This is a genomic window from Nisaea denitrificans DSM 18348 (assembly GCF_000426505.1).
Taxonomy (GTDB): Bacteria; Pseudomonadota; Alphaproteobacteria; order Thalassobaculales; family Thalassobaculaceae; genus Nisaea; species Nisaea denitrificans.
Genome location: NZ_KE384532.1, coordinates 15,910 through 72,951, shown reverse-complemented (window position 1 = coordinate 72,951; position 57,042 = coordinate 15,910). Strand labels below are relative to the sequence as shown.

General features: G+C 61.8%; 56 protein-coding genes and 1 tRNA gene (1 of these 57 only partly in view). 19 read left to right on the top strand and 38 right to left on the bottom strand.

Going from position 1 to position 57,042, the window contains the following annotated elements; genetic code table 11:
- Positions 1-167: the 3' end of a sensor domain-containing diguanylate cyclase gene (locus K328_RS0120135; protein WP_156901520.1), read on the top strand. It extends 1,573 nt beyond the left edge of the window; only the last 167 of its 1,740 coding nucleotides appear in the window; its start codon lies beyond the left edge, outside the window; the stop codon is at positions 165-167.
- The gene (locus tag K328_RS0120130; RefSeq protein ID WP_051285264.1) at positions 157-1,449 is read left to right on the top strand and encodes a DUF2336 domain-containing protein; all 1,293 of its coding nucleotides are present in this window, start codon (positions 157-159) and stop codon (positions 1,447-1,449) included. The genes K328_RS0120135 and K328_RS0120130 overlap by 11 nt, the downstream gene beginning before the upstream one ends.
- Positions 1,450-1,459: 10 nt before the next feature.
- On the opposite strand, the gene K328_RS26120 is transcribed toward K328_RS0120130, so the two are convergent.
- The 7 genes from K328_RS26120 to rpmH all read right to left on the bottom strand — a co-directional run bounded on the left by K328_RS26120 (position 1,460) and on the right by rpmH (position 6,252).
- Positions 1,460-1,795, bottom strand: coding sequence for a hypothetical protein (locus tag K328_RS26120; protein ID WP_051285262.1), 336 nt, complete (start codon positions 1,793-1,795; stop codon positions 1,460-1,462).
- Positions 1,796-2,060: 265 nt separating this feature from the next.
- Positions 2,061-2,969: an acetylglutamate kinase gene (argB, locus tag K328_RS0120120; RefSeq protein ID WP_028467503.1), complete on the bottom strand. Its 909-nt coding sequence runs from the start codon at positions 2,967-2,969 to the stop codon at positions 2,061-2,063.
- A 38-nt stretch (positions 2,970-3,007) separates the two neighbouring features.
- Positions 3,008-3,643: a ribosome biogenesis GTP-binding protein YihA/YsxC gene (yihA, locus tag K328_RS0120115; protein WP_028467502.1), complete on the bottom strand. Its 636-nt coding sequence runs from the start codon at positions 3,641-3,643 to the stop codon at positions 3,008-3,010.
- 7 nt (positions 3,644-3,650) lie between these two features.
- Entirely contained in the window at positions 3,651-5,405 is a 1,755-nt protein-coding gene (gene yidC, locus K328_RS0120110; protein WP_028467501.1) for a membrane protein insertase YidC, read from the bottom strand.
- Positions 5,402-5,686: a membrane protein insertion efficiency factor YidD gene (yidD, locus tag K328_RS26500; protein WP_084608446.1), complete on the bottom strand. Its 285-nt coding sequence runs from the start codon at positions 5,684-5,686 to the stop codon at positions 5,402-5,404. The genes yidC and yidD overlap by 4 nt, the downstream gene beginning before the upstream one ends.
- Positions 5,683-6,060 carry a ribonuclease P protein component gene (rnpA, locus tag K328_RS0120105; protein WP_028467500.1) on the bottom strand — a complete coding sequence of 126 codons (378 nt, stop codon included), beginning with the start codon at positions 6,058-6,060 and terminating at the stop codon, positions 5,683-5,685. The genes yidD and rnpA overlap by 4 nt, the downstream gene beginning before the upstream one ends.
- A 57-nt stretch (positions 6,061-6,117) precedes the next feature.
- Entirely contained in the window at positions 6,118-6,252 is a 135-nt protein-coding gene (gene rpmH, locus K328_RS0120100; protein WP_028467499.1) for a 50S ribosomal protein L34, read from the bottom strand.
- 268 nt (positions 6,253-6,520) lie between these two features.
- Between rpmH and K328_RS0120095 the strand changes: the two genes are divergently transcribed.
- From K328_RS0120095 to K328_RS0120085, 3 genes are all read left to right on the top strand, one after another.
- Complete coding sequence (locus tag K328_RS0120095) at positions 6,521-7,978, top strand: dihydrolipoyl dehydrogenase family protein (protein ID WP_051285260.1); 1,458 nt, start codon at positions 6,521-6,523, stop codon at positions 7,976-7,978.
- 36 nt (positions 7,979-8,014) lie between these two features.
- Entirely contained in the window at positions 8,015-9,421 is a 1,407-nt protein-coding gene (locus tag K328_RS0120090) for a sensor histidine kinase (RefSeq protein ID WP_051285258.1), read from the top strand.
- Between the two features lie 110 nt (positions 9,422-9,531).
- Positions 9,532-10,260 carry a Crp/Fnr family transcriptional regulator gene (locus K328_RS0120085; RefSeq protein WP_084608445.1) on the top strand — a complete coding sequence of 243 codons (729 nt, stop codon included), beginning with the start codon at positions 9,532-9,534 and terminating at the stop codon, positions 10,258-10,260.
- A 27-nt stretch (positions 10,261-10,287) separates the two neighbouring features.
- Here the strand turns inward: K328_RS0120085 and gpt are convergent, their stop codons facing one another.
- Together gpt and K328_RS0120075 are read right to left on the bottom strand one after the other, a co-directional pair.
- Positions 10,288-10,794 (bottom strand): xanthine phosphoribosyltransferase, encoded by a 507-nt coding sequence (gene gpt / locus K328_RS0120080; protein WP_028467495.1) that lies wholly within the window; start codon positions 10,792-10,794, stop codon positions 10,288-10,290.
- 246 nt (positions 10,795-11,040) lie between these two features.
- Positions 11,041-12,018 (bottom strand): hypothetical protein, encoded by a 978-nt coding sequence (locus tag K328_RS0120075; protein ID WP_245577613.1) that lies wholly within the window; start codon positions 12,016-12,018, stop codon positions 11,041-11,043.
- Between the two features lie 575 nt (positions 12,019-12,593).
- Between K328_RS0120075 and K328_RS0120070 the strand changes: the two genes are divergently transcribed.
- Positions 12,594-12,670 (top strand) — tRNA-Arg (locus tag K328_RS0120070).
- A 152-nt stretch (positions 12,671-12,822) separates the two neighbouring features.
- Positions 12,823-13,332, top strand: a complete 510-nt coding sequence (locus K328_RS25130) for a response regulator (RefSeq protein WP_051285256.1) — start codon at positions 12,823-12,825, stop codon at positions 13,330-13,332.
- 33 nt (positions 13,333-13,365) lie between these two features.
- Here the strand turns inward: K328_RS25130 and K328_RS25125 are convergent, their stop codons facing one another.
- The 6 genes from K328_RS25125 to K328_RS0120035 all read right to left on the bottom strand — a co-directional run bounded on the left by K328_RS25125 (position 13,366) and on the right by K328_RS0120035 (position 21,108).
- Positions 13,366-15,171: an isocitrate dehydrogenase kinase/phosphatase AceK regulatory subunit gene (locus tag K328_RS25125; protein ID WP_051285254.1), complete on the bottom strand. Its 1,806-nt coding sequence runs from the start codon at positions 15,169-15,171 to the stop codon at positions 13,366-13,368.
- 150 nt (positions 15,172-15,321) lie between these two features.
- Positions 15,322-16,197: a 3-hydroxyacyl-CoA dehydrogenase family protein gene (locus K328_RS0120055; RefSeq protein WP_028467493.1), complete on the bottom strand. Its 876-nt coding sequence runs from the start codon at positions 16,195-16,197 to the stop codon at positions 15,322-15,324.
- Between the two features lie 84 nt (positions 16,198-16,281).
- The gene (locus K328_RS0120050) at positions 16,282-17,964 is read right to left on the bottom strand and encodes an acyl-CoA dehydrogenase family protein (RefSeq protein ID WP_425411531.1); all 1,683 of its coding nucleotides are present in this window, start codon (positions 17,962-17,964) and stop codon (positions 16,282-16,284) included.
- Positions 17,965-18,099: 135 nt separating this feature from the next.
- The gene (locus tag K328_RS0120045) at positions 18,100-18,870 is read right to left on the bottom strand and encodes an SDR family NAD(P)-dependent oxidoreductase (RefSeq protein ID WP_028467491.1); all 771 of its coding nucleotides are present in this window, start codon (positions 18,868-18,870) and stop codon (positions 18,100-18,102) included.
- 14 nt (positions 18,871-18,884) lie between these two features.
- Positions 18,885-20,075, bottom strand: coding sequence for a thiolase family protein (locus tag K328_RS0120040; protein WP_028467490.1), 1,191 nt, complete (start codon positions 20,073-20,075; stop codon positions 18,885-18,887).
- 103 nt (positions 20,076-20,178) lie between these two features.
- Complete coding sequence (locus tag K328_RS0120035; RefSeq protein WP_051285252.1) at positions 20,179-21,108, bottom strand: DMT family transporter; 930 nt, start codon at positions 21,106-21,108, stop codon at positions 20,179-20,181.
- Positions 21,109-21,290: 182 nt separating this feature from the next.
- Here K328_RS0120035 and K328_RS27110 point away from each other — a divergent pair, with 182 nt between their 5' ends.
- Positions 21,291-22,337 (top strand): methyl-accepting chemotaxis protein, encoded by a 1,047-nt coding sequence (locus K328_RS27110; RefSeq protein ID WP_028467488.1) that lies wholly within the window; start codon positions 21,291-21,293, stop codon positions 22,335-22,337.
- A 29-nt stretch (positions 22,338-22,366) separates the two neighbouring features.
- Here the strand turns inward: K328_RS27110 and arsJ are convergent, their stop codons facing one another.
- Entirely contained in the window at positions 22,367-23,647 is a 1,281-nt protein-coding gene (gene arsJ / locus K328_RS25120; protein WP_051285247.1) for an organoarsenical effux MFS transporter ArsJ, read from the bottom strand.
- On the bottom strand, positions 23,644-24,654 hold the full coding sequence (locus tag K328_RS0120020) for an ArsJ-associated glyceraldehyde-3-phosphate dehydrogenase (protein WP_028467487.1): 1,011 nt from the start codon (positions 24,652-24,654) through the stop codon (positions 23,644-23,646). Before K328_RS0120020 ends, arsJ begins: the two co-directional genes overlap by 4 nt.
- A 107-nt stretch (positions 24,655-24,761) precedes the next feature.
- Here K328_RS0120020 and K328_RS0120015 point away from each other — a divergent pair, with 107 nt between their 5' ends.
- From K328_RS0120015 to K328_RS27105, 5 genes are read left to right on the top strand one after another with little or no spacing between them, the layout of a single operon-like run.
- A complete protein-coding gene (locus K328_RS0120015; protein WP_028467486.1) occupies positions 24,762-25,115 on the top strand; it encodes an ArsR/SmtB family transcription factor in 354 nt (117 codons plus the stop codon).
- Complete coding sequence (locus K328_RS0120010; protein ID WP_028467485.1) at positions 25,112-25,630, top strand: arsenate reductase ArsC; 519 nt, start codon at positions 25,112-25,114, stop codon at positions 25,628-25,630. The genes K328_RS0120015 and K328_RS0120010 overlap by 4 nt, the downstream gene beginning before the upstream one ends.
- Before the next feature lie 26 nt (positions 25,631-25,656).
- Positions 25,657-26,727 (top strand): ACR3 family arsenite efflux transporter, encoded by a 1,071-nt coding sequence (gene arsB / locus K328_RS0120005; protein WP_028467484.1) that lies wholly within the window; start codon positions 25,657-25,659, stop codon positions 26,725-26,727.
- Positions 26,728-26,783: 56 nt separating this feature from the next.
- Entirely contained in the window at positions 26,784-27,023 is a 240-nt protein-coding gene (gene merF, locus K328_RS26495) for a mercury resistance system transport protein MerF (RefSeq protein ID WP_425411530.1), read from the top strand.
- Complete coding sequence (locus K328_RS27105) at positions 26,993-27,217, top strand: GDCCVxC domain-containing (seleno)protein (protein WP_084608443.1); 225 nt, start codon at positions 26,993-26,995, stop codon at positions 27,215-27,217. The genes merF and K328_RS27105 overlap by 31 nt, the downstream gene beginning before the upstream one ends.
- Before the next feature lie 79 nt (positions 27,218-27,296).
- Here the strand turns inward: K328_RS27105 and boxB are convergent, their stop codons facing one another.
- Both boxB and boxC read right to left on the bottom strand, forming a co-directional pair.
- A complete protein-coding gene (boxB, locus tag K328_RS0120000) occupies positions 27,297-28,745 on the bottom strand; it encodes a benzoyl-CoA 2,3-epoxidase subunit BoxB (protein ID WP_028467483.1) in 1,449 nt (482 codons plus the stop codon).
- Positions 28,746-28,800: 55 nt separating this feature from the next.
- Positions 28,801-30,453: a 2,3-epoxybenzoyl-CoA dihydrolase gene (gene boxC, locus K328_RS0119995; RefSeq protein WP_028467482.1), complete on the bottom strand. Its 1,653-nt coding sequence runs from the start codon at positions 30,451-30,453 to the stop codon at positions 28,801-28,803.
- A 213-nt stretch (positions 30,454-30,666) separates the two neighbouring features.
- On the opposite strand from boxC, the gene K328_RS0119990 reads away from it, so the two are divergent.
- Genes K328_RS0119990 through K328_RS0119980 form a run of 3 tightly spaced genes read left to right on the top strand, consistent with a single transcriptional unit; the run spans position 30,667 to position 33,028 of the window.
- The gene (locus K328_RS0119990) at positions 30,667-31,374 is read left to right on the top strand and encodes an ABC transporter permease (protein ID WP_028467481.1); all 708 of its coding nucleotides are present in this window, start codon (positions 30,667-30,669) and stop codon (positions 31,372-31,374) included.
- Complete coding sequence (locus K328_RS0119985; protein ID WP_028467480.1) at positions 31,367-32,143, top strand: ATP-binding cassette domain-containing protein; 777 nt, start codon at positions 31,367-31,369, stop codon at positions 32,141-32,143. The genes K328_RS0119990 and K328_RS0119985 overlap by 8 nt, the downstream gene beginning before the upstream one ends.
- 54 nt (positions 32,144-32,197) lie before the next feature.
- The gene (locus K328_RS0119980; RefSeq protein WP_036555253.1) at positions 32,198-33,028 is read left to right on the top strand and encodes an ABC transporter substrate-binding protein; all 831 of its coding nucleotides are present in this window, start codon (positions 32,198-32,200) and stop codon (positions 33,026-33,028) included.
- 18 nt (positions 33,029-33,046) lie between these two features.
- On the opposite strand, the gene K328_RS0119975 is transcribed toward K328_RS0119980, so the two are convergent.
- From K328_RS0119975 to K328_RS25110, 12 genes are all read right to left on the bottom strand, one after another.
- The gene (locus K328_RS0119975; RefSeq protein ID WP_028467478.1) at positions 33,047-33,973 is read right to left on the bottom strand and encodes a helix-turn-helix transcriptional regulator; all 927 of its coding nucleotides are present in this window, start codon (positions 33,971-33,973) and stop codon (positions 33,047-33,049) included.
- A gap of 77 nt (positions 33,974-34,050) precedes the next feature.
- On the bottom strand, positions 34,051-34,416 hold the full coding sequence (locus K328_RS0119970) for a c-type cytochrome (RefSeq protein WP_028467477.1): 366 nt from the start codon (positions 34,414-34,416) through the stop codon (positions 34,051-34,053).
- Positions 34,416-34,547 carry a hypothetical protein gene (locus tag K328_RS27100; protein ID WP_281169442.1) on the bottom strand — a complete coding sequence of 44 codons (132 nt, stop codon included), beginning with the start codon at positions 34,545-34,547 and terminating at the stop codon, positions 34,416-34,418. The genes K328_RS0119970 and K328_RS27100 overlap by 1 nt, the downstream gene beginning before the upstream one ends.
- Position 34,548: 1 nt before the next feature.
- Positions 34,549-35,880: a c-type cytochrome gene (locus K328_RS0119960; RefSeq protein ID WP_028467476.1), complete on the bottom strand. Its 1,332-nt coding sequence runs from the start codon at positions 35,878-35,880 to the stop codon at positions 34,549-34,551.
- A 78-nt stretch (positions 35,881-35,958) separates the two neighbouring features.
- Positions 35,959-37,041, bottom strand: coding sequence for a formate dehydrogenase subunit gamma (locus K328_RS0119955; protein WP_028467475.1), 1,083 nt, complete (start codon positions 37,039-37,041; stop codon positions 35,959-35,961).
- Between the two features lie 20 nt (positions 37,042-37,061).
- Complete coding sequence (locus tag K328_RS0119950; RefSeq protein WP_028467474.1) at positions 37,062-37,268, bottom strand: hypothetical protein; 207 nt, start codon at positions 37,266-37,268, stop codon at positions 37,062-37,064.
- A 178-nt stretch (positions 37,269-37,446) separates the two neighbouring features.
- On the bottom strand, positions 37,447-38,043 hold the full coding sequence (gene fdh3B, locus K328_RS0119945; RefSeq protein ID WP_028467473.1) for a formate dehydrogenase FDH3 subunit beta: 597 nt from the start codon (positions 38,041-38,043) through the stop codon (positions 37,447-37,449).
- 12 nt (positions 38,044-38,055) lie between these two features.
- The gene (locus K328_RS0119940) at positions 38,056-40,926 is read right to left on the bottom strand and encodes a formate dehydrogenase subunit alpha (RefSeq protein ID WP_028467472.1); all 2,871 of its coding nucleotides are present in this window, start codon (positions 40,924-40,926) and stop codon (positions 38,056-38,058) included.
- A gap of 111 nt (positions 40,927-41,037) precedes the next feature.
- Positions 41,038-41,232, bottom strand: coding sequence for a twin-arginine translocation signal domain-containing protein (locus K328_RS0119935; protein WP_028467471.1), 195 nt, complete (start codon positions 41,230-41,232; stop codon positions 41,038-41,040).
- An 87-nt stretch (positions 41,233-41,319) separates the two neighbouring features.
- The gene (locus K328_RS0119930; RefSeq protein ID WP_028467470.1) at positions 41,320-41,922 is read right to left on the bottom strand and encodes a TorD/DmsD family molecular chaperone; all 603 of its coding nucleotides are present in this window, start codon (positions 41,920-41,922) and stop codon (positions 41,320-41,322) included.
- A gap of 170 nt (positions 41,923-42,092) precedes the next feature.
- Positions 42,093-42,788, bottom strand: coding sequence for a DUF3306 domain-containing protein (locus K328_RS26115; protein ID WP_051285246.1), 696 nt, complete (start codon positions 42,786-42,788; stop codon positions 42,093-42,095).
- A complete protein-coding gene (locus K328_RS25110) occupies positions 42,781-43,326 on the bottom strand; it encodes a DUF3305 domain-containing protein (protein WP_036555251.1) in 546 nt (181 codons plus the stop codon). Before K328_RS25110 ends, K328_RS26115 begins: the two co-directional genes overlap by 8 nt.
- Positions 43,327-43,446: 120 nt before the next feature.
- Here K328_RS25110 and K328_RS25105 point away from each other — a divergent pair, with 120 nt between their 5' ends.
- Complete coding sequence (locus tag K328_RS25105; protein ID WP_036555249.1) at positions 43,447-45,477, top strand: 4Fe-4S binding protein; 2,031 nt, start codon at positions 43,447-43,449, stop codon at positions 45,475-45,477.
- A gap of 21 nt (positions 45,478-45,498) precedes the next feature.
- On the opposite strand, the gene K328_RS0119910 is transcribed toward K328_RS25105, so the two are convergent.
- From K328_RS0119910 to K328_RS25100, 4 genes are read right to left on the bottom strand one after another with little or no spacing between them, the layout of a single operon-like run.
- Positions 45,499-45,786: a hypothetical protein gene (locus tag K328_RS0119910; RefSeq protein WP_028467469.1), complete on the bottom strand. Its 288-nt coding sequence runs from the start codon at positions 45,784-45,786 to the stop codon at positions 45,499-45,501.
- 5 nt (positions 45,787-45,791) lie between these two features.
- Entirely contained in the window at positions 45,792-45,998 is a 207-nt protein-coding gene (locus K328_RS0119905) for a DUF6494 family protein (RefSeq protein WP_028467468.1), read from the bottom strand.
- A gap of 12 nt (positions 45,999-46,010) precedes the next feature.
- Positions 46,011-47,042: a DUF6352 family protein gene (locus K328_RS0119900; protein WP_028467467.1), complete on the bottom strand. Its 1,032-nt coding sequence runs from the start codon at positions 47,040-47,042 to the stop codon at positions 46,011-46,013.
- Positions 47,043-47,055: 13 nt separating this feature from the next.
- Positions 47,056-47,808, bottom strand: a complete 753-nt coding sequence (locus K328_RS25100; protein WP_051285244.1) for a biotin/lipoate--protein ligase family protein — start codon at positions 47,806-47,808, stop codon at positions 47,056-47,058.
- Between K328_RS25100 and K328_RS0119890 the strand changes: the two genes are divergently transcribed.
- Complete coding sequence (locus K328_RS0119890) at positions 47,767-50,130, top strand: tetratricopeptide repeat protein (RefSeq protein WP_084608441.1); 2,364 nt, start codon at positions 47,767-47,769, stop codon at positions 50,128-50,130. The two genes, K328_RS25100 and K328_RS0119890, sit on opposite strands and share 42 nt — an antisense overlap.
- Here K328_RS0119890 and K328_RS26110 read toward each other — a convergent pair.
- From K328_RS26110 to K328_RS0119875, 3 genes are all read right to left on the bottom strand, one after another.
- Positions 50,111-50,653, bottom strand: coding sequence for a cupin domain-containing protein (locus K328_RS26110; protein ID WP_051285242.1), 543 nt, complete (start codon positions 50,651-50,653; stop codon positions 50,111-50,113). The two genes, K328_RS0119890 and K328_RS26110, sit on opposite strands and share 20 nt — an antisense overlap.
- Before the next feature lie 133 nt (positions 50,654-50,786).
- The gene (rfaE1, locus tag K328_RS0119880) at positions 50,787-52,262 is read right to left on the bottom strand and encodes a D-glycero-beta-D-manno-heptose-7-phosphate kinase (RefSeq protein ID WP_028467465.1); all 1,476 of its coding nucleotides are present in this window, start codon (positions 52,260-52,262) and stop codon (positions 50,787-50,789) included.
- Entirely contained in the window at positions 52,263-52,847 is a 585-nt protein-coding gene (locus K328_RS0119875; protein ID WP_028467464.1) for a D-sedoheptulose 7-phosphate isomerase, read from the bottom strand. It lies immediately after the preceding gene.
- 383 nt (positions 52,848-53,230) lie between these two features.
- On the opposite strand from K328_RS0119875, the gene K328_RS26880 reads away from it, so the two are divergent.
- The coding region (locus K328_RS26880; protein WP_036555247.1) for a calcium-binding protein at positions 53,231-57,042 on the top strand (3,812 nt) is incomplete at its 3' end.

The following is a 57,042-nucleotide window of genomic DNA, read 5'->3' as shown; positions in this document are numbered from 1 at the left end:
TCGGTATAGCCTGCATCGGCGGGCAGCCCCATGCCCCGTCCGAGAATGCCGAGAGCCTGGTCGCCCGCGCCGACGAGGCAATGTACGAGATCAAGCATGGCGGCAAGAACGCCTATGCTTTTGCAAAAGACCCGGAAGAAAGCGGAGACCGCAGTGATGGCCACTGAACCGAAGCGGCGGATGAGCGACAGGGAAAAAGCCCTTTACGAGAAGGCAAAGAACGTCGCCGCGAGCACGAATCTGGCAGAGCGCCAGCGTCTTGCGGAAGACCACCTGACACCGCCTGAGATCCTGTTCTTCCTGGCCGAAGACGATAACAGCGAGATTCGCGAGGCAGTCGCCGCCAACACGGCGACACCGCGGCATGCCGACCAGTTTCTGGCGCAGGACGAGAGCGACGATGTTCGCTCCATCGTTGCCCGCAAGGTCGCGGCGATAGCCCCGAACCTGAGCTCGGAGCGGCGGGACAGTATCCGCAAGCTGACCGTCGAGGTTCTGGAGACGCTTGCGCAGGATCAGGTCGACCGTGTCCGGGCTGTCCTGGCGGACGCAATAAAGGATCTGCCCGACGCGCCGCCGGAACTGGTCAGCCGTGTCATTGCCGTGCTGGCCCGCGACACCGTTCTCTCGGTCTCCGGACCTATCCTGGAACATTCTCCGCTGCTTGCGGACGAACTGCTTGTCGAAATTATCCGGAACGAGCCTGTAGCTGGCGCGCTCTCCGCCATCTCACGCCGCCAGACGGTATCCGAGCGGGTGTCGGATGCGGTCATTTCCGCGAAAGACGACGCCGCCATCGCCGATCTTCTGGGCAACAGGTCCGCCCAGATTCGCGAGGAAACGCTGGATGAGCTGATCGAGGGCGCACCGGATCGGCCCGTGCTGCACCGACCCTTGGTAACGCGCCCGAAACTACTTGGCCGCCATGCCCTGAGCCTGGCCAAGTTTGTCGGATATGCGCTGGTTGCCGAGCTTAGTAAACGTGCTGATCTTGGTGCGGAAACCTCGGCTCACCTTGCCGCCGAAATTGAGAAGAGGCTGGCGGAGAACCCGGCACTGGCAGAGGGCGATGGTATCGTGACCGGGCGCGAGCGGGCCCGGCAGATGTATGACAACGGAACATTGACCGAAGAGGTCGTGCGCGATGCGGTCAGCGAAGGCAAACGCCCGTTTGTGCTTGCCTCGTTCGAGTTGATCACTGGCCTGTCGGAAGATGCGGTGCACAGCCTTGCCTCATCGATCAATCCGAAGGCGGTGATCGCGCTGGTGTGGAAAGCCGGCTACAGCATGGAATTCGCGGTACAGCTTCAGATTCGTCTCGCCAACATCCCGCCGGAGAAAGCGCTCAAACCGACCGAGGATGGCGGCTTCCCGCTCAGCGATGACCAGCTTTCCTGGCAGATCGAACTGGTGAGCGAGGAAGCCGAAGAGACTGAGGAAGACACCTAGAAGGCGCCGGTCAGGACGCGACTTCGGGTTTCGGAGGTTCGCTTTCTTCTTTCTGCCAGTCATTACCGGCGGAAATCACACAGGTCTGTCCGCCCGGTGTTGAAACAGCGATTGTCCAGCTCCCCGTCTTGGAGCTGAAGACCTGCACGAAGTTACCCGCTCCGTCGAAACCGGAGGCGGATACCGCCTCTCCGTATTTCTTTCCGAGCTGGTTGACCAGATCCCCGTGCTGGGTGCAAAGCCGTGGATCCAGCGCACTGGCCGGAGCCACAAAGGAAACGATCCCGGCAACAAGTGCGGCGGCGCCGATGCAACCCTTCGCCTGACTTTTCAAGCTTCCACTCACGGCATTCTCCTTTCCGAGAAATGCGCCGATCCCAGTGCGTGGTCCGACATATCGTCTCGCCGCAGCACTTTTTAGAGAAGCTCCAAAGGCTTCCCAATTCCTATGATTGTACGAAAGGATCGTTGACAAATCGCAAACGGGAATCCGCGCGATTTACACCGCTTGTTAAGAATAATAACGGCGAAAACGCCTTTATTTCAGTTCGTTGGGGTATTTCGCGCCTTGCGGCAAAAGTCATGAATCCACGACTTTTACGTCAACCGGATCAGCCGCGGATAATAGTTCCGACGCCATGTGGCGTGAACAGCTCGACCAGGCAGGCATGAGGCACACGTCCGTCGAAAATGACAGCCGCGCGGGCGCCATTCTCGACCGCGTCGATGCAGGTTTCGATCTTCGGGATCATACCGCCGGAGATAGTCCCGTCCTCGATCAGGTCCCGCGCGTCGCCGACGCTGAGTTCCGGGATCAATTGGCCGTTCTTGTCCAGCACCCCGGCCACGTCGGTCAACAGCAGGAACCGGGCAGCATCCGACGCCGAAGCAATCGCACCGGCCGAGGTATCCGCATTGATGTTGTAGGTCTCGCCGTCCTCGCCGAAGCCGATTGGCGCGATCACCGGGATCAACCCGCCGTCGGAGAATGTCTTCAAAATGCTGACATCCACGCTTGCCGGCTCGCCGACGAAACCGAGATCAAGCACCTTCTCGATATTGCTGTCCGGATCTATTTTGGTCCGCTGCAGCTTGCGCGCGGTGATCAGGTTGCCGTCCTTGCCGGAAATGCCGATGGCCCGGCCACCGGCGGCATTGATGGCGGCGACGATGCTTTTGTTGATGGAGCCGGACAGCACCATTTCGACAATGTCGACCGTGGTCCGGTCAGTCACCCTGAGGCCGTCGATGAATTCGCTCTTGATGGCCAGGCGTTCCAGCATTTTGCCGATCTGCGGACCGCCGCCATGCACCACCAGCGGGTTCATGCCGACCTGTTTCATCAGCACCATGTCGGCGGCGAAGGATTTGAAGAGCTCGTCGTCGCCCATGGCATGGCCACCGAATTTCACAGTGACCGTCTTGCCACTGTATCGGCGCATGAAGGGCAAAGCCTCGGTCAGAATCCCAGCCTTGGAAAGCCATTCCTGCCGCAGTTCGTTCAAAGACGATTCGCTCATGTCTCTCTCCCCCAACGCTTATCAGTCCCCAACGCTGGTCAGTCCGCCAGCGCGGCGAGCCCCGCTCTCAGCTCAGGTATGCCCGTTCCCTTATCGGCACTGGTGCAGACGATCACTGGATGCGCGGCGACGTGCTTTCGAAGCTCCGCCTCCGTCTCCGCCACGATCGCATCCAGCTCAGGTTTTTTAGGCTTGTCGACCTTGGTCAGAACGACCTGATAGGAGACCGCCGCCTGATCCAGCATGTCCATCATCTCGCGGTCCGTGTCCTTGAGACCGTGGCGGGAATCCACCAGCAACAGCACACGCTGCAGCACCGTACGGCCCTTCAGAAACTGACGCAGAGTACGGTTCCAGGCCTCGACCGTGGTCTTGGAAACCTTCGCATAGCCGTAGCCCGGCAGATCTACGATCATCAACCGGTTACCCAGATTGAAGAAGTTGAGCTGCTGGGTCCGCCCCGGCGTGTTCGATGTGCGTGCCAGCGTCTTGCGGCCGGTCAATGCGTTCACCAGGCTCGACTTGCCGACATTGGAACGTCCGGCAAAGGCGATTTCCGGCATGGTGGCTTCCGGCAACTGGTCAAGCCGTGCCGCGCCCCACACAAAACCGCATTCCTGGGCAAACAGGTGACGGCCAACTTCCAGTTCTTCGGGGCTCAGCTCTTCGGTCATCACACTCCTACTTGACGCCCATGCGCCACATGATGAGCCGCTGCTGGGCAATCGAAAGCAGGTTGTTCCAGGCCCAGTAGATCACCAGACCAGCCGGGAAATTCGCCAGCAGGAAGGTGAAGAAGATCGGCAGGAACATGAACACCTTAGCCTGGATCGGATCGGCCGGCTGCGGGTTCAACCTCTGCTGCAGGAACATGGTCAGCCCCATCAGGATCGGCCAGACACCGATCATCGGGATGAACTCCGGCGGCGTCCACGGGATCAGACCGAAGAAATTGAAGAGCGTGGTCGGATCCGGCGCGGACAGATCATGGATCCAGCCATAGAACGGCGCGTGGCGCATTTCGATGGAAACGAACAGCACCTTGTAGAGCGCGAAGAAGACCGGAATCTGCACGAGGATCGGCAGACAGCCGGAGGCCGGATTGACCTTCTCCTTCTTGTAGAGCCCCATCATTTCCTGGTTCAGGCGCTGCTTGTCGTCGCCATATTGCTCACGCAGGGCCTGCATCTTCGGCGTCAGCTCGCGCATCTTCGCCATCGACTTGTAGGACTTGTTGGCCAGCGGGAAGAACACTGCCTTGACCGCGACCGTGAAGATCAGGATGGCGATGCCGAAGTTACCGACCACCCCATGCAGCCATGACAGCGCATAGAAGAACGGCTTGGTCAGGAAGTAGAACCAGCCGAAGTCCACAGCCAGATCGAAGTTTGCGATGCCGTATTCGGCTTCGTACTTGTCCAGCAGCTTGACCTCTTTGGCACCGGCAAAGAGGTGCACTTCGGATTCAACCACACCGCCCGCCGGGATCGCCCTGGCGGAACCGAGGTAATCCGTCTGGTAGCGGTCATCCTGCTGCCGGATCATGTGCATGAAGCGGTATTTGACGGCTTCATCCTGGGCCGGCACCAGAGCGGCCAGCCAATATTTGTCGGTGATACCGATCCAGCCGCCGGTCGCCGCAACCTCGACGTCCCCGTCCTCCTGCAAATCGTCGTAATCGACTTCCTTCAGGGTCTCGTCAAAGACGCCGAGCGGGCCTTCGTGAAGGATATAGAATCCGGCCGTCTGCGGCGTGCCGCCACGGGAAAGCAGTCCATACGGGAAGAGCGTCACCGGCGCATTGCCGCTGTTCCGCACCTTCTGCGTCACGGAGAACATGAACTGGTTGTCGATGGCGTAGGTACGCTCGAAGACCAGGCCCGCGCCATTATCCCAGATCAGGGTAACCGGCTGGCCCGGGCTCAGCGTGTCGCTGTCGGTAGCCCAAACGGTCTTCGCATTCGGCACCAGGGTACCCTCTGCCTCCGGAACCCAGCCAAACTCGGCGTAGTAGGATTTCGGAACACCGACAGGTTTCAGCAGATGAATATCGTCGCTGTTCTTGTCCAGGCTCTCGCGATAGTGGGTCAGAATCGTATCGTCGATCCGGGCCCCCACGGTCGAGATCGTGCCGCGCATGCCTGGCGCTTCGATCTTGATCCGTTTCGGGTCTGCCGCGATTGCGCGCCGTGCCTTAACCGCATCCGCGGCCGACATCTTGCCGCTGCCCGGCAGAGTGGCGCCACCGACCGGCGCACCGGACGGAACGTTCGACGCCGAGGGCGCTGCGGAAGAGTCGGATGCTCCGGAAGCCGTGAGTTCGGCCTGACGGGCCTGCTCTTGCTCGACCTTCGGAACTTCATAGAAAAACTGAAACCCGACTAGGATCGCCACTGACAGTACGACGGCGAAAATCAGGTTTTTTTGCTCGTTCATTGTTCGGCCCGACAATTGTGATGCAGTTGGCAAGCGGCCCCATCCCGCTCGGGGACGGGATCATAGCCACAGCCGCCCCAGGGATGACAGCGCAGAATCCGTTTTACGGTAAGCCAGCCGCCGCGAACGGCACCGTGGCTTTCGATTGCGTCGAGACCATAGCGAGAACAACTCGGCTGGAAACGGCAATTAGTCCCGAGAAACGGGGAAATCATGTAGCGATAGAAGAAGATCAGCCCGCGGAGCAACCATGCAAGCGGGGAGCCGGTGACGGAAGTCACGTCCGAACCTCCTGCTTGAGGGCATCCACCTTGCCGAGCGCGCGCTTAAGATCGGCGAGCAGGCCGTTATAGGAGCGGGTCAGGGTATTCGCTCGGGCAATCAGGACAAATTCATGCCCCGGTTTCGCCATCGCGTTCATTACATCATGAACCACGGCTCTCAGCCTTCGTCTTGCCCGGTTCCGCTGAACCGACCCGCCAACTTTACGGCTGGCAGTATAGCCAACCTTGATCTCGGTCTCATGGCCGGGCTCAAGCGGGCGGGCTTGCAGGACAATCCCTTGCGTAACGGCCTTGCGGCCTGTCCGGGCAATCGTGAGGAACTGGCTGCGCTTTTGCAGGCGCTCCAACGTTCCTGAGGACGGATTGCGCATGGCAAAAGAGCTTTCTGAAATGCAAGCGACCCGGCCAATCCGGCCGGGCAGCAGCATTTAGGCGGACAGACGCTTGCGGCCTTTGGAGCGCCGGTTGCGAATAACATGACGGCCGCCAACGGTCGCCATGCGGGACCGAAAGCCATGACGGCGCTTGCGTACGAGTACGCTGGGCTGATAGGTGCGTTTCACGGGAAGTCTCCGTCGACGTAAAATATAGCAATCTCGCGAGTGCCGGGCTGTATATAGTTTTGCCCTGCCCGAGTCAACGCAGGTGCGCACTCTATGTCACACAAAAGCAGCGACCGATCAGCTCAGCCCGGCATTTCCTCACGCCAAGGTGACTGGTTGTGCCTCGACCAGTGCGCGACATAGATGCCCTGAATGGGTTTCAGCGGATGAACTGCCACAGCCCGAGCTGTGGGTCCGCGACGATACACCGAGGAGTATCCAGAGAGCGATGAAGACGAACGCCCCCGACTCCCTGAATGCCGAACAGGAAATATCGGCGGATATCTGCGTGATCGGCGGAGGCTCGGGCGGATTGTCCGTCGCCGCCGGTGCCGTGCAGATGGGCGCCTCGGTCGTCCTGTTCGAAAGGGGCCTGATGGGCGGGGATTGCCTGAACTATGGATGCGTTCCCTCCAAGGCCATGCTTGCAGCCGGTCACGCCGCAGCGGCGGCACGCGGGGCAGCAAAGTTCGGCGTAACGTTACCGGAGGCGGAAATCGATTTTCGGCAGGTCCACGACCATGTCCGAGACGTGATCGCCGGGATCGAGCCGCATGATTCCGTCGAGCGCTTCGAAGAACTGGGCGTCCGGGTTGTCCAGGCGCAGGCGTCATTCGCGGATGCCCGCACGGTGACCGGCGGGGGCGTCCGGGTCCGTGCCCGGCGTTTCGTGATCGCGACCGGGTCCAGAGCCATGATCCCGCCGATAACCGGTCTCGACAGCACTCCTTATCTGACCAACGAGACCGTTTTCGACCTGACCGAACGTCCGGATCACCTGCTCATCGTTGGCGGTGGCCCGATCGGCTGCGAGCTCGCCGAAGCGCACCGCAATCTCGGCGCGGACGTGACACTGATTGAAGCCGCCCGCCTGCTCGGCAATGAAGACGAAGAAGCCGCGGAGGTCCTGCGCACCCACCTGAAGGAGATCGGCGTCACCCTTCTCGAGGGCGCCATGGTGAAACAGACTGCCGGCGCCGGGGGATCCGTCCGGATTTCCGTCGAGCAGGACGGCGCACAGCAGCAGATCGAGGGCAGCCACCTCCTCATAGCCGCCGGTCGCAGCCCGAACATCCAAGGACTCGGCCTGGAGGCCGCCGGGGTCAAGTACGGCAGGGCCGGAATCGAGGTCGATGCTGGCCTAAAGACCAGCAACCGGAGGGTCTACGCGATCGGCGATGTCGCGGGCGGCCTGCAATTCACCCATGTCGCCGGGTATCACGCCAGCATCGTGATCCGCAGCGCCCTCTTCCGCATACCTGCGAAAGCCGACCACAGTGCTGTGCCCCGCGTCACCTATACCGACCCCGAGCTTGCCCATGTCGGCTTGCTGGAGCGGGAGGCCCGCGCGCAGCACGGCGAGAAGCTGCGGGTGCTGAAATGGCCCTACCAGGAGAATGACCGGGCCAGGGCCGAGCGCGCGACAGACGGCTTCATCAAGGTGATGACCCTGAAAAACGGCAGGGTGCTGGGCGCGACCATCGTCGGCAAGAACGCCGGGGACCTGATCCAGACTTGGGCCATGGTGATCTCGCAGAAGATCAAGATCGGTGCGGTCGCTTCATCGATCGTCGCCTACCCGACCCTGGGGGAAATTGGCAAGCGGGCCGCCGGATCTTTCTTCACGGAAACACTGTTCAGCCCGCGCATGCGCAAAATCGTCCGCTTCCTCGCCGCCTTCGGGTAAGCTTGCCCCGCAGGTTACGTCGACGGACATGTGTATATGCTGGGCTTTGCTAACAGTCTCTCTTTCCGGCTCCTGCTGCTGACGGTGTTTTTCATCATGGTGGCGGAGGTGCTGATCTACACCCCGTCGATTTCGCGGTATCGGCTGAGCTATCTGCAGGAGAAACTGGCGGAGGGCCATCTCGCCGCCCTGTCCGTAAAGGCGGCGCCGGACGGTATGGTTACAGAGATGCTGGCGCGCCAGTTGCTGGACCATGTGGACGCCTACAGCGTCGTGGCGAACGACGAATCCAATTTCATGCCAATGCTCCGGCGGGCCGTGGTGCCGGAACCCGATATCGCCGTCGATCTCAGGAGCACCGGCGTTCTTACCCTGATCCTGGATGCGTTCGAGACCCTGGCACAGACCCGCAACCGGATCGTCCGGCTGCACGGCCAGTCTCCGCGAGACCCCGAGATCTTTGTCACTATGCTGATCGACGAGCGGCCAATGCATATGGAGATGCTGGATTTCTCATGGCGGATCCTCACGCTCTCGGTGGTGATCTCGCTCTTCACCGCAGCCCTTGTCTTCCTTTCCCTGCGCTGGCTGATGGTGCTTCCCATGCAACGCATCACCAGCAGCATGATCGCCTTCCGCCAACGTCCGGAAGATCCGACATCCGACCTGCCTGCCTCCGACCGACGGGACGAAATCGGCATCGCTGTCCGCGAACTCGCGGAGATGAAACAGGGCGTTCGCCAGGCGCTCCGGCAAAACATGCGGCTTGCGACGCTCGGCACGGCGGTGAACAAGATCAACCACGATCTGCGTAATATGCTGGCCACCGCCACGCTGGTTTCCGACCGCTTCGCCGAAAGCTCCGACCCGTTCGTCCGCAAAGCGGTGCCACCCTTCCTCAGAACAATCGATCGGGCTGTCAAACTCTGCTCTGACACCCTGAACTTCACGCAGGAATCGGTCCCCCTGATGACCGAACGCCTCACGCTGAAGGCCTTGCTCGACGATATCATCCCGGAATTGAGGACCTCGATCGGAGACGGCCGGCTGGCCATCGAGACCGACGAGTCCCCTAACGTCTTCATATCGGTCGACCCCGACCAGATTTACCGAATTTTCGCCAACCTGGCCTCGAACGCGGCTCGTGCCGGAGCGTCCCGTTTCCATATCGGCTTCGAACATGATGGCGGAACGCTGACGCTTCTGTTCGAGGATGACGGCCCCGGCATACCGGAGCCTATCCGCGAAAAACTGTTTCTGCCTTTCCAGTTATCCGGCAATGGCGGTGGCTCCGGGCTCGGCCTGGCCATTGCCCGTGACATCGCACGCGCCCATGGCGGCGCGCTTTTTCTCGCTCACACCGGAACAACAGGCAGCGGTTTCCGCTGCGAGTTACCATGCCCGACTTCGGGGCAATCGCGCGGAAATACCCGCGCAGCATAATAACGCACGTCGAGCATCTTCCACCCGGGGCACTAAAACGTTAGTGTTGGGTCAGTCATAGCCACCGGATCGATCATGGATCCCTCGACTGGCACAGACCGGAGCATCGGATGCAAAGCATCTCGGGAGAAAATAGCGCAACCCCGGCAACCGGCTCGCCGTGCGATGATTGCGATATCCGCGATCTCGCAATCTGCGGTGCACTCCGGGCGGAAGAAGTGCAACGGCTTACCGGCATCCTGTCTTCCGTTGAGTTGGCGGCCGGCGATCCGATTGTCGATGAAGGTGAAGCTGCGGACTATGTCTACACGCTGACAACAGGCACTGTCCGGCTCTACAAGTTGCTGGCCGATGGCCGCCGGTCAGTAACGGGATTCCTGTTTCCAGGTGATTTTCTCGGCGTGTCCCATCGCGACGCTTATGGCTTCGGCGCCGAAGCGATAACGCCCGTAACACTCTGCCGCTTCCCACGGCCCAAACTCGAGGCCCTGTTGAAGGAAATCCCGACGCTTGAGCATCGGCTGTTCGCCCGTGCGTCCGAGGAAATGACCCTGATGCAGGAGCAGATCGTCCTGCTTGGCCGGAAAACCGCTGCGGAGCGCGTTGCTTCCTTCTTCCGAGGGCTTTCAGCCCGTCAGGTGAAGCGCCATTTGCCCGCGAATCCGGTTTCCGTGCCCATGACCCGAACGGACATCGCAGATTATCTCGGCCTGACCACAGAAACGGTCAGCCGGACCATTACCCAACTCAAGAAAAAGAAGCTTATTTCCGTCGAGCACGGATCCAGGGTGCGAATCGAGGATGAAGAGCAACTCGACGAACTCGCCGAAGCCCTTTAGCGCCTCAGTCTCTAGCGACGGAGCTCTTTAACGTCGCAGCGAGGAGATCGGCTCAACCGGGCGCGGCTCCAGATCCCAGGGGAAATGAATCCATGTATCCTGGCTGACCTCGGTCACGAAAGTATCGACCAGCGGTCGGCCGGCCGGCTTGGCATAAACCGTCGCAAAATGAGCTTTCGGCAGCAATGCCCGCACAGCCTTCGCCGTCTCACCGGTATCGACCAGATCATCGACAATCAGCCAGCCTGTGCCATCACCCGCGATGTCACATGTTTTCATCATGCGGATGGTACCGCGCTCCTGGTCGGAGCCATCGACGCCGTAGGATGCGGCGCTGACCGTGTCGATAATCCGGATGTTCAGCTCGCGCGCCACAACGGCAGCAGGGACCAGCCCGCCGCGTGTGATGGCAACGATTCCGTCAAAGGGACCGACTTCCGTCAGCCGCCAGGCCAGGGCCTTTGCGGTTCGGTGAAGCTCTTCCCAGCTGACCGGGAAGGACTTGTTAAAAGAAGCCTGATCGTCACTCGGCATGGCGCGCACCCATCAACAGCGTACAGAGATGTGGCGACATAGCCCGGGCGGCGGAATTCCGCAACGCTGAATGCCATGACCGCTCCGCATCCGATTCGCTCCCACTGTCGTTCTCCGACGTGAATATCGCTTCGGCCCGGGTTAATCTGACGGACGACACACCGAACCCAGCGTGACAGGTTTCGCGCATAGAAAAAGCGCCGCCCGAAGATCGGACGGCGCTTTTATTAAACCTTATGTTCCCGGCTAGCGGACGAACAGACGAACCTCGTTGCTCGACGTGTCGCTGGCGGTTGTCGCCGACAGAGCCACCCGGCTCGGCGGCAGCCCCATATCGGTCAGGGCACGAAGGACATCCTGCGCATTCTTCCGCGCCTTGCTGGTGTCGAGCGCTGCCTGCGCCGACGAGCCGCTGGACGGGGACACCGCCACGAGGTCGAAGGACGCATCCGGGCGACGTTCCAGGGCCCGGCTGACGGCAGTGTAGAGCGCCTGCTGATAGTTCACGTTGCTCCGGTCGAAGCGGATCACCACGAGCGGCCGCCGGGACCCGGTAGTGGAACTCAGGCCACGACTTTGAACTGTCGGAGTCGCTGTCGCCGCGGCACTGCCCATCCCGTAGGTACGGGAGGCGAGGCTGGTGCCGAAGAATTCACCGTTCTTGATGGCGAGAGCCAACGTGTTCAGATCGTTCCGTTCGGTTGCAACATAACGGCTCTGGCGACGAATATCGTCGCTCAGCTCGGTCAGCAACCGGTCTACCAACACAACAGTGCGGTTGACGTCATCCTCAAGCACTTCCAGCTGACGGTGGTCTTCGTCAACAGCGCCGGAAAGGCCGAAGGCAGCACGCGTGGCGTCGAGCAGGTATGTCGACAGCGCGGCGTCAGCAGCAACACGGTTAGAAAGATCGTTCATGTCGCCGATATCGGCATTCACCTGTTCGAGCAAACGCTGCGATTCGTTCCAGGAAGAGACCAACACCGGATTGCCCGGCGTGGTGCCGACCTGCAGCCGCGAGCGGATGGTCGCAACGGACAGGTGATAGGTCTGCGCATTGCCGATCGTCCGCTGACGGACAATCTGCAAATCACCGTTATGGCTCCGAATGGATTCCTGCAAACGCCGCAGGTCATCCCGGAGCTGCACCACCTTGTTGCCGACGAAGGTGCCTGTTGCGGCTCCCGGTCTGGGCGGCTGCACTTCGAAGTTCGTATTATTCAAACTAAGCTGCTGCTGCCCACTGGCACTGAGTGGCTGGCCTGCGATTTCGCCGGCAGACGGCTGGATCGCCACCTGGCCAGGCACTTGCCCGGATGTTTGAGCGGCTCCGGCCGGAGCTTCGCCAGAAAGGCTCGGCCACAAAGCGTCGGATGAAAAAGAACAGCCTCCGAGAAGGAGAACCATTGCGCCCAGAACAACGAGCGACGAGCGATTAAGAATCATAGGACGCTGTCACCTTGTAAATAGGTGTTATGTTTGCCGCGGTTTCAGGTAGATCCGTCCGACCAACCAATGCCGACCCCCCTAGCAATGAGCCCCGGCGATCCGCCCTTTCGGGTAGGAGCCCCGCCCCCGTCTGCCCCCGACCGGTACGGGTTGAAGACGGTAGGAATAAGCTTGCCGACGCAGTCCCCCACTGATGGTAGCCGCAAGCCGCGAAATTCGTAGGGATAGTAACCAATGCCAATCGGGCCTACAAGTTGTTTTCCCAAACGATTCCGTAAGATAAGCGCTTGCGTTTCCAATTCGGCTTGAGTATGTTCCGGCCTCCTTCGGGGGCGCCATGCTCCCAAGGGGCGCCCGTAGCTCAGCTGGATAGAGCACTTGACTACGAATCAAGAGGTCGGGAGTTCGAATCTTCCCGGGCGCGCCATTTCATAATTCTCCCCAGAATTCCCCCGTATGTAGCGGACTTCAAGCTACCGTTCCCTGGCGTGAATAAGATCATGCGCACCACCCACACTGAATATTAACCTTTCCCGCGCTATATAACGTTCAGGCTGAATACAGGCTTGGACGCAACAGATGACAAAGCTTTCAAAAGAAGATTTGCGCGCCCTTCGGGTGATGATCGTGGAAGATGACCAGCCAACCAGGCTGCTCATACGAACATTTCTGGAGCATCTTCTGTTTGACGACGTCACCGAACGCGAGAACGGCGAGGCTGCCCTCAAGGACCTGACCAGGCGGCACTACGACCTCGTCATCACCGATCTTGAAATGCAGCCGATGAACGGCTGGGACATCCTGCATCGCATCCGCCACGATCCGAACGTCACGAACCCCTATGTTCCCGTCATTCTCGTCACCCAGCACGCCAGCAGGGAATCGGTCCTCAAGGCCCGGGATGACGGCGCGAGTGCGTTTGTCGCCAAGCCGGTCGACTTCAAAAATCTGCAGCGGACAATCCTGACTGTGCTATCCGACGCCCGTCCGTTCGTGAAGTCAGACGGTTATGCAGGTCCAGACCGCCGGCGGCAGGACAAGCTCCCCAAAGGCGGCAAGTACCAGCGCGACGATGATTACCGCTGGTAGCCCCATCACGGCTACCGCATCACTGTTACCCCATTATGATTCTGAGGATAGTCGGCATTCCTCGCGATAGGGTGTCAGTCGCGGCACCTCTCCGCGGCGCAGCCGGTCCTGCATATCGGTCCAGTATTTCATGGTCAGCAGATCGCCATGCGCCTCCCGGAAAATCCGGCGCAAACGGCGATCCTCGATACGCAAGTGCACCTCCAGCTCCTCGGGCAGGAAGATCACCCCCTCCTCAAAGAACCAGTCCGGAATATCTTCCTCACCGTCAAACCGGTCCTGATTGGTCCGTACCTTGACGTCGGTCAGATCCTCAATGGCGTCATAGTCGAAAAGATAGACCTTGCGGATACCGCTGATCCCGTAGTTTCGGCCGTCGAGATCCTTGTTGAAGATGTTCGCCGCGGCATTGTTGGCGATGCATTGTCCGAGATTGAGGATCGCGTTCTCCGCCTCCTCCTCCGAAGCGCTCTCCAGGAAAACAGGAAACGGGATCATCTTGATTTGCACAATCAGGTGGCGGAACAGCAGCCCTGCCCCGGTCTGGATCACATTGTCGCCCGCCGCCTCCAGGATCTCCTGGCGCAACGTGTCGGTGAAGTAATCCGCCGGCAGGGTGACGTTGTAATAGATGATGTTATCCAGCATGGAGCCGGCCCGGTTGATCTCGTGCACCCGGCTGTATTTCTGCAGCACGGAACGGACACCGGGAAACACACCCCATTTGTAGCCTGCCGTCGGATGGTCCCTGATCACCTTGGCGACATAGCCGAGGGAGGGCGCCGAAAATCCGATAGCGACAGTGCCCCGGGAGCCGACAGCATAATCCAACGTCTCTCCGGATGCCTTCAGCTCGTCCTCGATCTGCCTGATCACGGCGACCTTGCCGATATGATTATAGCCGATGGTGGAATATTGCAGGCCGTGCGGCCGGTCGGGCATCAGAGCGAACAGAAAGGCCGCTATCTCATGATAGTGCTCGGCCGTCACATGAAAATTGGCCAGCGTCGAGCTGAAGACATATTGCAGGTCATCCGAGCCGAGAATGACCGCGTCGACCAAGATCCCCTCCGCCTCATTCAGCAACGCAATACCAAGCGGAACAGGCTCCAGCCCCTCACGCAACACACGGCCAACGAGATAGGCGCCCCGATTCCGGTAAAACCCGGCATCCGCCATCTCGATCCCGACGATACGGCCCGCCTCCGGGACGGCTTCCCGGATACGTTCCGCGACTGCATCGGCATCGGCGTGAAGATTGCGCCAGGATCGCGAGAACCCGGCCAGAGTCAACACAGGAACCAACTGCGCACCGTCAACTGGCCCCTCGATATCGAACAGTCGGGTGACGACGGGGTGCGGTGCTTTCTCCTCATCCCGGGCGCGGGCGCTGGAATAAGTCGAGGCGCGCCACATGTCCGCATGCACCTGGCGGCGCACCGAATTCAGAAAGGCATAGGCAAGGTCGGCATGGTAGAGCCCGTCGATCAGCGGCAGATACTGATCCTCGACATCCGCCCAGAACGCATCCTTGCCCTGCACGTCCGGGCAATGCAGCAGGATCACCGGCACCAGCGCATTAACCGTGGCTCCATAGATGCCGAGCCGCTCCTGGCTGAGGGCCAGGGAGGCCGGCCAGTCCCGTGCCTCGAACGCGGTCTTGGCAAGATGTGCGATTGCCCGAAAGCGGCCGTAATAATCAGTGAAAGCGCCATGGATCAGTGATGCGACGGATTCGATCCGGTCCGCATCGCTGCCGGCCGCCTCAAGTTCTTCCTGAGCCGCCGCCGTGATGTTCGGTGTTCTGAGTGTTGTCTCGCCGCGCCGGATTGATTGCACCGTCTCGCCCCTCCCCTTCCGGGTTTTCTTTAATCATGGGCCGGGAGGCCTAGCAGGATAAAGCCCTTTTCAGCGCACTGGGACAGACGCCGAAGCAAAACGGGCGGCCACAAGGACCGCCCGTCTGAAACCTTAAAGGTCTTGCGTGAGTCAGGCGACCCGCTTGCCCTTTTCGTCATAGCGATACCAGCCCCGGCCGGCGCGGCGGCCGGCGCGGCCGGCTTTCACCATCTGGCGCAGGATCGGGCGCGGGTTGAAGCGCTCGCCATAGGCTTCGTGCAGGATCTCGGCGACCTGCAGGTTCAGGGTGTTGGAGATATTGTCCATCAGCTCGAACGGACCGACCGGATGGCCGAGACCCAGCTTGCAGCCGATATCGATATCTTCCGGTGTGCAGGCACCTTCCTCGGCAAGCCGCAGCACCTCGTCCCACATGGCAAAGAGGATGCGGTTGACGGCAAAGCCGACCACGTCCTTCACATCGATCGGGGTCTTGCCGGCTTCGATGCAGGCATCGCGGGCAATCGCGATCACGTCATCGTCCGTATCCATGCCGCGGATCACCTCGACCAGCTTCATGCGGCTGACCGGAGAGAAGAAATGCAGGCCGAGGAAACGGGACTGGCGCTTCTCGGAGAAATAGGAGGCCAGCACGGTGATCGAGATGCTGGAGGTGTTGGAAGCGATAATCGCATCGTCCTTGCAGACCGCATCCAGCTCCTTGTAGACGGCGGCCTTCACCTCTTCGTCCTCGAACACGGCCTCGATCACCAGATCGCGGTCGCCGAAACCGGAGACGTCCGTGGCGGTGGAAATGTTCGACAGCGCCGCCGCCATGTCCTCTTCCGCCCAGAACTTCCGGGCGACACCGGATTCGAGCGTCTTCTGGAGACCGGCCATAGCCTTGTCCAGACGTGCCTGCTCCGGCTCCATCATGACGACGTTCTTGCCGGCCATGGCGAAGACCAGGGCAATTTCGGAGCCCATCATTCCGGCGCCGATGACGCCGATTTTGTTCACTGACATCCCATCCTCCTCGAACGGCTTGGTATCTGAAATTCGTTGACCGATTTCGTATAGGCTCCGCCGCGCAGGTTCAAGCGAACCCGACTAGAATCCGTCCACAGACATGCGGAAGACCGTATCGTCGCCGGATTCGAGCAGACCGAGCGCCGGCTCCGCGCGGGGCAGCAGCCAGGCGAAGACAAAGCCGCAGGTCTCGATCTTGCCGTTGAGAAAGGCCTCTTCTTCCGCACCTTCCGCCGCCGACAGCAAACGTCTGGCCGTGACGGCCTGCGCCAGCCAGGCACGGGCGAGGGTGATATATCCCGCCGCCTCCATGAAAGCAGACGCGTTCGCCAGCGAACGGCGCGCCTCCTGCCGCAACTCCGGCAACACTTGTTCGGCAAGTCTCCGGAACCGGCTTGTCATCTCCTCAAGAGCCGCCGCATGTCCGGCAAGAGCATCAATGGCCCGCGCGTCTCCGACGGTCCCGGCGATGCTATCCAGAAAGAGAGTAAAAGAACGGCCGTCCGCTTGTCCGAGCTTGCGGCCCATCAGGTCGATCGCCTGGATTCCGTTGGCCCCCTCGTGGATCGGGTTCAGACGATTGTCCCGCCAGAACTGCTCGACAGGGAAGTCCCGTGTGTAGCCGGCACCGCCATGAATCTGGATCGCCGCGTCATTCGCCTCCAGCGCCCGGTCGGAAAGGAAAGACTTCAGGATCGGGGTCAGAAAATCGAGTAGCAACCCGGCATCGCGGCGTACTGCCTCGTCAGGATGTGTACGCTGATCGTCCACCAAGAGCGCGGCTTCCAGGCAGAGCGCGAGCCCGCCTTCTGCCACCGCCTTCTGCAACAGCAGCATGCGGCGGATGTCGGCATGCTCGATCAGCGGGATTTGCGGGCTCGCCGGGTCCTTACCGTCCGGATGCCGGCCCTGCGGGCGCGTCCGGGCATAGTCGAGGCTGTGCAGATAGCCGGTATAAGCCTGCGCCACAGCACCGGAGCCGACACCGATCCGGGCCTCGTTCATCATGTGGAACATATAGGTCAGGCCATGATGCTCCTCACCGATCAACTCGCCGATGCAGGGCTCCGTCTCGCCGAGATTGATCACCGTGTTGACGGTCCCGCGATACCCCATCTTGTGATTAAGCCCGGCGAGCACGACGCCGTTATCCGCCCCCGGATTGCCGTCCTCATCCAGCCGGAAACGCGGCACCATAAAGAGCGAAAGCCCCTTCACACCCGGTGGCGCGTCCGGCGTCCGGGCCAGAACCAGATGGACGATGTTCTCCGCCAGCTCATGCTCGCCACCGGAGATCCACATCTTGGTGCCGGTGAGAGCATAGCGGCCGTCGTCACACGGAGAGGCCGTGCTGCGCACGTCTGAAAGCGAGGAGCCCGCATGCGGCTCCGACAACATCATGGTGCCAAAGAAACGGCCATCCATCAGCGGCGGCAGAAACCGCGCCTTCTGACTTTCCGTGCCGTGCGCGGCAATCAGGTTGCCGGCAGCGATGGTCAGGAACGGATAGGCAACGGTGGCCAGATTGGCCGCCTGGAAATAGGCGAAGGCGGCCTGCGTCACCACCCAGGGCAACTGCATGCCACCGAGCGCCTCGTCATGATGAGCCGCGGCGAAGCCGGCTTCGCTGAAAGCGGCAATAGCGGGGCCGATCTCCGGATGGACAACCACCCGGCCATTCTCGACACGCGGCTCCTCAAGGTCGGAAGCGCGGTTGTGCGGACGGAATTTCTCGGCCGCGATGCGCCGCGCCGTCTCCAGGATCGCGTCGTAACTCTCCCGCCCCTGGCCACGGAAGCGGGGACGGGAGAGCAGACCGTCGATCCCGAGATGCTGATGCAGCAGGAAGCCGAGATCCCGGTCGCGTATCAGAAAGTCCGTCATCCGGTTTGCCTCGCCCTAGCGCAGGACGAAGCCGCCATCGACGGTGACGACCGAGCCGGTCATATAGGCGCCCTGATCGGACGCCAGAAGCAGCAGCGCGCCGTCCAAGTCGTCCGGCTGGCCGAGCCGGCGCTGCGGGATCGTCTTGACCATTTTCTGACCGGGCTCGGTTTTGAAAAACCCGCTGTTGATCGGTGTTTCGATATAGCCCGGCGCGATGGCGTTCACCCGAATACCGTAACGGCTCAATTCCAGCGCCATGGCCCGGTTGAGCTGCAACAGCCCGCCCTTGGATGCGCAATAGGTCGAGAGCGCGCCGATCACCTCTGTGCCGAGCACGGAGGAAATATTGATGATCGAGCCGCCGCCGCTCCCCTTCATCTGCCGGGCAGCCGCCTGGGCGACCAGGAAACAGCCCTTCAGATTGGTGTCGAGGACCTGGTCGTAATCCTCCGGGCTCATCTCCAGAAACGGCTTCTGCACGGCGATCCCGGCATTGTTCACCAGCACATCGAGCGGGCCGAGCGCGGCCTCCACATTCTCGACAGCCGCCTCGACGGAGGCCGGGTCGGTGACATCCATCGCCACTGCATGGGCCGTCCCACCAGCCGCGCCAATCCGCTCCGCCAGTTCCTCCAGCTTCGCTACCTGGCGCGCGGCAACGGCAACGGCCGCCCCGCTGGCCGCCAGTGTTTCAGCGAAACGGGCACCAAGGCCCTGGCTGGCGCCGGTGACCAGCGCCACCTTGCCGGTAAGGTCAAAAGACCCGGTAAGGTCAACAGACATGGAAAGCTCCAGAATCAGACGGCGAGATTTTCGATCAGCACGGCCATGCCCTGGCCCGCACCCATGCACATGGAAATACAGGCATAACGCTGCCCGGATTCCTGAAGGTGGTGCATGGCGGTGATCGTCATGCGCACCCCGGTCGCTCCCGGCGGGTGACCGATGGAGATGCCGCCGCCATAGATGTTCGTCACATCGCGACCGACGCCGAGTTCCTTCTCCGCATGCAGGTTCACCACCGCGAAGGCTTCATTGATCTCGTAATAGTCGATGTCGGACGCCTTCATCCCGCGCTTTTCCCACAGGGCGCGAATCGCCGGCACCGGACCACAGCCCATAATGCGCGGTGAGACACCGACAATGGTCCAGTCGACAATCCGAGCCACCGGTTCGATCCCCTGTGCTTCGACCGCCGCCCGGTCTCCAACGAGCACGAAGGCGGCGCCGTCCGTCACCCCACTGGAATTGCCCGGCGTCACCTGTCCGCCCTTGCGGAAGACCGGCTTCAGGGTCGCCAGCTTTTCCAGCGTGATCTCGGGGCGCGGGAACTCGTCCTCGCTCATCAGCCTTGTGCCCTTGCGGCCCTCCGGCACCTCGATCGGCGCGATCTGGCGGGCCAGGAAACCGGTCGCCATCGCCTTGCCGGCGCGCTGCTGGCTCATCAGGCCCCAGGCATCCATGTCCTCGCGGCGATGCTGGAAATCCTCGGTGAGGTTCTCCGCCGTCGCCCCCATCAGGCCGTGCCCGAAGGGATCGCTATAGACGGATTCCATAGTGTCCTCGAAGCTCTGCGCGCCACGGATGGCGCCCCAGCGCATCTTCTGGTTGGCAAAGGGCGCGCGGGAGAAATTCTCGCCGCCACCGGCCAGCGCGATCTTGCCGTGCCCGGTCATGATCTGCTGCGCGGCAGTGAGGATCGCCTGGGTGCCGGAACCGCAAGCCCGGTTCACCTGCACGGCGCAGCTTTCGTCCTTCATACCGATATTCAGGCCAGCCGCACGGCCGGTGTAATAGCCGTCCGGATCAACCGGCAGGACATTGCCCCAGACCACGTGATCGATCTTTTCCGGCGAAATCTCCGCATCTTCCACGCATGCCCTGGCCGCATGGGTCGCCAGCGCCGTCAGCGGAATGTCCTTCAGCGATTTCCCGAAATCCCCGAACGGCGTGCGCTTTCCGCCCGCCAGAACGATCTCCTGAGCCATGATCCCTCACTCCCCTGCACCGGCTTTCGCAATGCTTCTTTGTATGTTTTTCAGCGCCGGAACTCTGGCCCAAAGGCCCAAGTCAGTGCAAGCGGAACGTCCTCTAGGCAGCAGGTTCCCGGTCGAGAAACAGCTCACCGAAGACCGAGCCGGTGATGACGATGATGGCGAGGATCTGCGTGGCCGAGAGATCCTGTCCGAGCACGAGTACGGCAAGCAGGGCCGCTATCACCGGCTTCAGGAAGAAGAGGTAACTGCCGCGTGTGATATCCGGCACCGCCGCGAGTCCCCCGATCCAGAGGAACTGGGTGATGGTAGTGTTCCAGAAAGCGATGACCAGCAACGAGGCCAGAGCCGGGACGCCCAAACCGACCAGCCGCGAGGGTTCAACCCAAACACCGAAGAACAGGCCGACAACCAGCCACAGGCCGATACCGCCGAGCATCATGGTGATGGCTGTGATTCGCAGCGCTCCGTAGATCGCAATGATCGGCCGCACCAGCACGGAATAGGTCGCGACTGCGGCGGCACATGCGGTGGCGAGAAAGATACCAAGCAGGCTTTCGCCCGAGCCTGCCAACGACGCAACATAGCCGTCCGTAATCAGCAGCGCGATACCGGCAACGGCACAGAGGCCGCTGACGATCTTGCCCCGCGTCATCGGCGCCTTGTTGATCAGGAGATTGCTGAGAGCGACGAAGATCGGGACCGTCGTCACCAGGGTTGCCACCTGCGGCACCGAGGCGAAATCGAGCGACCAGTGAAAGACGAGATATCCGATCGTCACGCCCAGAAGGGCGAGGAAAAGCAGCTTCACGCCGTGCGTCCTGAACGGCGCAACCAAATCACGCGACCCCGGCAACAAAAGGGCCAGAACGATCAGTCCGGCGCCACCGAGCAAAAACCGCCAGACAGAAAGCTCCGGGCCGGACACGCCGGACAAAACGGCAAAAAACTCTGTAGACGCGTGCCCGAGAACACCGACGAACACCGCAAGATATGCAACGAGCGAGTATTTATGCCAAAGCGCCATGGAAGGTCCCGTCCCCAATTACTTGTCGCTGACAGTCTGCTAAAGGTCGCTTACTCGCAATGTGGAATTGACATCGTGATCATTTGTTAAGCTTTTAGATCTTCTGCTTAAAAATCGCGCATATGCTAGGATCCCCTTCCGTCAAAAGCATGCCCTTTTCCCCATACCCTGGGAATAACCTTATGAGTTCGTCTGACGCCATCACCGACCCGGAACAGATCGTCACGCTCACCGCCGATGTCCGGAGCACGGCCGAAACCAAGATCGCGGAAATTCACGCCATTACCGGCCGGACCAAGATGCTGGCCCTGAACGCCCTGATCGAAAGCGCGCGCGTGGGCGAGCTGGGCCGCGGCTTCGCGGTTGTCGCCGATGAGGTAAAGGGCGTTTCCGTCGAGATCGAGCAGATCGCCGACGCGCTGCAGACCGAACTCTCCGGCAAGGCGGAGATGCTGGAAACCATCGGTCGCTCGATTGTCGACCAGCTCAAGGGTCAGCGGCTTGTCGACCTGTCCCTGAACGCGGTCGAGCTGATCGACCGGAACCTGTTCGAGCGGACCTGCGACGTGCGCTGGTGGGCGACCGACAGCGCCATCGTCGACTGCCTCGCCGCTCCATCCGACGAAGCCGCCGCCTATGCTTCCAAGCGGCTCGGCGTGATCCTGTCAGCCTATACCGTCTATATCGACCTCTGGATCTGCGACGCCAACGGCACCGTTATCGCCAATGGCCGGCCCGAGCGCTACAACGCCGCCGGCCGCTCTGTCTCCAATGCAGGCTGGTTCCGCGATGCCATGGCGACCCGGGATGGCGATGAATACTCCGTCGCCGATATCGCGACGAGCGTAGAACTCGACGGCCAGCCGACCGCGACCTATGCGGCCGCGATCCGGGAAGGCGGCGAGAGCAATGGCGCCGTGCTCGGCGTTCTGGGCATTCATTTCGAGTGGGAGCCGCAGGCACAAACCATCGTCGAGGGTGTCCGCTTCGAGAAAGCAGAAGCTGGCCGCTCCCGCGCCATGCTGCTCGACGCCGATTTCCGCATCATCGCCGCGTCCGACCGGGAAGGCATCCTGAGCGAGCGTTTCGATCTGAAGACCGAGGGCCGGGACAGCGGTCATTACACTCTGCCCAACGGCGCTGTCGTCGGCTTCCACAAGACACCCGGCTACGAGACATATGAAGGCCTCGGCTGGTATGGCTGCGTGATCCAGCAGCCCAGCACCTGACGCCTGGGAAAGGGCTGGCGAGCAGGCCTTTATCCCGATTGCGGGATAGCCCGCCTGCCGCCACCCAATGGCACCGTCAGCATGACCGCCAGCAACACCATGGCGGCGGAGACCCAGAGCGTCGCCGTCAATCCGGCAAGCTGGTAGACCAGCCCGGAAAGAAGCGTCCCTGCGAACCGGCCGACGGCGTTCGCCATGTAATAGAAGCCGACATTCAGCGCCACCTTGTCCGCGTCCGAATAGGCAACGATCAGATAGGAATGCAGTGCTGAGTTGACGGCGAACACCACGCCGAACAGAAGCAGCCCGCCGACCAGAATGATGGCCGGGGCATCGCCTGCACCAAATTCGGCAGGCATCCATCCCGGGGTCAGCCCTGCCGCGATCATGGCCGGTAGCAGCGCCAGAACAGAGCCCCAGAGCACCGCACCGCGCGCTGCCGACCCGGCATCCCGCGTCCGCCGGAGGAACCGGGGCACCAGCGCCTGCACGATACCGTAGCCGACCACCCAGACCGCCATGAACAGGCCGACACGGTCGAAAGACCAGCCCAACTGGTCATAAAGGAAGACCGGCACACCAACGACGAACCAGACGTCGCGGGAGGCGAAAAGGAAGATCCGGGCAGCGGAGAGGAAGTTGATCTCCCGCGTCTTGGCGAACAGATCCCGCTTGACGATCTTTGTCTTCGCCCGGCCGAGATCCGCCTTGATGGTGAGGAGCGCAGCGGCAAGAACAGCCGCCAGCATCCCGGCCATGGCATAGAGCGCGTGCGTAAAGCCAAGCCCCTCCAGCATCACCCCGCCGAGCAGAAAGCCGACGCCCTTGAGTGCGTTCTTGGAGCCGGTCAACACCGCCACCCAGCGGAAAAGCAACCCGGCCTCCTCCGATGCAACCACCAGCTTGACGGCGGATTTGGAGCTCATCTTGGTGAGATCCTTGGCCACCCCGGAAAGCGCCTGCGCCACCATCACGTAGCCGACCGAGAATAGCGCCGTCCAGGCCGGGTCCGTGGCCGAGAGCATGAGCAGCGCCGCTATCTGCACAGCCAGCCCGGCAAAGAGCGTGATCCGCAACCCGAAGCGCGCACCGATCCAGCCGCCGAGGAAATTGGTGATGATCCCCATCGCCTCGTACAGCAGGAACAGAAAGGCGATATCGAGCGGGGTGAAGCCGAGCTGGTGGAAATGCAGCAGCACCAGCATGCGCAACGCGCCGTCCGTCAGGGTGAAGGCCCAATAGGCCCCCGTCACGGACGCATAGGTCCGCCCGTCGCCGGCCGGCGCACCCTTGTTTTCAGTCTCGGTCACAGCCGCTCCGCCACGAGCCGAGCAAGCTCCATCATCCGGTTCACATAGCCCCATTCATTGTCGTACCAGGCATAGATCTTCGCCTGCGTCCCGTTCACCACCATGGTGGAGGGCCCATCGATAATGGCCGAGCGCGGATCGTCGGTGAAATCGGTCGAGACCAGTGGCCGCTCCTCGAAACCGAGGATACCGGCAAGCGGCCCGTCCGCCGCCGCCCTGAACAAGCCGTTCAGCTCTTCCACCGAGCTTTCCCGCTCAAGCTCGAAAACACAGTCCGTCAGGGAAGCATTGAGCAGCGGCACCCGCACCGCATGGCCGTCGAGCCGCCCCTTGAGCTCCGGGTAGATGATGCCGATTGCCGTCGCCGAGCCGGTGCTGGTCGGGATCAGCGCATTCAGGGCCGAACGGGCCCGACGCAGATCCTTGTGCGGCCCATCGACGATGACCTGGGTGTTCGTCACGTCGTGAATGGTGGTGATGGAGCCATGACGGATGCCGACCCCCTCATGCACCACCTTCACCACCGGGGCGAGGCAGTTCGTTGTGCAGGAAGCCGCCGTCAGCAGGTGATGTTGCGCCGGATCGTAGAGGTGGTGGTTGATGCCCATCACGATGTTGAGCGCGCCCTCTTCCTTGACCGGTGCGGAGACGATCACCTTGGCGATGCCCCGGTCGAAATAGGGCTGCAATGCCGCACCGGACTTGAAGCGCCCGCTGCACTCCAGAACGATGTCGACATCCTTGCCGCCCCAGCTGCTTTCAGCCGGGGAGGCATGAGCCGTCAGCGGAATTTCCCGGCCATCGACCAGGATGCCGTTTCCGGTATGGCCGACGGGCCGGTCCCAACGCCGGTGAACGGTATCGAACTCAAGCAGGTGCGCGGCCATTTCCGGCGTGAGGGCGGGATCGTTGATGGCGACGATCTCATAGCCGTCCCTTCCCCACCATGCCCGCGCGCCAAGACGCCCCATCCGGCCAAAACCATTGATCGCAACACGCACGGTCATCCGCTGCTCCTGTTATGCACGCTCGCCCTCCAGCATATGCCCGGCGACGCGAGGACCGCAGAATAGAATTTACACCTTCTCATTTCAATGATATTGGAATTATTGAAATGAATGAGCATGACGCAATCATCGCGCTTGGCGCGCTGGCACAGGAATCGAGGCTTCAGGTCTATCGCAGGCTGATGCAGGCCGGACCGTCAGGTATCTCGGCGGGGGATCTGGCGGAGCAGGTCGGCGTCTCCCGGTCCAGCCTCTCTTTCCATGTCGCGCAGCTGGAGCGATCAGGTCTGGTCCGGGCCCGCCGGCAGCATCGGAATGTCTTCTACTCCGTGGAAATCGACGCCATGCGGCGGCTTTTAACATTCCTGACACAGGATTGCTGTAACGGAAACCCGGACATATGTGGCGGCCTTACCGCTAATGCCGCGTTCTGCGGCGCCATTCCGGAGACAGAGCAATGACCGGCGACAGGATCTTCAACGTTCTTTTTCTCTGCACAGGCAATTCCGCCCGCAGCATCATGGCGGAAGCCATTCTGAACCGCGCCGGGGCCGGCCGGTTCCAGGCCTACAGCGCCGGCAGCACGCCGCGCGGTGAAATCCATTCCTATGCGGCGGACTTCCTGAGAAATCAGAATTACGCCCTCGATACCCTGCGTTCCAAGAGCTGGGAGGATTTCTCAGCCCCCGGCGCGCCGGCGATGGATTTCGTCTTCACGGTCTGCGACGACGCCGCGAAGGAAACCTGCCCGGTCTGGCCGGGCCAGCCGATGACGGCCCATTGGGGCGTTCCGGACCCGGCGGCGGTAGAGGGTAGCGAGGCGGAAAAACGCTTTGCTTTCGCCGATGCCTTCCGGATGCTGAACACCCGGATCGAGATTTTCGTCAACCTGCCGCTCCAGAGGCTCGACAAACTCGCCCTGCAAAAACGGCTGGACGATATCGCCGGCACCACGAAGACGCCCGAAAACGCCTGACGGCCAACAGAAGGACCCGACACCGCATGAGTTCAGAAACAGTCGCTGCCCCGGGCGGCATCGGGTTCTTCGAAAAATGGCTTTCCCTCTGGGTCGCGCTCTGCATTGCTGCAGGCGTGCTGCTCGGCAATCTGGCGCCCGATCTGTTCGCGGTGCTGGCCGGGCTGGAATACGCCTCGGTCAATATCGTCGTCGCCGTGCTGATCTGGGCGATGGTCTACCCGATGATGGTCGCGGTCGATTTCGAAAGCCTGAAAAGCATCGGCGACCGGCCCAAGGGTCTGGTGATCACCCTGGTGGTGAACTGGATCGTCAAGCCCTTCACCATGGCTGCGCTGGGCATCCTGTTCTTCCGCTATCTGTACGACGGACTGATTTCATCCGCCGATGCGGAGCAATATATCGCCGGGCTGATCCTGCTCGGCGCCGCGCCCTGCACGGCCATGGTCTTCGTCTGGTCCACCCTGACCAAGGGCGATCCGACCTACACGCTGGTCCAGGTTTCCATCAACGACCTGATCATGATCATCGCCTTCGCGCCGATCTGCGGGCTGCTGCTCGGCGTAACGGAACTGACCGTGCCGTGGGAGACCCTGCTGCTCTCGGTCGTGCTCTATGTCGTCATCCCGCTCGGCGCCGGATATATGACCCGGCGCCACCTGACGGCAAAGGCCGCCAATCACGATGCGGGCGAGCAGATCGTCCATGACTTCACCGCCCGGGTGAAACCCTTCTCCGTGCTCGGCCTGCTGGCGACCGTCGTCCTGCTGTTCGGCTTTCAGGGCCAGACGGTGCTGGAAAACCCGCTGACGATCCTGCTGATCGCCATCCCCCTGATCCTGCAATCCTACGGCATCTTTGCCATCGCCTATGGCTGGGCGAAGGCCTGGAAAGTTCCGTTCAATGTTGCCGCGCCTTGCGCCATGATCGGCACCTCGAACTTCTTCGAACTCGCCGTTGCCGTCGCCATCAGCCTGTTCGGCCTCAATTCCGGTGCTGCGCTGGCCACCGTGGTCGGCGTGCTGGTCGAGGTCCCGGTCATGCTGTCGCTGGTGGCGTTTGCGAACCGGACGCGGGGTTGGTTTTCAGACCGGTAGGAAAGGCCGTTACTCAGAGCCCGTCGCACCACTGCGAACAACGGCTTTGTGAAGAGATGCAGGTCTCATCGGTGCTATGGTTGTTGATGAGCGAGCGACTACTGAAAGTCGGCATTTTTGGAACTATTGTGACCGCACTCTGTTGCTTCACACCAGTTCTTGCCGTTCTGATGGGAGCGGTGGGATTATCGTGGGCTACAGGCTATCTCGATCTGGTTTTGTTGCCCGCACTCATCTTTTTCGTTCTGTTAACGGGGGTCGCCCTATGGCGGCGAATGCCAGCAAGATCATCCTAGAATCGGTTCTCACCTGCCCTGAATGCGGACACACAGAGGCCGAGCAAATGCCAACCGATGCGTGCCAGTTTTTCTATGACTGCAAGGGATGTGGCGCGCTCCTGAAACCCAAACGCGGCGATTGCTGCGTCTTTTGCTCCTACGGCACGGTCCCCTGCCCGCCGATCCAGTCCGGGACAGATTGCTGCGGATAACTGACCGTAAAAAAACCGGGCCGCCGAAATGGCGGCCCGGGTCAGCCCGAGTCTTCTAAGGGAGGAGTCCCGGGGAAACTCAGTCGTGGATTTTCACGTATTCGAAATCGCCCGGCTTGTTGTCGATGCCGACACGCGGGGCGGCAATCCAGCCGGCGAACTTGCCCGGCTCGCTCACCGACGTCATCAGCGAAGCGATATAATCGCCATCTTCGGTGTTCGGCAGGAACTCGTCCCGGCGCGCGCCCCATTCTCCGTCGCTCAGCACCTGGCCCTGCGGCGTGGTGTGGACATCGCGGAACTCGCCGATATGGCGGTGGAAGGCAACGCTCGGCAGGGTGATCTCGAAATTGATCCCGGCCTTGCTGATGATCCGGTTCCAGCGATTGATGCCGCCCTGGCAATCCCGGACGTAATCGTCCCGCAATCGCGAGTTAAGAGCGGACAGTGCAGGCTCCTCGACCAGCTTCAACTCGCCGCCGACCAGCTTCAACACCGGATAGGTGTCGTTGACCAGGCGATGATCGTCGTCGATCCGTTCTTCCTGGAAACGGCCCTTCAGGCCTGAATTGTAGCCGTTGGCCGCATTGGTCGAGATCTCGGAGCCGAACAGGTCGAGGGACAGGGAGAAGTGCAGGTTTGCCTTCTTCTGCAAGGTCGGCAGATCGATCACGCCGAGGGCGCGGACCTTCTCGATCTCGTACGGGTCCTCGATACCGGCCGCGCGCATGGCCTCGCAGGTGCGCTGCACGGTGCGGCCGACGCCGGTCTCGCCAACGAACATGTGGTGCGCTTCCTCGGTCAGCATGAAGCGGCAGGTCCGGGACAGCGGATCGAAACCAGACTGGGCCAGGCTTTCGAGCTGCATCTTGCCGTCACGATCGGTGAAGAAGGTGAACATGAAGAAGGACAGCCAGTCCGGGGTCTCTTCGTTGAACGCACCCAGCATGCGCGGCTTGTCACCGTCGCCGGAACGGCGGTTCAGCAGCTCGCCCGCTTCCTCGCGGCCGTCGCGGCCGAAATATTTCTGCAACAGGTAGACCATGGCCCAGAGGTGCCGGCCTTCCTCGACATTCACCTGAAACAGGTTGCGCATGTCATAGAGGGACGGCGCCGTGGCACCAAGGAAACGCTGCTGCTCGACAGAGGCCGGCTCGGTGTCGCCCTGGATCACCACCAGGCGGCGCAGCATGGCGCGGTATTCGCCCGGGATCTCGTGCCAGACGTCCTCGCCTTTATGCTCACCGAAGGCGATCTTCCGGTTCTCGACCTGCGGCGCCAGAAGGATGCCCCAGCGATAGTCGGGCATCTTCACGTAGTCGAACTTGGCCCAGCCTTTGGGATCAACGCTGACAGCCGTCCGGAGATAGACATCGGAGGTCTGGAAGCCTTCCGGCCCCTGATCCATCCACCAGTCGATATAACCCGGATGCCATTGCTCCAGCGCCTTCAGAACCTTGCGGTCGCTGGAGAGGTTGATGTTGTTCGGGATCTTGGTGTCGTAGCTGACGTTCAGAACTTCATTCATGATCCGCGTCTCCTCTCTGTTTCGGGTCGAGCCTCTTGATGAGGGTTTGGGGCGGTCAGACCCGCTTGATGTCGTATTCCGGCTGACGCCCGGTGCCGTAGCGACCGAGCGCACCGTCCGGGCCGACCGCGTTCGGGCGCTGGAAGATCCAGTTCTGCCATGCGGTCAGGCGTCCGAAAATCTTGGTTTCCATGGTCTCCGGTCCGGCGAAACGCAGGTTCGCCTCCATGCCGGTGAGCGCATCGGGGGAGAAGCTGGAGCGTTCCTCAAGGAACATCCGGACCTCGTCCTCCCAGTCGATATCGTCGAAGATGAAGGTAACGAGGCCGAGCTCATCCGCCCGCTCTGCATCCAGACTCTCGCCAATCGAGCCTTCCGCTTTCGTCACCGCCTCGGGGGCGCCGAGGAACCGGGTCTGCAAACGGGTCAGATCATTGCTCATCGGGAACGGGCCGAAATTGGCCGGACCAAGCGCGATTTCGGCCGGCGGGCGGTTGTCACCGTCAAGCTGCCCTTCCAGCATGTAGCTGCGGTCGGCGGCGAACAGCAGTTCGGCCAGCGATCCGGCAAAGCAGCTTCCCGGCTCGACCAGCGCCACCAGCGAACGCGACGTCACATCAATCCGCTTCATGACGCGCTTCCAGTAAAGCGCGATCTCGCGGGCCAGCCAGTGACCACGATTGGCCGCGATGAAAGCGTCATGCGCCAGCACCTTGGCGCCGTCTCCCGCGGTCTTCAGGATCAGGGTGCCAATTTCCAGCTCGTTGATCCGCAGATGCAGGATCGCGTCGTCCAGCTCGCGGCAGAGCTTCAGCATCCAGTAGTCAGCGCCGAGCGCAACCAGCGCATCAGTATCCGCCGGTACGTCCTGCTCCGGGCCCTTGATTGTGATAGTCGCATTGCGCTCATCCCGGTCGATCTCGACCGTGACCAGGTCGAACTGCATCAGATCACCCTCGATCTTCCGTTCGATCGGTGGAAATGCGATGCCCTTGGCGCCGGTCGGCCGGTCGGAACTTTCCGCCATTGCCGCCACCCGGGCCGCGACCACCTCGTCGAACTTCGAGTTCGGGGCGACTTCGTCGACCAGATCCCAGTCCGCGGCGCGCTGGCCCTTGATGCCTTCCTCGATGGCGCAGAACACATCCGCCCGGTCCCGCCGGACCTTGCGCTTGTCGGTGACCCGGGTCAGCCCGCCGGTGCCCGGCAGCACGGCCAGCAGTGGCGCTTCCGGCAAAGCAACGGAGGACGCGCCGTCATCAGTCAGGATGATATGGTCGGTCGCGAGCGCCAGCTCATAGCCGCCGCCTGCGCAGGCACCGGTCACGGCAGCCAGATATTTCTGGCCGGACTCGGCGCTCGCCTCTTCCATGTAATTACGTGTCTCGTTGGTGAATTTGCAGAAGTTCACCTTATGGGCATGGGCGGCACCGGCCAGCATGCGGATATTCGCGCCGGCGCAGAACACCCGGTCCTTGGCCGACCGCAGCACAACGACCTTCACTTCAGGGTGCTCGAACCGCAGCCGCTGGATTGCATCATAGAGCTCGATGTCGACCCCAAGATCGTAGGAATTGAGCTTCAGCTCGTAGCCCTCGAACAGGCCGCCTTTTTCGTCCACATCCATGACAAGGTCTGCACGGGCGCCGTCGAACACCAGTTTCCAGTGCTTGTAGCGGGACGGATCGGTCCGGAAATCGATCATCATTTCTGAGCATCTCCCATGTGGGCGCCACTCGCCGGGGCGCTCCGTCTTCTTCAATCGAAGGCGCACTATAATGCAATCACGAAAATTGACATGCATTATTTTGCATGTTGCGCGTTACACAGCACCACTCTCCAACAAAGAGCGACAAGCCAGTCCATCCCGCGTGCTGGAAAATCGGCTAGCGCTGGTAAAAAACACCCGTTATTGTAAATTATGCAGGATTTTGCAGAATCATTCTCACTGGCCTTTCGGCTCATCCTTTCCGCAGACGCCGATCTCGCGGAGATCGTGCTGCTTTCGCTGAAAGTGAGCCTGTCCGCAACCCTGTGCGCCTGCATGATCGGCATGTCCCTTGGCGCCGCCATCGCCATCTTCCGTTTTCCGGGCCGTGGGGTGCTGCTGGTTCTGACCAATGCCTTGATGGGACTGCCGCCCGTGGTGGTCGGCTTGGCGATCTACATGCTGCTTTCGAACGCGGGACCGTTCGGCACATTCCAGCTGCTCTACTCGCCGACCGCCATGATCATTGCCCAGACCGTGCTGGTAACGCCGATCGCGACGGCGCTGACCCGGCAGGTGATCGCCGATCTGCATACCGAGTATGACGAGCAATTGCGCTCCCTCGCCCTCGGGCCGTTCGCCACTCTGACCACCCTGCTCTGGGATGGCCGGTTCTCCCTGATCACCGTGGCACTGGCCGGCTTCGGGCGGGCTGTCGCGGAAGTCGGGGCGGTGATCATTGTCGGCGGCAACATCAACCATGTGACCCGGGTGATGACGACCGCCATCGCTCTGGAAACCTCGAAAGGCGACCTCGCCCTGGCCCTGGCGCTCGGCCTGATCCTGATCGGCATCTCGATCAGCGTGAATGCCGCCCTGATGGCCCTGAAAGGGACGGCGCGGCGATTTGCCTATGAATAATATCCCGCAAAATGTCAGCCCGAATGCGAGCTTCGCAGTGACCAATCCGCTGCTGCCGCTGCGTGCGGAAGATCTCAGCTATGCACCGGACGGTCTTGCCCTGCTGGACAAGGTGAGCCTGCAGATCGCCGAAGGCGGCATCAGCATGATCCTCGGCCCGAACGGCGCCGGGAAAAGCATCCTGATGCGCATCCTGCACGGTCTGATCCCGGCGAGCGCCGGCACGGTGAGCTGGCGGGGACAGACCGCCAATCGAGAGATCCGCAAGCGCCAGGCCATGGTGTTCCAGAAGCCAGTGCTGTTGCGCCGGTCTGTCACGGCCAATCTCGATCACGCCCTGAATGCGGCGGGCGTACCCCGCGCGGACCGAAACCGCCGAGCGACCGAAGCCTTGAAGGAAGCAGGCATCGCGCATCTTGCGGCGCGCCCGGCCCGGGTGCTTTCCGGCGGCGAGCAGCAACGCCTTGCCCTCGCCCGAGCCCTCAGCCTGCAGCCGGACGTGCTGTTTCTGGACGAGCCCACCGCCAGCCTTGATCCCGCCTCCACCGCCGCCATCGAGGCGCTGGTGCTGGCGGCGGAACGGCGCGGCTGCAAGATCGTCATGATCAGCCATGACATCCATCAGGCCCGGCGCCTCGCTTCCGAAATCATCTTCATGGACCGTGGCCGGATCGCAGAACAAAGCGCCGCCGCTTTCTTTGAAGCCCCATCGAGCGCCGCCGCGCGCGATTATCTTGCCGGACGGCTGCACCTGCCGGACGGCGCCTGACCGGACCAAATCACCGGCCCCGGACCAAACCACCGACCATTGGGAGCAAAAGCAATGAAACACCTGAAGAGGATTTTGGGAGGGCTCGCACTCGCGGCGATGCTCGCTCTGACGGGAACCGGCAATGCCGAATCAGCCGACAAGTTCATCACCCTGCAATCGACCACGTCGACGCAGAATTCCGGCCTGTTCGACTACATGCTGCCGATCTTCAGCAAGAAGACCGGCATCGAAGTCCGTGTCGTGGCCGTCGGCACTGGGCAGGCACTGAAGAATGCGCGCAATGGCGACGGCGACGTTCTCTTCGTGCATGCCAAGCCCGCCGAGGAGAAATTCGTCGCGGACGGCTTCGGGGTCAGCCGTCAGGACGTCATGTTCAACGATTTCGTTATTGTCGGCCCGGCTGCCGATCCGGCGAAAGTCGGCGGCATGAAGGACGCACCGGCGGCGCTCAAGATGATCGCCGATGCCAAGACGCCTTTCGCATCGCGCGGCGATGACAGCGGCACGCACAAGAAGGAAAAACGTCTCTGGAAAGCGGCCGGTGTCGATGCCGATGCCTCCAGCGGCTCCTGGTATCGCGAGACCGGCTCCGGCATGGGCGCCACCCTCAATGCAGCCGTCGGCATGGGCGCCTACGCACTGACCGACCGGGCCACCTGGATCAGCTTCAAGAACAAGAGCGATTTCAAGGTCCAGGTCGAAGGCGACAAGGTCCTGTTCAACCAGTATGGCGTCATTCTGGTGAACCCGGCCAAGCATCCCGTCGTGAAGAAGGAACTTGGCCAGACCTTCATCGACTGGGTAACCGGCGACGAAGGCCAGGAAACCATCAACAGCTACAAGCTGAATGGCCAGCAGCTGTTCTTTGCCAACGCGAAGTAGAGATATCAAAGGCTTGGGTCAGGGAGCGTTGTCCCTGACCCGGCCGATTTCCGAGACATCGTACCCGCCGAGTTCCGCCGCCCTGTCGCGGAACACCGCTCCCGACGCGAAGTCGAGCAGAGCCTGGAACGGCGGCTCGAAATAGAACCTCCGGCAGACCAGCAGATCGAACCGTTCCTCGACCAAGGGAATGAAATCGAGCCCATGCTGCCGGGCCACGCTCTCCAGTCCGAGGCCCGACTCAGCCCGGCCCGCACGCACCGCTTCGGCCACGTCCGTCTCCGTCCGCGCCGGTAAATCAAGCCAGATCACGTCGGTTTCAGCCAGACTGGCACGCGCCATCAGCTGCTCCAGCAAAAGCTGGCTTCCCGCATGGGCCTGCCGCTGGGCCACCCTCTTTCCCGCCAGGTCAGAGATCTTTCCGATTCCGCTCGGGTTGCCAGGGGCGACGATCAATCCGCGCGTGCGGGTTGCCCAGGAGATCAGCACGGCATTACGGGCCGGGCCGAGCGCGCGCACTGCCGACACGTTCCAGCCCACGCCGTCTTCCTCGGGAATATGAATGCCCGCAACCGAGGCTTCCCGTCTCTCGAACCGGGCAATGCCATCGAGGCTTCCATCGAAAAGCGTCGGCAGACCCGCGCCGGATTCCCGCAACGCCCAGTCGAGCAAGGGATCATGGCTTCCCGCGACAATCTCGGCATGGGGCCCGGCATGGGGAGGCAGTTCAGTTATCATCGATGTTGGGGCGGCTTCGGTAGTACTGGCGCCGGTATCTCCCGCGATCCAGGCCTCGATTTCCTGACGGGGGAACAGCAGTTTTCCGGTGACCCGGCGGCATGGAACCTCACCGTCGGCCACGAGCTGGTAGATCTTGCGCTCTTTTACCCGCAGCAGGTCCGCGAGTTCGCGGACGGTCAGATAGGCGGGGGGCGGAACGGTCATAGGCCTCGCTGTTCGCTGAGCGTGAAAATCATGCCCGCAAGCCTTACTGACGGCATCGGCCGCCGTCAATCCGCGGTCTATTTCAGGGAGAGGGCATAGGCAATCAGCGCATCGAGATCATCAACAGACAATTCGGCTTCCGCAGCGTTGGCCGGCAAGGGCGTCAGCGGCTCGACCCCCTCCATCCGGACGAAGACCGGATGCGGTCGCCGGTCGAAGAAGGTGATGAAGCGGTGCTCGCCGTCCGCAAGCGACATCAGCAACGGAAAGGACGGTGTACTGCCTATCCCGCCCAGCCTTGTTTTCGCATCAATCACATGACACCGGGCACAATGCAGAAGCGCGATCTCACGTCCCTTTCCCTCGAGGGCGGCCTCGTCCGCCCGGGCGGAAACACTGGCTGCCAGCGCCGCGATCAATATGAAAGCAGAAGACCGGAGCATCAATCGAGCCGAACGTCACCCGTGGCCGACTGATAGACAGTCTTGGTACTGAAATCGAACAGGTGGAGGCCACCCCAGGCGACGCCGGTGATAACGAACAGGCCAATCAGGGCCGCGACGAAGGCTTTCATTTCATTCTCCCTTGTTTTGTTCAGCTTGGCGTTCAGCAAAGGCCAATGCCTGACGTAAAAAGTGCAGCAACGCGCGCCGGTCTTCGGAACTGCGAAGCCGCTGCAATGGCATCTTGGTACCCGGAACCACGTGCTGCGGCCCCTTCTCGAAGAGCGCGCCGATGGTGTCCTCATTCCAGATGATATCGCTCTCGCGCAGTGCTTTCGAATAGGGGTATCCGGCGACCGTGCCGACCCGGCGGTCGAACACGCCGTAAAGCGTCGGGCCGGCCCGGTGACCGCCATCCGGCGTCAGGGTGTGACAGACAGCGCAGGTTCCGAACAATTTCGCGCCGCGCGCCGCCAGTGCGTCGCCCGGCGGCACGTAAGGCGTATCGTCCTCCGAATGCCGGGCTCCTATCTGCGAGCCGGTTTCAAGATCCCAGCGGATCACCCGTCCATCGCGCCCGGCGGAAAGAAGCTGGCTGCCGCCGGGTGTGAAAATAACCGACCAGACCGGCCCCTTATGCCCCCGGAGGGTCTTCAGCGGCCGTCCGTCCGCAAGCGACCAGAAGACGATCTGCCCCCGCGCCCCACCGGTCGCGAAACGCTTGCCATCCGGCGTAATCGCGATCGAAAGCACCGGTGCTTCATGCCCGAGCATGAAGCGCCGTTCCGCGCGGCTTTCCGTATCGAACAGGCGCACGGCCTCATCGGTCCCGGCAACCACAAGCGTCTTGCCGTCCGGCGAAATGGAAAGCCGGTTCACCGGCAATCCGATTTCGGCAAAGAGTTCCCCCGCCTGAGTTGCGGTAGTCCAAAGGCGTATCGTGCCGTCATAGCCCGCGCTCAGGAGCTGTTCGCCGGCGCGTGTAAACAAGACTTCATTGACCGGTCCGGCATGGCCTTTCAGAACCATCGGCGCGGCATCGCCGGCAACCGGGCTGATCCGCACCATGCCATCGAACCCTGCGGAGGCGATCAGTTTTCCATCCGGAGATACAGCCACCGCCGACACGTTCCCGTCATGCCGGTGCAGGACGCGCAAGGGTTCCGTCTCCCCGATCCGCCAGAGATAGACAGCACCATCATTGCCGCCGGAAACCGCGCGCCCGGTCTGCCGAATAAAGGCAACGTCGCTGACAGCCGCGTCATGGCCATACATCAGGGTGCGGGCGTTCTCCGCAGCCAGATCCCAATGAATGACGGAATAATCGAAGCCCGCGGTCAGCGCTGTTTCGCCATCGTCGGAGACGGCGACGGCATGCACAGGGCCGCCATGGCCGATCAGTTCAGCGTCCGCCGGCGCATGGGGCAGGAGAACACATAACAAGGCGAGGAGAACAGGCGCCAACCGGCAAGGGCTCGCGCCTGTCCCTGATCGTAAAGTGCTGCCGTTCCCTCGTCGCACGATGGGTCTCGGCCGCCGCGCCTAGTCCGAGCCGGACGAGGCTTGATGGGCCTTAACTTCCTCGACCCAGAGACTGTGGTGTTCTTTGGCCCAGTTTTCGTCCACCTGACCGCTGCCCATGGCATCGAAAGCACCTTCCATACCGATGGAGCCGATATAGATGTGGGCGATGATGACCATGATCAGGCCGATTCCGACAATGGAATGCCAGAGCTGGGACAATTGCACTTCCTGCATGACCGACAGCTCTGTCGGCAGCGAGGTTCCGAACAGGTTGATGATGGCGAAGGTCTTGCCGAACATCTGGATCTCGAACGGGAACAGCAGCGCGAGGCCCGAGACGCTGATCGAGACGCCGCCGATGATGACGGACCAGAAAATCAGCTTCTGGCCGGCATTGAACTTCTTCGCCGGCGGGTGCACGCCCTTGGTGAACAGACCGCCAGCTTTTGCGATCCAGTTAAGATCGGTCCGGTTCGGAATATTGTGCCCGACCCAGAGCACGAACATCATCACAACACCGACCATGAAGGGGAAGGCAAGGTAGTTATGCATGTACTTGCCGGCCACGGTGATAACCGAAAAGGCATCAGCGCCAATCAGCGGTAGCAGCGCATAACGGCCATAGAGCACGTTGAGGCCGGTCAGCGCCAACACCACGAAACTCGTCGCGGTCAGCCAGTGGGCGAAGCGCTCAACCGTATTGAAGCGCTCGATCAGCTTGCCGCTGAGGCCATGCTCGACCTTGATCCGGCCACGCAGGATGAAGAAGACGCACAGCAGGATGACCATGCCGAGCAGGGCCCAGGCACCGAATACCGAGAGCGGTCCGTTGCGGAAGGCCCGCCAGTTGTCGCCCTCGGACTGAATCAGGACACCGGCGCGGGCATCCGGGATCGAAACGCTTCCCTGTTCGCCCTGACGCACGGCCCGCCAGAAATCGGTATCGCTTGAAGTTCCGAGCGCGTTGCCTGGAACGGATCCGGCCTGTTGCGCCGAAGCCTCGGAGACGACACCCGTCCCGGAGGCCAAGCCGAGGCCTGCGATGATTGTCACGACCACTGCCAGGCCGGCGAGATATTTGGTGAAAGCCGAGAATGTCATGTTCTGATCTCCCCCGGGGCCTAGAGGTCGAAGCTTTGTCGGCGACCGCGATTGCGGATCTCCGACAGGGTTTCGTCGGACAAGTGCTGGTCCGCCTTACCGAGATAAGTGCCTTTTTTATACAACAGAACACGGTCCTGCTCCGTCTCCCGGCAGCCGCCCAGCAGCGCCAGGACGAGCACCGCGAGTGCCGCGCCGCGAATCCAGTTCGGACGAAGTGAAATCATGTCCGTTTGACTCCTCGAAAGATACAATGCGTCCGTTTTCGCAATCGCGATCCATGGACGACCGGCCGAAACCCAGACACGGCGCCCTGAGATGCGGTGAGGCGGATCGGGCCGGATACGCACGTGTTTGGTCAAAGACCGGGCCGGGGGCCGCAGAACGGCCCCCGGGGTCCAGCGGTTACCCGCCGGTTTTCTGATCGTAGGCTGTACCCCAGCCCCAGGCACCGGAACCAAAGCCCCGAGCCACGGTCCGCTCGCGATAGATCGCGGACACGACGTCTCCGTCACCAGCCAGCAGGGCCTTGGTCGAGCACATTTCCGCACAAAGCGGGAGCTTGCCCTCGGCCAGCCGGTTCCGTCCGTACTTCTGGAACTCGGCATTGCTGTTGTCGTCTTCCGGACCGCCAGCGCAGAAGGTGCACTTGTCCATCTTGCCGCGGCTGCCGAAATTGCCGGCTTGCGGGTATTGGGGCGCCCCGAACGGACAGGCATAGAGGCAATAGCCACAGCCGATGCACAGATCCTTGGAGTGCAGAACCACACCCTCGTCGGTCTGATAGAAGCAATCGACCGGGCACACCGCCATGCAGGGTGCGTCGGAACAGTGCATGCAGGCCACGGAGATGGACCGTTCACCCGGCTTGCCGTCATTGATCGTGACGACGCGTCGGCGGTTTACACCCCAGGGAACCTCATGCTCGTTTTTGCAGGCCGTGACGCAGGCGTTGCATTCGATGCAGCGCTCGGCGTCACAGAGGAACTTCATACGTGCCATTGTTTCGCTCCCTTACGCAGGCTCAATACGACACAGGGTCGCTTTGGTTTCCTGCATCTGCGTGACCGAATCGTAGCCGTAGGTCTGCGCAGTGTTTGACGATTCGCCGAGGACATAGGGATCCGCACCGTCCGGATACTTGCTCCGGAGATCCTTGCCCTGGAAATGCCCGCCGAAGTGGAACGGCATAAAGGCAACGCCCGAGCCAACCCGTTCGGTGACCATCGCCTTGACCTTGACCTTGCCGTTCTCCGGACCGGTCAGCCAGACCATCTGACCATCCCTGATGCCGTAGTTGTTGGCATCACGCGGGTTGATCTCGACGAACATGTCTTGCTGCAATTCGGCCAGCCACGGGTTGGACCGGGTTTCTTCACCGCCGCCCTCATATTCGACCAGACGGCCGGACGTGAGGATGATCGGGAAGTCCTTGGAGAAGTCGTTCTTCTGGATCGACGCATAGAGCGTCGGCAGACGATACGCTTTCCTGTCCTCGTAGGTCGGGTAATCCGCCACGAGGTCCCGCCGCGAGGTGTAGAGCGGTTCACGATGGAGCGGCACCGGATCCGGGAAGGTCCAGACCACGGCACGTGCCTTCGCGTTGCCGAACGGTGAGCATTCGTGAGCGATCGCAACACGCTGGATACCGCCGGAAAGGTCGGTCTTCCAGTTTGTCTTGTCGCCGGAAATGCCTTCGATCGTCTTCCGCTCTTCGTCGGTCAGATCCTTGTCCCAGCCAAGCTTTTTCAGCATGGCCATGGTGAATTCCGGATATCCGTCCTTCAGATCCGAATTGGCGCCATAGGAATCGACCGCCAACAGATTCTCGCCGTTCCGTTCGACACCGAACCGGGCGCGGAAGGTAAGTCCCCCCTCGGAAACCGGTTTCGACGGATCGTAGAGGATCGGCGTGCCCGGATGGTTCATCTCCGGAGTACCCCAGCACGGCCACGGCATGCCGTAGTAATCGCCATCGCACGGACCGCCCTTCGCCTGAAGAGAGGTCTTGTCGAAGGTGTGCTGGTTGGCCATGTGCTTGCGCAGCCGTTCCGGCGTCTGGCCGGTATAGCCGATGGTCCACATGCCCTTGTTGATTTCGGCAGTGATGTCCTCGACGTAAGGCTCCTTGCCGTTGACCTTGATGTTCTTGAACATCTGATCGGCCATGCCGAACTTCTCGGCGAAGAGATACATGATCTCATGGTCGGTCTTCGATTCGAAGAGCGGTTCCACCACCTTGTCGCGCCACTGGATGGAGCGGTTGGAGGCCGTCACCGAGCCGTAGGTCTCGAACTGCGTGGCTGCCGGGAGCAGGTAGACCCCGTCCTTGCGGTCATGCAGAACTGCCGAAACAGTCGGGTATGGATCGACGACGACGAGGAGATCGAGTTTCTCCATCGCCTTCTTCATTTCGACCATACGGGTCTGCGAGTTCGGCGCGTGGCCCCAAAGCACCATGGCACGGACATTATTGGGCTGGTCCATGTTGGCTTTGTCTTCAAGCACGCCGTCGATCCAGCGCGACACCGGAATGCCGCTGGATTCCATCAGCTTCTTGTCGGCGAACCGGCCGAGCATGTAGTCGTAATCGACATCCCAGACCCGGGACCAGTGCTTCCAGGCACCGGTGCTGAGACCGTAATAGCCCGGCAGGGTGTGGGACAGCACGCCAAGATCGGTCGCGCCCTGGACGTTGTCGTGGCCGCGGAAGATGTTGGTGCCGCCACCGGCCTTGCCCATGTTCCCGAGCGCGAGCTGCAGGATGCAGTAGGCACGAGTGTTGTTGTTGCCGTTGGTGTGCTGGGTGCCGCCCATGCACCAGATCACGGTGCCCGGACGGTTATTGACCAGCGTCCGCGCAACCCGGCGCATCTGCGAGCCCGGCACCCCGGTAACCCGCTCGGTCTCTTCCGGCGTCCACTTCTTCACTTCGGCCCGGATCTCTTCCATGCCCCAGACACGCTGGCGGATGAATTCCTTGTCTTCCCAGCCATTCTCGAAGATGTGCCAGAGCAGGCCCCAGATCAGCCCGACGTCCGAGCCCGGACGGAACCGGACATATTCGGACGCGTGCGCCGCGGTCCGCGTGAAGCGCGGGTCGCAGACGATCAGCGGTGCGTTGTTCTGTTCCTTCGCGCGCAGCAGGTGCAGCAGCGAGACCGGGTGGGCCTCCGCCGGGTTCCCGCCGATCACGAAGATGGCACGACTGTTGTGGATGTCGTTGTAGCTGTTCGTCATCGCGCCGTAGCCCCAGGTGTTTGCAACACCCGCGACCGTGGTCGAGTGACAGATACGCGCCTGATGGTCTCCGTTATTGGAGCCCCAGAAGGCGTAGAATTTACGGAACAGGTAGGCCTGTTCGTTGCTGTGTTTGGCGGAACCGAGCCAGTACACCGAATCCGGGCCACTTTCTTCCCGGATCTTCAGCATCTGGTCGCCGATATCGCTGATCGCCTGTTCCCAGCTGACCTTCTGGTACTTACCGTTGACCAGCTTCATCGGATATTTCAGGCGGCGCTCACCGTGCGCGTGCTCGCGTACCGCAGCGCCCTTGGCGCAATGAGCCCCGAGATTGAAGGGGCTGTCGAAGCCCGGCTCCTGACCGATCCACACGCCATTCCGCACTTCCGCCTCGACGGTGCAACCGACGGAGCAGTGAGTACAGACCGACCGGATCTTCTCGATACCGGCCAGCGGATTGGCTTGTGCTTCGGCTTTCTTGATCATGCCGCCGCCGAGAGCGGATGCGGCGGCAAGGCCACCGACTGTAATTCCGGAGCGTCGCAGGAACGTTCTCCGGTCGATCGCGCTGCCGGCCTGGCCGGTCACTGCACGCGACATGCGGGGCGATCCAGATCGCCCGCTCGTCTTCTTCATCAACATATCGTTCTCCCGAACATTACGGCCTCTTTATCGACCGCTTATGTTTCAGCAGGCGCCCCAGCATGTGGCGCCCCGGGCCTCCCAAGTGAGAGGACCCTCCCCGTCTTGCCCCTAGAAGCGCGACAGAGCGTAGGCCGTCTTCACATGCGCGGTTTCCCTGTAGCCGGCACTGACCTTTTCGGGCCGCGATGCGGCCTCGGCAGGTTTCTGCGCCCCGGCAATCACCGCAGCGCCGGCTGCAGCGCCGATGCCCGACAATTTCAGGAAATCACGGCGTGTGGATTCGGGCTTTTTTGCTTTCGCCATCACCAACTCCGTTCTGCTCCGCACGGGTCCGATATGTTGATCCGCCACCGGCCCGTGCCCGGCTGCGGGAAATCACTTCCCGGCGCCCTACTCGAGCATCCGAAACGACTCGATCTCGATCTCCATGAACTGCCGCCCGATTGCGCCGAGCGGCATGTAGAGGACGGACGCCTTGGCGCCTTCGAGATCTTCGAAAAATTTCACGGCCCACGGCGCCACATGCCGGTCGAAAAACTCCACCTGGCGCTCCAGGTGGCAGGCCGGACCGAAATCTCCGCGAATCATCCCGGCCATCACATCGCAGATGGCCGCAATATGATCCTCGGGCTCTTTGACATCATCGGCGCGCGCAACACCAAGCCGCGCAAGATCGTCACGCAGTTCGGCCAGCGGCTTTTCGTTGAGGAAACCTGTCAGATAGAAGGAGCCATGGGGCACCAGCTCGCCGCGGCCCACTCCGTAGAACAGCTTGTGGAATTCTTCATCGGCGGTCTCGACCGTCGCAGCACGCGCAGCAGCCGCGAAAGCGGCGACGGATTTGCCGAGCGGCGTGTCGTCGCCTTCGAAACTACGGGCAATATCGAGACCGTCCTGATGCGGCGGACGCGCAAGGAAATGCGCAAGCAGACCGTACCAGTGCGCTCTGACGGCGTCTTCTTCTGACACCAGACTTCGGGCGGTATCTGTCACCGACCCACTCTCCCTGACGTGCCCGCGTAATCCGATAGGAATCGCAAGCTTCGTTGCAACGGCTTAGTGCCGCTCTTTAGAATGATTAAAGTACGCGCGCCCAGTCGATAAGTCCATATGAACACACGCACTGGTGCAAAGGTTTTCCACACTGCGAACGACGCCGCGGGTTATTCGAGGTCTCCGTTACCGACCTCTTCAGCTTCATCCTCGCCCTGAACGGCATCTCCGGAGCCTGGAACGGAGCTGCTGTTTTCCGCAGTTTCGGAGTGTTCGGCCGCCGCCAGCCGCCGTGCCTCTTCATCCTCCGACCCATCTTCAACTTCGGCATCTTCAGTTTGAGCATCTTCGGCTTGGGCGTCTTTGGTCTGGGTATCTTCAACCTGGACGTCTTCCTCATCCGGTTTCTCGGCGAGTTCCTCGTCGGTCATGAACCCCTTGCCGACCCGATAGGCCGTCTGCATGCCTTCGATCACCATGGCGGAATCGGTAAAATCCCCACCGTAATCGACCAGACCATCGACATTCGCCAGCACCGGATTGGTACGCCATAGAGCCTGCAAGGCACGGCGGCGCAGGAACTCGGGAACCTTGCTCTCCATGAAGGGTGTGAAATCGCTCTCCGCATCAAGCGTTGCGATGTCCGGCAGGCCGTCGATCACCTCCTGCTCTTCCTCGGTCAGAGGGCGCTCGTCTCCATTGACCAGAGCCGGGAGCTGATCGTCCGGCGCTTCATCGGGGAGAACCGGCGCCGCGCCGCCGCGCTTCTCGCGAGGCGTCGCCGTTTCAGCGATCCGGGCCGAGTCCTTGCGTTGCGACCAGCGGGCCAGAAAGTTTCCGCCGCCCTCGTCCTGCGTGTCAGTCAAGGCGGCGCCTCCCGGTTGCATGCCGCCCGCTATCGTCGACCCTCGGCTGGCGGGCGAACTTTTCCTGCTCATGGCGGTGGTCGCTGCGCTTGCGCTTGATGAACACCTCGTCCTCGTGGTGCGTGTCACAAAAATCCTGCACCCAGGCGATCAGCCCCTCGGGCATCGGCACGCTTTCGACGGTCTCCTCGCCTGAATCCAGATAATCCTGCGCCTCATAGGCCGAGGCCGTAGCGAGGAACGGATAAACCTCGTACGGCGAGTCCGGATCATCATCCCCCCGTAGCACGACATAGACCGACGGCTGGCCCGACAGGTTCACTTTGTAGGATTCGGTTTCTTTTCGGTACAGGGTCAGCGGAAGCGTCGCCGCATGAAAACGCTCAAACCCGTCGCCTTGGTCAAGCAAAGTCCATTCACTGACGTCCGGCGCCCCGACGATTACGGAGACCGCGTTCCAGCGATGATCCTGCCAGGGATTGTCGATTTTCCGGCGCTCGAGCACCACTCCAACCGGTATGGTCCGGCTGCGTTCCATTTCCACTCCTTGGATTCTCCAGACGGCGCCATTGCCCCGGCCGCGCCGTATTGCAAATATGTGTATCAAAAGTGCGCGCTGAAAAGACTGAAACATATAAAGCGCACGGGAGAGAGAAATATGGCCACCGAAAGCGGGCGGCTGCTGGTCTGCAATTGCAATCAGACCATGCCCCTGGAGTCCGTCGCGCGCGCAGTTATGCAAGGCGATGCGGCGCCCTTCATCCATTCAGCCCTGTGCCGATCCCAACTTGGAAATTTTCGCGATGCGGCAGCAGCGGGCACCCCGCTGACCGTCTGCTGTACCCAGGAAGCGCCACTGTTCAGCGAAATCGGGCAGGAAAGCGGACTGGATGAGAGCGCGTTAAGCTTCGTCAATATCCGCGAGAGGGCCGGTTGGTCCGACGAGGCCAAGGATGCCGGACCGAAGATCGCCGCACTCATCGCGGAGGCCTCGGTCGCGGGAACGCCGACAACGCAGGTATCGCTCTCTTCCGACGGGATCTGCCTGGTCTATGGTAAGGATCAGTCCGCTCTCGACGCGGCGCGGCAACTCTCGGAGCGGCTCGACGTCACCCTGCTGCTGAAAGAAAGCGACGGCATCGTGCCGCCTTCCGTCATGGATGTGCCGGTGTTTCATGGCCGGATTATCCGGACCGCCGGGCATCTCGGCGCCTTCGAAATCGGTGTCGACGATTACGCGCCGGCCAATCCGGCGAGCCGCGACGCCTTTTCCTTCGAGCGGCCGCAGAACGGCGCTGTCTCGAAATGCGACCTCATTCTCGACCTGACCGGAGAGACCCCGCTTTTCACCGGCCACGACAAGCGCGACGGTTATTTCCGCCCCGATCCGGGCGATCCGGTCGCGGTGCAGAAGGCCTTGTTCGAGCTTTCGGACATGGTCGGCGAATTCGCGAAACCGCGTTATGTGGATTTCAAAGCCGATCTCTGCGCCCATTCCCGCAGCCGCAAGACCGGCTGTTCACGCTGCATCGATGTCTGTCCGGCCGGCGCCATCAGTTCAGACGGCGATGTTGTCGCCTTCGATGCACATATTTGCGGTGGTTGCGGTGCCTGTAATTCAGTCTGTCCGACCGGCGCAGCACATTACGCCTTCCCACCAACCACAACCCTGGTCGAGCGCCTGTCCCTGCTGATGCAGGCCTATGCGGATGCCGGCGGGCGCGATGCCGCCCTCTTCGTCCACGATGCCACTGACGGTGCCCCGATAATCGACATGTCGGCCAGGTTCGGGCGCGGCTTGCCCGCCCATGTGATCCCGTTTGCCGTCACCCAGGTGACCCAGATCGGTCTTGATTTCCTGGCCGCCGCCTTTGCATTCGGCGTCGGCCGGGTGGTGCTGCACGCACACCCGCGCAAGCAGGAGGAGATCGGTGGGCTGGCGGGCCAGATCGGACTTGCCGAGACGGTCCTGACCGGGCTCGGCTTCGAGAGTGGCCGGGTCGAACTGCTGGTCGAGGCCAATCCGGACGTGGTCGAAGCCAGGCTCTGGTCAATGGAACGGTCCAAGGGCGTTGCCCCGCGTTTCTTTCTGCCCCTCGGCGGCAAGCGGGAAATCATGGATACGGCCCTCGCCCAGCTCCGCCTTGCGGCACCGACCCCGGTCGACACGATCGCCCTTCCACCCGGCGCACCGTATGGCCGGGTGAATGTGGATGTTGAGGCCTGCACGCTCTGCCTTGCCTGCGTCAGCGCCTGCCCGGCCAGCGCCCTGCTCGACAACCCGGAAGCGCCACAGCTCTCCTTCGTTGAAAGCAGCTGCGTGCAATGCGGGCTTTGCCGGAACACCTGCCCGGAAAGCGCCATCACGCTGGAGCCGCAGATCAACTTCCTGACATCAGCCAAGTCGCCAGTTGTGATGAAGGAAGAGGAGCCGTTCCATTGTGTACGTTGCGACAAGCCCTTCGCCGCGAAAAGCACCATCGACCGGATCGTCAAAACGCTGGCGGAGAAGCACTCGATGTTCGCGACGCCGGAAGCCGCCCGGCGCCTGCAGATGTGCGAGGATTGCCGCGTCGTCGACCAGTTCGAGGAAGGTAATCCGATGGCAGGCGGCGCCCGCCCGATGGTCCGCACGACAGAGGATTATCAGGCCGGAAATGTCCCCGACGAGGACGACAGCATCCACTGACCACCCGGACCTGTAGACGCGTCAGCCGCCGAACCGATCCTGGCACATGGCGGCGGCGCGTTGCTTGAAGAGGGTGTGTTTGGCATCGTCGATCACACCCTCCGCCAGCATCCGGTCAACCGGGCCATAGCGCTCCGAAAGACAGGACGCCAGTTCGGGGTTGGCCGGCACCGCCGGCTCAGCATCGCTGCCCGTGAGCACGGTCAGATCATCGCGGTGAATGTAGGCGAGTGATGCCACCGACAGGATCAAAACAAGACCCGCAACCAGACGGGCCTGCCTGCTGTCGATAAAAGGTTCGGAGGCCACGGCCGTTACTCGGTCTCGATCGCGCCGTCGATGGTCACTTCAAGACCCGCCGCCGGGATCGACAGCACAACCTTGGCATCCGCTGCAGCGCCGGGTTTCAAAGCGCCGCTCTCCACCGCCGCGCGGATCGCTGTCTCGATCTCGCGTTGACTGGTCACGCCGACCTTCTTCAGAAACTTGCGGACACTCATGTTGAAGATGTCTTCGTTCATGTCTTTTCTCCCTTACGCCGGCGCGGCCAGCGGTAAATTGACCAACAGGTTTTGCGGCTTCATCCGCAGCACGCCTTTCGCGTCCTGCGCCAATCCGAGATAGACCGGACGCCCAGCGATATCTGCGCGCATGGCTTCCGGTTGCTTGAAATCGAGCCGGAACAGCGCGATCAGGTTGACCAGAGTCTCCTCGTCCACCTCTTCACCCTTGTAGAGCGCGTTCAGGATGCCGGTCGAGGTCGCATCGAGACCGACATGCCAGACCCAGCGCTCGTCCTTGATGCTGCGCACCGGAGCCACGGAGACCTCGACGCCAAGAAAATGGGCGGCCCAGCTTTCCAGGACCCGGCACAGCGCGTCCAGACCGGGGCGGGTAAAGGTCAAATCAAGCACAGTGTCGAACCGGTCGCTCCGATCCCAATAGATCGCCGCGTTTTCCTCGGTCAGCACATCCAGCTCGACAGAGCGCAACAGGGTGTCGTTCTCCGCGATCAGGCGCTCAAGCGAACTTTGACCCTGCCCAGCCGCATGCATGTCGACGATCTCCTCGTCGGCGCACATCACGGTGCCTTCCTGCAACGTCACCCGCTGGCTACGGAACAGCAGCTCGGCGGCACGTGCGCGGATCGGGTCACTCACCCCCTCCAGCATGTTGCGGGCGACGACATGGGCAATCTGGTCGAGGAACAGCGGCGGGATGGAGACGTCGCCGGACAGAAAGGTCGAGAGATAGAAGGCTTCGAGACTGTCCGCCGCCAGCAGGGCATTGCGGAAACCGAGCACGATCTCATAATTCTCCCGTCCATCCTTATCGCCGAACGCCGACAGCTCCATTTCACTGACCGGCCTGCGCGGATCCTGCAGAAGGGCCGCATGGAGGCTGCGCTCCGTCGCACAGGATTCTTCGACCGGTGCCACTTCGGGCCGGGCGAAGATCGCGCGCAGGAAATCGTCTGTAACCGCCAGGCGGCCGTCCGCCGTCCGGTCGAGCAGCGCGTGGCCGGAGCTGATCCAGAAATCCCGTGGTGCATCCAAAACTGTCATTTACCCGCCTGCTTCAATCGAGGGACCAAGTTGGCTTGCGCAGCACATCGGTCAACGCCACCAGCGGCGTTTTCGTCTCGCCGAGAACCAGTCCGCCATTTTCATCGAGGCCAAGCAAGGTGCCTTTCCACTGGCCGCCGCCGAACCTGAGATCCACCGTCTCGCTACGCTTTGCGGCACGCGGCAACCAGTTGTCGGCAATAGGGCGGAAGCCGTCCGAGACATAGCGGTTCGTCCAGAGCAGGAAATGCCGCGAGAAACTCTCAAGCAAGCCGCCCGTGGTCAGCTCGCCGCATCCCTCGTCGAACAATGTCGTCCGCTGCAGCATCATGCCTGGCTCCGGAGCATCTGCGCGCGGCGTCATCGCAACCTCGATGCTGAGCACAGCCCAGTCCGGCACGGGATCGTCAGCCAGATTTTCCCACGCGGACGGATCCACCGTGAGACGAACCCCTCCGGCCAGACCGCCATTCACGATCAGCCGATCCGGCCAGCCAAACATGACCTCGACCTGCGGCGGGACCTGTGCGCCAAGGCAATCGCCGAGCGCGACCATCGCCACATGAACCGCCGCGAGGCTTTCGGAAAGCGGTTTATCCGGTGCCAGCACGATGGCGCAGGACATCACATCCGCACTATCGGTCCAGTACAGGTTCGCCGGATCAGCACCGTTTTTCGCCGCCTCGACGGCCAGCGCCAGAATATCGGCCTCCGCATCGTGGCGATGGGGCCGGTATATCGGCGGAAAAGTAAGCTCTTCTTGCATGTTTCACTCCCTGCCGGGAAACCTACCATGCACAGTCCGCCTGTCATCGGGAATCGCCATTGGCAGATCGGCATGATAAGCGATTCAAGTGGTTTGGCCCCGGTTGGGGGCTCATGGTGGGAAAGGAGACAAGGCGTGCAGATTCGCGAAATGCTGATCGCTGCACACAGCCTGCATCAGGCCGGCCGAATCGCCGAGGCCATATCCGGATATCGTCGTGCGCTCTGCGCATTGCCCAGCGAAGCAGACAGCTGGCACCTTCTGGGAACCGCGATGCTCCAGACCGGCCATCCTGCGCCCGCCGTTCCCTGCATCAGGCGCGCCCTTGCCGCAGCGCCCGGGCGGCACGATTTCCGGCTCAATCTCGGCTTTGCCATGATCGACAGCGGGGCTGCCGAGGCCGCCGTGTCGGCGCTGGCCGCCGGGTGCGCCAGCCTCTCCGGCCATGCTGCGTTCTGGAACGCATGCGCATCCGCCAAAAAGCAGGCGGGAGATCCGTCCGGCGCCACTCTGGCGCTCCACAAAGCGATACTCCTCGAACCCGGCGATTCTGCATCCGCCTATAATCTTGCGCTCGGCCTACAGGAGCAGAATCGCAATGAAGGTGCCCTTTGTCACTATGACCGCGCCATCGCTCTTCAGGCCTCCGGTCACATTCCCTTCGCGAACCGTGCCCAGGCGTACCGCGCGCTGAATCGCCCGGCGGAGGCCGCCCGGGATTTCAAACGCGCCCTCGTCCTTGCCCCGGCTCTCCCGGATCTGCTGAACGACCTCGGCATCGTGCTCTGGGCGAAGAAAGACAGCTCGCACGCCATCACACTCTACCGCTATGCCTTCGCTGCCGCCCCGGACAATCCGGAGATCCTGCGAAACCTTGCAAGCGCCCAGCTAAGCGCCGGAAACTACGAGACCGCGCTCGACACCTACCTTGATGCGGCGAAGCGTTTTCCCTCGGTGCCTGCCTTCACAGTCCGAAGAGCCTTCGCCCTGCCGGTTATTCCCCGGGATGTGCCGCAGATAGATGCCGCGCGCGAGAAGATAGCCGCATTCCTCAACTCTCCGGAAGCCCGGCGCATCCAGCTTACGGACCCGCTCAACCAGATTGGCGCCGCCAATTTCTATCTCGTCTATCACGGTCGCAACGACCGGGATCTGGCGGTCGGTATCAGCAAATTCTACCGGCATGCCTGCCCGATGCTTAACTTCACCGCCCCGCATGCAGACGACGGCCCGCCGCCCGCAACCCGCAGGATTCGCCTTGGAATCTGTTCAACGCATCTTGCCGGGCACACGATCGGCGCCGTGTTCGGCAATCTGGTGACCGGGATCGACCGGGAGCGCTTCACGCTCACCTTGCTGCGCCCGCCCGGCCTTCGGGATGCGGCGGCAGCGGAGATTGCCTCCCGGTTCGATGAGGTGGTGGAACTGCCGGCGAATATCGCTCAAGCGGCGGAGATCGCGGCGGCCTGCCGTCTCGATGCGCTGCTCTATACCGATATCGGTATGGAGCCCTTCACGTACTTCCTCGCCCACACACGACTGGCACCGGTGCAATGGGTCACCTGGGGCCATCCCGTAACCACCGGCATCAGCACCGTGGACGCCTATCTCTCTCCGGACTATTTTGAGCCAGAGGGTGCGGAAGCGCATTATTCGGAGCGTCTGGTGCGCAGCCCGAGCATTCCGATGAATTACCGGGACGAGCCCGCGCCGCCGGCCGGCGCGAAATCCGATTTCGGCCTGCCGGACAATCGGCCGCTTTATCTCTGTCCGCAAAATCTCTTCAAGTTGCATCCGGAGTTCGACCTCTGGCTCGGCGAGATTCTGAAAGCAGACCCGTGCGGCATGATCGGCTTGATCGGGGGCGCGAACATCGCATGGACAGAACGGGTGAAGGCCCGGCTCGCTCCCGTCCTGGGGGCTGACATGGAACGGGTGCGGTTTGTGCCGTTCCTTCCAAAGGCCGACTATATGCGGCTGCTAGGCGCTGCAGAGGTCATGTTGGACCCGATCCATTTCGGCGGCAGCAACACCACGCTCGGAGGGTTTGCAGCGGGAACGCCTGCTATCACCTGGCCAAGCGGCTACATGCGTGGGCGCATGACCATGGGGCTTTACCGGACAATGGGCATCGAGGATTGCATCGCTTCAGGGCGCGCGGACTATGCGGCGAGGGCAACGGAGATCGCCAACAACCCGACGATGCGGGCGGACATTGTCTCCCGTATCCGGGCCGCCCGCCCGTCCGTTGTCGAAACGGCGGGCGCGGCCCGGGATCTTGGTAACTTGCTTGCGAACGCGGTCAGCTCGCGGAGCGGTTAGCGATGAACATGGCTTTACCAGTTTCCATGTCATAACGCAGCCGCGGCTCGTTCTCCAGCGGCCGCCCTGTCACCCGCACAAAGCAGGCCTGGGCCGGATAATCGATCGCGTGAATGGCCCGCACATCGTAAAGACCGGCCTGACCCGGCGCGAGCCTGTAGGTCTTTACATGCTCGATCTTCACGTCGCCATCGCCGTCGCCGCCATCGGCCCGGCTGAACTCGCTCATGTCGGTGTATTCCTTGGCCTGACCGTAGATTGCCCAAGAGGTACCGTGGTCGTGCGGTGGCGAGGCATGCGGTTTGTCATTCACATGGGCCAGAACGACAAATTCGAGCTCATCATCACGGTAAAGCTCCGTCACGCCGATCGGTGCGTCCTTGCCGCAAACGTCCTCGACAAAAGCCTGGTTCATTAGCAGCTTTTCGAGGTTCTTGCGGACTGCTTCCCGGCCTGCGGGACTGTTGTCGCGCGCCAGAGCGTCATGGCTTTCGCGACAGAATTCGTCCAGACCGTATGCCATCGGAGATCTCCCTCTAGAATTCTTTTAGGCCTCCCCGATTTGGTTCCGGGCGGAACGGGGGAGTGCAATCAGGTTCGGTATTCTTGCCCCGATAGGGCAGGAACGCAACGGGGCCGATCAGGATACAACCGGATTACCGGCCCTCGTTCATCCGGGCGATGGTCGCCGTGGTGCTGTGGCCGTCCTCGAGCCCGGCCAGCACGACTTTTCCGCCATAGGATTGAACGAAATCGGCTCCGACCACGGTCTCGACCGTATAGTCGGCGCCTTTCACCAGCACGTCGGGACGGATCATCTCGATCAGTTCCTGCGGCGTATCCTCGCTGAAAATCGCGATCCCATCCACCGACGCGAGAGACGCCAATACCGACGCGCGCGCGGCCTCCGACTGCACCGGGCGGGCTGGGCCTTTAAGACGTGATACCGAGGCATCGCTGTTCAGGCCCACGATCAGCCGATCACACGCGGCCTTGGCCTGGCGCATCAGGGAAACGTGCCCCGGATGCAGCAGGTCGAAACAGCCATTCGTAAAGCCCACCTTGAGGCCCTGCTTGCGCCACTCTTCCGCCCGCTTGGCAATCATATCGGGCGACGCGACCTTGACCTCGCCCTGCAGCAGATCGTGAGCCCGGAATGCGGCCGCCAGTTCAGAGGCATAGGCCACTGCGGTACCCATCTTGCCAACCACAATCCCGGCAGCCGCATTCGCCAGCTCGATCCCCTCGGCAACGGGAATTCCGCGGCCAAGGGATGCCGCGAGCACCGCAACAACCGTATCGCCAGCGCCCGAAACATCGAAGACTTCCCGCGCCACCGCGTCGAAATGCAGCGGCTCATCATCCGGGTTGCCGGACACATAGGTCATGCCGTCCTGGCTCCGGGTAACGAGCACAGCTCCGATCCCCGCGGTCTCGATGATGTGCCGCGCGGCCGCCACGATTTCATCGGTCGATCCGGCTGGCATACCGCTCGCTTCGGACAGCTCGCGCCTGTTAGGCGTGATGGCCGTTGCGCCGCGATAACGCGTGTAGTCCGTGCCTTTCGGATCAACAATGATCGGGCGGCCCTTGTTCCGAGCCGCCGAAATCAGCGCTCCCAGAATGGAATCCGTCAGCAGCCCCTTGCCATAGTCCGACAGCACAAGCGCAGAAGAGTCTTCGAGATCGGCAACGGCCCGGGAGATCAGGTCTTCCTCGAGACCGGCATCAATCGCATGCACATTCTCCTGATCCGCGCGCAGCAATTGCTGCGCGCCGGCGACATACCGGGTCTTGATCGTCGTCTCACGTCCAGGAACCGTCAGCAGGTGACTTTCAACGCCCGGCTCTTCCGCCACCAGACCGGTCAGCTCCCGTCCAGCCGCGTCGCGCCCGATCACGGAAATGAAACAGGCCTCTGCGCCAAGCGCGACCAGATTGCGGACCACGTTCCCGGCACCGCCAAGCATCGCTGTCTCGCGCTCGATCCGCAGAACCGGGACCGGTGCTTCCGGCGAGATCCGGTCGACCGCCCCGTAGACAAACCGGTCAAGCATGGCATCGCCGACACAGAGAAGGCGAACCCCGGAGAGGGACTCGACTTTGGCGGAGAGGTCGGAATCGTGCGTCATTTATGCCTCCACGAGGCCAAGCTGGATTTCAATAGCGCCGCAAAGCGCCTGACCGATGGTGATGTGCATTTCCTGGATTCTCGCCGCCGCGTCGTGCGGCACCATAATCAGAGGGTCCGCGAGGCCGACCATGTCTCCACCAGTCCGCCCTGCGAGGCCGGCAGCAACAAGCCCCTTTTCCCGCGCCATCCTGAGCCCCTCGATGACATTCGGCGAGCGCCCGGAAGTCGAGATGCCAATGGCGACGTCACCCGGTCGGCCAAGCGCCTCGATTTGCCTGGAGAAGAGTTTGTCAAACCCGAGATCGTTGCCCGCCGCAGTCAGCGCCGACCCGTCGGTGGTCAGAGCGATGGCTGCGATAGCCGGGCGATCCTTGATGTATCGGATTGTAAGTTCGGTCGCGAGATGCTGGGCATCGGATGCGCTGCCGCCATTTCCGAAGAACAGGATCTTGCCCCCTCCCCGGAGCGAAGAAACACAGCTCTCGGTCAGGGATGCGAACGGACCTGCCAGGCTTGCCCGAACTGCTTCGGCCACTTTCAGATGCTCGCTCAACTCGCTGTCGAAATAGGCGGTCAGGTCCATGCTGTCTCGAACTCCGGCTCTGCAGATTACGCCCATTCCAGCCGGATAAAGTACGCGGCATATAGGCAGGATCAGTCCGCGCCACCCAATTCTCGACGACGGCGCGGATGTGTTATCCCAAATGCCGCTTTCCGCATCAAGCAAACCTCTGATTCGATATATCGAAAAGAATTAGATGGCTTTTTATGCAGTTTTTCTTCACAGTTAGCAGCGTATCCCTAGAATATTGTGATACAAGCATTAATGTCGCAGAATGAGACACAAAAATGTATGCAGAATGCGCACTCGACTACGACGCTGTTCGTAATTTTTTCATCTTTTCATGCGATAAATTGCGGTTCGGTGGAACCGACACCCAACATCTGCTCTCCGCGAGAGATTAAATGGCTGAGCTGAACGGAACGAACGGAAACGACAGGTTGAATGGTACCGCAGCTGCGGACACCATCAACGGCGGTGCGGGTGCGGACACAATTGACGGTGGCGCCGGAGCGGACTCGCTCATCGGCGGCCTCGGTGATGATGTTCTGCTCGGTAGCGCCGGCGCGGAATCCTCGGTCAATGAGCTGGCCTATGACGATACGCTGGACGGCGGTGCTGGCGATGACTCGCTGCGCGGCGGCGGTGGTAACGACGTTTACGAGTTCCGGATTGGCGGCGGCCGGGACGAGATCCTCGACGAATATCACATCTATCCGAAGAACCCGCTTGGCGGCCTGCAGCCGGTCAAGCAAGTGGATGGCGGTTTCGACACGCTGCGCTTCGGCTCGGGACTATCAGCCGACGATCTCTGGATCACGGTAAGCGGCGGCGATCTTTACGTCGCCATTAAACAGCCGGGCATCGATCTGTTCGATTCCGATGATCTGGTGGTGATCCAGGGCTGGGCCGACACGGATACCCGGATCGAACAGTTCGAATTCGACGACGGAACAATCTGGACGTCGGCCGACATTCTGGAAAACATCTCCGGCTCCAACGGCGACGACACAATCGACTGGAACACCAGCGAGGAAATCACAATCTCGTCCGGAGACGGTGACGACTCGGTCAGCTCGGGTTCCGGGTCTGATTTAATCGATGGCGGAGTCGGCTCCGACACCGTGAATGCCGGCACTGGCAGTGACGCCGTTTTCGGCGGCGAGGGGGGCGACCTCCTCTTTGGCGAAGATGGCGACGATACACTCGCCGGCGGCTCTGGTGACGACACCATCGACGGCGGTGACGGCGACGACAATATCGACGGTGGGGACGGAGACGACCTGCTCCGCGGCTCCGGCGGCGAGCGCGGCAATGTCAACGAGGAAACAGGGAACGACACCCTGAGTGGCGGTGCCGGTGCTGATACCCTGCGCGGCGGCGGCGGCGACGATGTCTACCGCTATGGTGTCGGTGACGGCCAGGACCAGATTCACGACGAATATATCAACACTCAAATGGCCCCAGGCGGGCAAGTCGTCCTCTTTACCCGCGACCAGTTTGCCGGCAATGACGTTCTCTCGTTCGAGGACGGTATTACCGCAAGCGACATCTGGATCGATCTGGTCGGCGACGATCTGATCGTCGGCATCCGAGACGGTGTGTCCGACATCCTCGATTTGGACGACCAGATAACCATCATCGACTGGCGTGACTCGCTGAACCGCATCGAGACATTTGAATTCGGTGACGGCAGCCAGATGGATGTCACCGATATCCTGCAGAACATTTCCGGCAGTGCCGGAGACGATGCGCTGACATGGAGCGGTACCAACAACACCAAGATGGACGGCGCCGGCGGGGATGATTACCTCTCTGCTGCGGGAGGTAACGACACGCTTTCCGGTGGCGATGGCGACGACACCATCCGCCTCGGCAACGGCAGCAATCTGGGCGACGGCGGCGACGGCGCGGACTCGATCTACGGCGGGACCGGCAAGGACACGATCAGCGGCGGCGGAGGAGACGACTTTATCGACGGTGGCGCCGGTGAAGATGTCCTTATGGGCAATGACGGCAACGACACCATTCGCGGCAGCGCCGGCCAGCGCGGCACGATCAACGAAGCGGCCGCGAGCGACACTCTCTCCGGCGGCGCGGGCGACGACGAGTTGCGCGGCGGCGGCGGTAACGACAGCTACGTCTACCGGGCTGGAGAAGGCCGCGACACGATCCTCGACGAGTATGTTTTCACGGGCCAGTCCCCGCTCGGCGCAGTTTACTCGGCCTACGACAGAGACGGCGGAGAGGCCGACAGCCTGCAGATCGTCGGCGACGATATTCTTCAGAACACCACCTTCTCGCTCGATGGCTCGACGCTGAATGTTTCCATCTGGCAGCCCGGTGCGGCCAGCCTGGACGATTACGACGATCTCGTTCAGATCCAGCGCTGGACCGAGGATTTCCGCCGCGTCGAAGGGTTCGAGTTTACCGACGATGGCGTGACCATCACCGACGACCAGCTGATGGATGTGTTCGGCTCCATCACCAGTGGCAACGATGTCATCGATGCGGATTTCATCGGCCTCGGTTTCAATGCGGGCGCTGGCGACGATCAGGTCAATGGCAGCGCCTATGCGGACCGGTTCGAGGGCGGCGACGGTGACGACACGCTGTCGGGCGCAGGCGGAAACGACGTGCTGCTTGGCGGCGACGGCAGCGATTCCCTTGTCGGTGGTTCCGGCGACGATCTGCTGGATGGCGGCGCAGGCAGCGATACGCTTGTCGGCGGTTCCGGCGCGGACACTTTCTCGGGCACGCCCGACTCTTTCAACGGCGATCTGATCGCCGATTATGACGATCAGGACGTTCTGCGCTTCGACGATACGTTATTCTCTGAAAGCGCGGTTACGCTCACGCCCGAAAACGGCCAGACCACCGTTGAGATCGATACAGATGGCGACGGTTCGCCGAATGTGACCTTCACCGTCAATGGCGAATTCCTTGGCGCCCAGGTCATCCAGAACGGCGGCAACACCGAGCTAAAATTCAGCACGGACTCCCTTGACGATACTCTCTCCGGAACGGCCGATGACGATACGCTGAATGGCGGTGCCGGCAGCGACGATATTTCCGGCGGTGACGGCGACGATTTCCTCATCGGTGGGGACGGCAACGACACCATGGATGGCGAGGGCGGCAACGATACGCTGCTTGGCGGTCTCGGCGACGACAGCCTCGACGGCGGTGACGGCAATGACAGCGTAGACGCCGATGCCGGCGACGACACGATCGACGGCGGCGCCGGAAATGACGTTCTCGAAGGCGGCGATGGTGCGGATACGGTCAGCGGTGGCGCTGGTGACGACACGCTGGACGGCGGTGCGGACGACGATCTTGTCGTTGGCGGTTCGGGCGACGATGTGCTCGACGGCGGCAGCGGTGACGACACTGTGCTCGGCGGCGAAGGCAATGACAGCGCCGAGGGTGGTTCCGGCGAAGACACTGTGCTTGGCGGCGCGGGCGACGATACGCTCGATGGCGGCGACGGAAACGATCTGGTCGAAGGCGGCGCGGGCGACGACAGCCTTGATGGCGGCGCGGGCGACGACACGGTTCTCGGCAATACAGGTCAGGATACGCTCAACGGCGGTGACGGTAATGACAGCGTTGATGGCGGCGCCGATAACGACATTGCCTTTGGCGGCGCGGGTAACGACACCGTGCTTGGCGGAGATGGCGACGACACCCTTGATGGTGGCGACGGAAACGATCTGGTCGATGGCGGTACGGGCAACGACACGGTAACCGGCGGCGCTGGTGACGACACGGTTCTCGGCGGTGACGGCGAGGATACGCTCGGCGGCGGCGACGGTAACGACAGTCTTGATGGCGGTGCGGATAACGACACGCTGACGGCTGGCGCCGGAGACGACACATTGGTCGGCGGCAGCGGCGACGACGTTGCCGAAGGCGGCTCTGGCGACGATAGTCTGGATGGCGGCAGCGGCGATGACAGCCTGTCCGGCGATGCGGGCAACGATACGCTTGAGGGCGGTAGCGGAAACGACAGTCTTGTCGGCGGTAGCGACGACGATCTGCTGATCGGCGGCGCGGGCGACGATACGCTCAGCGGCGAAGCTGGCAACGACACGCTCTTCGGTGACGGCGTCGAAGATACCGTGATCGGCAACGACTGGAACGAATTCGACGACGAGACCCTGTCGGGCGATAGCGGTGACGACAGCGTCTCAAGCTCCGACGGCGGCGACAGCGT

Excerpts from the sequence above, each read along its gene's own strand:
- K328_RS0120130 (WP_051285264.1), top strand. The coding sequence starts at position 157 with ATGGCCACTGAACCGAAGCGGCGGATGAGCGACAGGGAAAAAGCCCTT.
- argB (WP_028467503.1), bottom strand. The coding sequence starts at position 2,969 with ATGAGCGAATCGTCTTTGAACGAACTGCGGCAGGAATGGCTTTCCAAG.
- yihA (WP_028467502.1), bottom strand. The coding sequence starts at position 3,643 with ATGACCGAAGAGCTGAGCCCCGAAGAACTGGAAGTTGGCCGTCACCTG.
- yidC (WP_028467501.1), bottom strand. The coding sequence starts at position 5,405 with ATGAACGAGCAAAAAAACCTGATTTTCGCCGTCGTACTGTCAGTGGCG.
- rnpA (WP_028467500.1), bottom strand. The coding sequence starts at position 6,060 with ATGCGCAATCCGTCCTCAGGAACGTTGGAGCGCCTGCAAAAGCGCAGC.
- K328_RS0120095 (WP_051285260.1), top strand. The coding sequence starts at position 6,521 with ATGAAGACGAACGCCCCCGACTCCCTGAATGCCGAACAGGAAATATCG.
- K328_RS0120090 (WP_051285258.1), top strand. The coding sequence starts at position 8,015 with ATGCTGGGCTTTGCTAACAGTCTCTCTTTCCGGCTCCTGCTGCTGACG.
- K328_RS0120085 (WP_084608445.1), top strand. The coding sequence starts at position 9,532 with ATGCAAAGCATCTCGGGAGAAAATAGCGCAACCCCGGCAACCGGCTCG.
- gpt (WP_028467495.1), bottom strand. The coding sequence starts at position 10,794 with ATGCCGAGTGACGATCAGGCTTCTTTTAACAAGTCCTTCCCGGTCAGC.
- K328_RS25130 (WP_051285256.1), top strand. The coding sequence starts at position 12,823 with ATGACAAAGCTTTCAAAAGAAGATTTGCGCGCCCTTCGGGTGATGATC.
- K328_RS0120055 (WP_028467493.1), bottom strand. The coding sequence starts at position 16,197 with ATGTCAGTGAACAAAATCGGCGTCATCGGCGCCGGAATGATGGGCTCC.
- K328_RS0120045 (WP_028467491.1), bottom strand. The coding sequence starts at position 18,870 with ATGTCTGTTGACCTTACCGGGTCTTTTGACCTTACCGGCAAGGTGGCG.
- K328_RS0120040 (WP_028467490.1), bottom strand. The coding sequence starts at position 20,075 with ATGGCTCAGGAGATCGTTCTGGCGGGCGGAAAGCGCACGCCGTTCGGG.
- K328_RS0120035 (WP_051285252.1), bottom strand. The coding sequence starts at position 21,108 with ATGGCGCTTTGGCATAAATACTCGCTCGTTGCATATCTTGCGGTGTTC.
- K328_RS27110 (WP_028467488.1), top strand. The coding sequence starts at position 21,291 with ATGAGTTCGTCTGACGCCATCACCGACCCGGAACAGATCGTCACGCTC.
- K328_RS0120020 (WP_028467487.1), bottom strand. The coding sequence starts at position 24,654 with ATGACCGTGCGTGTTGCGATCAATGGTTTTGGCCGGATGGGGCGTCTT.
- K328_RS0120015 (WP_028467486.1), top strand. The coding sequence starts at position 24,762 with ATGAATGAGCATGACGCAATCATCGCGCTTGGCGCGCTGGCACAGGAA.
- K328_RS0120010 (WP_028467485.1), top strand. The coding sequence starts at position 25,112 with ATGACCGGCGACAGGATCTTCAACGTTCTTTTTCTCTGCACAGGCAAT.
- arsB (WP_028467484.1), top strand. The coding sequence starts at position 25,657 with ATGAGTTCAGAAACAGTCGCTGCCCCGGGCGGCATCGGGTTCTTCGAA.
- merF (WP_425411530.1), top strand. The coding sequence starts at position 26,784 with ATGCAGGTCTCATCGGTGCTATGGTTGTTGATGAGCGAGCGACTACTG.
- K328_RS27105 (WP_084608443.1), top strand. The coding sequence starts at position 26,993 with ATGGCGGCGAATGCCAGCAAGATCATCCTAGAATCGGTTCTCACCTGC.
- boxB (WP_028467483.1), bottom strand. The coding sequence starts at position 28,745 with ATGAATGAAGTTCTGAACGTCAGCTACGACACCAAGATCCCGAACAAC.
- boxC (WP_028467482.1), bottom strand. The coding sequence starts at position 30,453 with ATGATGATCGATTTCCGGACCGATCCGTCCCGCTACAAGCACTGGAAA.
- K328_RS0119990 (WP_028467481.1), top strand. The coding sequence starts at position 30,667 with ATGCAGGATTTTGCAGAATCATTCTCACTGGCCTTTCGGCTCATCCTT.
- K328_RS0119985 (WP_028467480.1), top strand. The coding sequence starts at position 31,367 with ATGAATAATATCCCGCAAAATGTCAGCCCGAATGCGAGCTTCGCAGTG.
- K328_RS0119980 (WP_036555253.1), top strand. The coding sequence starts at position 32,198 with ATGAAACACCTGAAGAGGATTTTGGGAGGGCTCGCACTCGCGGCGATG.
- K328_RS0119975 (WP_028467478.1), bottom strand. The coding sequence starts at position 33,973 with ATGACCGTTCCGCCCCCCGCCTATCTGACCGTCCGCGAACTCGCGGAC.
- K328_RS0119970 (WP_028467477.1), bottom strand. The coding sequence starts at position 34,416 with ATGCTCCGGTCTTCTGCTTTCATATTGATCGCGGCGCTGGCAGCCAGT.
- K328_RS27100 (WP_281169442.1), bottom strand. The coding sequence starts at position 34,547 with ATGAAAGCCTTCGTCGCGGCCCTGATTGGCCTGTTCGTTATCACCGGC.
- K328_RS0119955 (WP_028467475.1), bottom strand. The coding sequence starts at position 37,041 with ATGACATTCTCGGCTTTCACCAAATATCTCGCCGGCCTGGCAGTGGTC.
- K328_RS0119950 (WP_028467474.1), bottom strand. The coding sequence starts at position 37,268 with ATGATTTCACTTCGTCCGAACTGGATTCGCGGCGCGGCACTCGCGGTG.
- fdh3B (WP_028467473.1), bottom strand. The coding sequence starts at position 38,043 with ATGGCACGTATGAAGTTCCTCTGTGACGCCGAGCGCTGCATCGAATGC.
- K328_RS0119940 (WP_028467472.1), bottom strand. The coding sequence starts at position 40,926 with ATGTTGATGAAGAAGACGAGCGGGCGATCTGGATCGCCCCGCATGTCG.
- K328_RS0119935 (WP_028467471.1), bottom strand. The coding sequence starts at position 41,232 with ATGGCGAAAGCAAAAAAGCCCGAATCCACACGCCGTGATTTCCTGAAA.
- K328_RS25110 (WP_036555251.1), bottom strand. The coding sequence starts at position 43,326 with ATGGAACGCAGCCGGACCATACCGGTTGGAGTGGTGCTCGAGCGCCGG.
- K328_RS25105 (WP_036555249.1), top strand. The coding sequence starts at position 43,447 with ATGGCCACCGAAAGCGGGCGGCTGCTGGTCTGCAATTGCAATCAGACC.
- K328_RS0119905 (WP_028467468.1), bottom strand. The coding sequence starts at position 45,998 with ATGAACGAAGACATCTTCAACATGAGTGTCCGCAAGTTTCTGAAGAAG.
- K328_RS0119900 (WP_028467467.1), bottom strand. The coding sequence starts at position 47,042 with ATGACAGTTTTGGATGCACCACGGGATTTCTGGATCAGCTCCGGCCAC.
- K328_RS0119890 (WP_084608441.1), top strand. The coding sequence starts at position 47,767 with ATGGGGCCGGTATATCGGCGGAAAAGTAAGCTCTTCTTGCATGTTTCA.
- K328_RS25100 (WP_051285244.1), bottom strand. The coding sequence starts at position 47,808 with ATGCAAGAAGAGCTTACTTTTCCGCCGATATACCGGCCCCATCGCCAC.
- K328_RS26110 (WP_051285242.1), bottom strand. The coding sequence starts at position 50,653 with ATGGCATACGGTCTGGACGAATTCTGTCGCGAAAGCCATGACGCTCTG.
- rfaE1 (WP_028467465.1), bottom strand. The coding sequence starts at position 52,262 with ATGACGCACGATTCCGACCTCTCCGCCAAAGTCGAGTCCCTCTCCGGG.
- K328_RS0119875 (WP_028467464.1), bottom strand. The coding sequence starts at position 52,847 with ATGGACCTGACCGCCTATTTCGACAGCGAGTTGAGCGAGCATCTGAAA.